At 68.8% G+C, this 56,252-nt stretch carries 50 protein-coding genes, 1 tRNA gene, 1 pseudogene and 1 riboswitch; of the genes and pseudogenes, 21 read left to right on the forward strand and 31 right to left on the reverse strand.

Going from position 1 to position 56,252, the window contains the following annotated elements; all coding sequences use genetic code 11:
- Positions 1-128: 128 nt before the first annotated feature.
- Positions 129-1,421 carry a citrate synthase gene (gene gltA / locus GGQ63_RS01780; protein WP_183851874.1) on the forward strand — a complete coding sequence of 431 codons (1,293 nt, stop codon included), beginning with the start codon at positions 129-131 and terminating at the stop codon, positions 1,419-1,421.
- 73 nt (positions 1,422-1,494) lie between these two features.
- Here the strand turns inward: gltA and lpxB are convergent, their stop codons facing one another.
- From lpxB to GGQ63_RS01875, 19 genes and pseudogenes are all read right to left on the reverse strand, one after another.
- Entirely contained in the window at positions 1,495-2,679 is a 1,185-nt protein-coding gene (lpxB, locus tag GGQ63_RS01785; protein WP_183851875.1) for a lipid-A-disaccharide synthase, read from the reverse strand.
- The gene (locus GGQ63_RS01790; RefSeq protein WP_183851876.1) at positions 2,676-3,545 is read right to left on the reverse strand and encodes an LpxI family protein; all 870 of its coding nucleotides are present in this window, start codon (positions 3,543-3,545) and stop codon (positions 2,676-2,678) included. Before GGQ63_RS01790 ends, lpxB begins: the two co-directional genes overlap by 4 nt.
- On the reverse strand, positions 3,526-4,341 hold the full coding sequence (gene lpxA, locus GGQ63_RS01795) for an acyl-ACP--UDP-N-acetylglucosamine O-acyltransferase (RefSeq protein WP_183851877.1): 816 nt from the start codon (positions 4,339-4,341) through the stop codon (positions 3,526-3,528). The genes GGQ63_RS01790 and lpxA overlap by 20 nt, the downstream gene beginning before the upstream one ends.
- Before the next feature lie 9 nt (positions 4,342-4,350).
- Complete coding sequence (fabZ, locus tag GGQ63_RS01800; RefSeq protein WP_183851878.1) at positions 4,351-4,809, reverse strand: 3-hydroxyacyl-ACP dehydratase FabZ; 459 nt, start codon at positions 4,807-4,809, stop codon at positions 4,351-4,353.
- A gap of 11 nt (positions 4,810-4,820) precedes the next feature.
- The gene (lpxD, locus tag GGQ63_RS01805; RefSeq protein ID WP_183851879.1) at positions 4,821-5,888 is read right to left on the reverse strand and encodes a UDP-3-O-(3-hydroxymyristoyl)glucosamine N-acyltransferase; all 1,068 of its coding nucleotides are present in this window, start codon (positions 5,886-5,888) and stop codon (positions 4,821-4,823) included.
- Between the two features lie 67 nt (positions 5,889-5,955).
- Complete coding sequence (gene bamA / locus GGQ63_RS01810; RefSeq protein ID WP_183851880.1) at positions 5,956-8,280, reverse strand: outer membrane protein assembly factor BamA; 2,325 nt, start codon at positions 8,278-8,280, stop codon at positions 5,956-5,958.
- Between the two features lie 200 nt (positions 8,281-8,480).
- Positions 8,481-9,626 carry an RIP metalloprotease RseP gene (gene rseP / locus GGQ63_RS01815; protein ID WP_183851881.1) on the reverse strand — a complete coding sequence of 382 codons (1,146 nt, stop codon included), beginning with the start codon at positions 9,624-9,626 and terminating at the stop codon, positions 8,481-8,483.
- 44 nt (positions 9,627-9,670) lie between these two features.
- The gene (locus GGQ63_RS01820; RefSeq protein ID WP_425502047.1) at positions 9,671-10,891 is read right to left on the reverse strand and encodes a 1-deoxy-D-xylulose-5-phosphate reductoisomerase; all 1,221 of its coding nucleotides are present in this window, start codon (positions 10,889-10,891) and stop codon (positions 9,671-9,673) included.
- The gene (locus tag GGQ63_RS01825) at positions 10,888-11,730 is read right to left on the reverse strand and encodes a phosphatidate cytidylyltransferase (protein ID WP_183851883.1); all 843 of its coding nucleotides are present in this window, start codon (positions 11,728-11,730) and stop codon (positions 10,888-10,890) included. Before GGQ63_RS01825 ends, GGQ63_RS01820 begins: the two co-directional genes overlap by 4 nt.
- On the reverse strand, positions 11,727-12,488 hold the full coding sequence (locus GGQ63_RS01830; RefSeq protein WP_183852606.1) for an isoprenyl transferase: 762 nt from the start codon (positions 12,486-12,488) through the stop codon (positions 11,727-11,729). The genes GGQ63_RS01825 and GGQ63_RS01830 overlap by 4 nt, the downstream gene beginning before the upstream one ends.
- A 30-nt stretch (positions 12,489-12,518) precedes the next feature.
- Positions 12,519-13,067: a ribosome recycling factor gene (gene frr / locus GGQ63_RS01835; protein ID WP_183851884.1), complete on the reverse strand. Its 549-nt coding sequence runs from the start codon at positions 13,065-13,067 to the stop codon at positions 12,519-12,521.
- 52 nt (positions 13,068-13,119) lie between these two features.
- Entirely contained in the window at positions 13,120-13,842 is a 723-nt protein-coding gene (gene pyrH / locus GGQ63_RS01840; RefSeq protein ID WP_183851885.1) for a UMP kinase, read from the reverse strand.
- A 90-nt stretch (positions 13,843-13,932) separates the two neighbouring features.
- Complete coding sequence (gene tsf, locus GGQ63_RS01845; RefSeq protein WP_183851887.1) at positions 13,933-14,859, reverse strand: translation elongation factor Ts; 927 nt, start codon at positions 14,857-14,859, stop codon at positions 13,933-13,935.
- A gap of 106 nt (positions 14,860-14,965) precedes the next feature.
- Positions 14,966-15,745 (reverse strand): annotated as a pseudogene (rpsB, locus tag GGQ63_RS01850) (30S ribosomal protein S2); the annotation flags it as partial.
- Positions 15,746-16,405: 660 nt separating this feature from the next.
- Positions 16,406-19,864, reverse strand: a complete 3,459-nt coding sequence (gene dnaE / locus GGQ63_RS01855; RefSeq protein ID WP_183851890.1) for a DNA polymerase III subunit alpha — start codon at positions 19,862-19,864, stop codon at positions 16,406-16,408.
- Positions 19,865-20,314: 450 nt separating this feature from the next.
- A complete protein-coding gene (locus GGQ63_RS01860; RefSeq protein ID WP_183851892.1) occupies positions 20,315-21,313 on the reverse strand; it encodes an ABC transporter permease in 999 nt (332 codons plus the stop codon).
- A gap of 46 nt (positions 21,314-21,359) precedes the next feature.
- The gene (locus GGQ63_RS01865) at positions 21,360-23,900 is read right to left on the reverse strand and encodes an ATP-binding cassette domain-containing protein (RefSeq protein WP_183851895.1); all 2,541 of its coding nucleotides are present in this window, start codon (positions 23,898-23,900) and stop codon (positions 21,360-21,362) included.
- 99 nt (positions 23,901-23,999) lie between these two features.
- Entirely contained in the window at positions 24,000-25,175 is a 1,176-nt protein-coding gene (locus tag GGQ63_RS01870; protein WP_183851897.1) for a substrate-binding domain-containing protein, read from the reverse strand.
- 273 nt (positions 25,176-25,448) lie between these two features.
- Positions 25,449-26,168, reverse strand: coding sequence for an SDR family NAD(P)-dependent oxidoreductase (locus GGQ63_RS01875; RefSeq protein WP_183851899.1), 720 nt, complete (start codon positions 26,166-26,168; stop codon positions 25,449-25,451).
- A 194-nt stretch (positions 26,169-26,362) separates the two neighbouring features.
- On the opposite strand from GGQ63_RS01875, the gene GGQ63_RS01880 reads away from it, so the two are divergent.
- From GGQ63_RS01880 to GGQ63_RS01895, 4 genes are all read left to right on the forward strand, one after another.
- Positions 26,363-27,133, forward strand: a complete 771-nt coding sequence (locus GGQ63_RS01880; RefSeq protein ID WP_183851901.1) for an SDR family NAD(P)-dependent oxidoreductase — start codon at positions 26,363-26,365, stop codon at positions 27,131-27,133.
- 118 nt (positions 27,134-27,251) lie between these two features.
- Positions 27,252-28,889: an NAD(P)-binding domain-containing protein gene (locus GGQ63_RS01885; protein WP_210308346.1), complete on the forward strand. Its 1,638-nt coding sequence runs from the start codon at positions 27,252-27,254 to the stop codon at positions 28,887-28,889.
- Between the two features lie 61 nt (positions 28,890-28,950).
- Positions 28,951-29,664, forward strand: a complete 714-nt coding sequence (locus GGQ63_RS01890; protein ID WP_183851903.1) for an SDR family NAD(P)-dependent oxidoreductase — start codon at positions 28,951-28,953, stop codon at positions 29,662-29,664.
- 116 nt (positions 29,665-29,780) lie between these two features.
- Entirely contained in the window at positions 29,781-30,575 is a 795-nt protein-coding gene (locus tag GGQ63_RS01895; RefSeq protein ID WP_183851905.1) for a GntR family transcriptional regulator, read from the forward strand.
- On the opposite strand, the gene GGQ63_RS01900 is transcribed toward GGQ63_RS01895, so the two are convergent.
- The 3 genes from GGQ63_RS01900 to GGQ63_RS01910 all read right to left on the reverse strand — a co-directional run bounded on the left by GGQ63_RS01900 (position 30,514) and on the right by GGQ63_RS01910 (position 34,251).
- A complete protein-coding gene (locus tag GGQ63_RS01900; protein WP_183851907.1) occupies positions 30,514-31,416 on the reverse strand; it encodes an MBL fold metallo-hydrolase in 903 nt (300 codons plus the stop codon). The two genes, GGQ63_RS01895 and GGQ63_RS01900, sit on opposite strands and share 62 nt — an antisense overlap.
- 88 nt (positions 31,417-31,504) lie before the next feature.
- A complete protein-coding gene (locus tag GGQ63_RS01905) occupies positions 31,505-32,764 on the reverse strand; it encodes an iron-containing alcohol dehydrogenase (protein WP_246429556.1) in 1,260 nt (419 codons plus the stop codon).
- On the reverse strand, positions 32,761-34,251 hold the full coding sequence (locus GGQ63_RS01910) for an NAD-dependent succinate-semialdehyde dehydrogenase (protein WP_246429557.1): 1,491 nt from the start codon (positions 34,249-34,251) through the stop codon (positions 32,761-32,763). The genes GGQ63_RS01905 and GGQ63_RS01910 overlap by 4 nt, the downstream gene beginning before the upstream one ends.
- A 189-nt stretch (positions 34,252-34,440) precedes the next feature.
- Between GGQ63_RS01910 and GGQ63_RS01915 the strand changes: the two genes are divergently transcribed.
- On the forward strand, positions 34,441-34,923 hold the full coding sequence (locus GGQ63_RS01915; RefSeq protein ID WP_183851909.1) for a type II toxin-antitoxin system HicB family antitoxin: 483 nt from the start codon (positions 34,441-34,443) through the stop codon (positions 34,921-34,923).
- 83 nt (positions 34,924-35,006) lie between these two features.
- The gene (locus tag GGQ63_RS01920; RefSeq protein ID WP_183851911.1) at positions 35,007-35,504 is read left to right on the forward strand and encodes a cyclic nucleotide-binding domain-containing protein; all 498 of its coding nucleotides are present in this window, start codon (positions 35,007-35,009) and stop codon (positions 35,502-35,504) included.
- A gap of 25 nt (positions 35,505-35,529) precedes the next feature.
- Here GGQ63_RS01920 and GGQ63_RS01925 read toward each other — a convergent pair whose 3' ends face one another.
- Positions 35,530-36,378: a S1 family peptidase gene (locus tag GGQ63_RS01925; RefSeq protein ID WP_183851913.1), complete on the reverse strand. Its 849-nt coding sequence runs from the start codon at positions 36,376-36,378 to the stop codon at positions 35,530-35,532.
- Between the two features lie 44 nt (positions 36,379-36,422).
- Positions 36,423-37,205 carry an ion channel gene (locus GGQ63_RS01930; RefSeq protein WP_183851915.1) on the reverse strand — a complete coding sequence of 261 codons (783 nt, stop codon included), beginning with the start codon at positions 37,203-37,205 and terminating at the stop codon, positions 36,423-36,425.
- 171 nt (positions 37,206-37,376) lie between these two features.
- Here GGQ63_RS01930 and GGQ63_RS01935 point away from each other — a divergent pair, with 171 nt between their 5' ends.
- The 11 genes from GGQ63_RS01935 to GGQ63_RS01985 all read left to right on the forward strand — a co-directional run bounded on the left by GGQ63_RS01935 (position 37,377) and on the right by GGQ63_RS01985 (position 46,127).
- Positions 37,377-37,787, forward strand: a complete 411-nt coding sequence (locus GGQ63_RS01935) for a DUF3830 family protein (RefSeq protein ID WP_183851917.1) — start codon at positions 37,377-37,379, stop codon at positions 37,785-37,787.
- Positions 37,788-37,910: 123 nt separating this feature from the next.
- Positions 37,911-38,156 carry a hypothetical protein gene (locus tag GGQ63_RS01940; RefSeq protein WP_183851920.1) on the forward strand — a complete coding sequence of 82 codons (246 nt, stop codon included), beginning with the start codon at positions 37,911-37,913 and terminating at the stop codon, positions 38,154-38,156.
- A 99-nt stretch (positions 38,157-38,255) separates the two neighbouring features.
- A tRNA-Lys gene (locus tag GGQ63_RS01945) sits at positions 38,256-38,330 on the forward strand.
- A gap of 253 nt (positions 38,331-38,583) precedes the next feature.
- Entirely contained in the window at positions 38,584-38,973 is a 390-nt protein-coding gene (locus GGQ63_RS01950; RefSeq protein ID WP_183851922.1) for a DUF2946 family protein, read from the forward strand.
- A 120-nt stretch (positions 38,974-39,093) separates the two neighbouring features.
- A riboswitch (cobalamin riboswitch) is annotated at positions 39,094-39,314 on the forward strand.
- Positions 39,315-39,350: 36 nt separating this feature from the next.
- The gene (locus GGQ63_RS01955) at positions 39,351-40,028 is read left to right on the forward strand and encodes an energy-coupling factor ABC transporter permease (RefSeq protein WP_183851924.1); all 678 of its coding nucleotides are present in this window, start codon (positions 39,351-39,353) and stop codon (positions 40,026-40,028) included.
- 156 nt (positions 40,029-40,184) lie between these two features.
- Positions 40,185-40,589, forward strand: a complete 405-nt coding sequence (locus tag GGQ63_RS01960) for a hypothetical protein (RefSeq protein WP_183851926.1) — start codon at positions 40,185-40,187, stop codon at positions 40,587-40,589.
- Between the two features lie 62 nt (positions 40,590-40,651).
- Entirely contained in the window at positions 40,652-42,040 is a 1,389-nt protein-coding gene (locus tag GGQ63_RS01965; protein ID WP_183851928.1) for a PepSY-associated TM helix domain-containing protein, read from the forward strand.
- Positions 42,041-42,204: 164 nt separating this feature from the next.
- Positions 42,205-43,434 (forward strand): MFS transporter, encoded by a 1,230-nt coding sequence (locus GGQ63_RS01970; protein ID WP_183851930.1) that lies wholly within the window; start codon positions 42,205-42,207, stop codon positions 43,432-43,434.
- A gap of 144 nt (positions 43,435-43,578) precedes the next feature.
- Positions 43,579-44,496, forward strand: coding sequence for a hypothetical protein (locus GGQ63_RS01975; RefSeq protein ID WP_183851932.1), 918 nt, complete (start codon positions 43,579-43,581; stop codon positions 44,494-44,496).
- A 27-nt stretch (positions 44,497-44,523) separates the two neighbouring features.
- Positions 44,524-45,384: a hypothetical protein gene (locus tag GGQ63_RS01980; protein ID WP_183851934.1), complete on the forward strand. Its 861-nt coding sequence runs from the start codon at positions 44,524-44,526 to the stop codon at positions 45,382-45,384.
- Between the two features lie 227 nt (positions 45,385-45,611).
- Positions 45,612-46,127 carry a DUF4864 domain-containing protein gene (locus tag GGQ63_RS01985; protein ID WP_183851936.1) on the forward strand — a complete coding sequence of 172 codons (516 nt, stop codon included), beginning with the start codon at positions 45,612-45,614 and terminating at the stop codon, positions 46,125-46,127.
- Between the two features lie 3 nt (positions 46,128-46,130).
- Here GGQ63_RS01985 and tgt read toward each other — a convergent pair whose 3' ends face one another.
- The 5 genes from tgt to coaD all read right to left on the reverse strand — a co-directional run bounded on the left by tgt (position 46,131) and on the right by coaD (position 50,087).
- Positions 46,131-47,264 (reverse strand): tRNA guanosine(34) transglycosylase Tgt, encoded by a 1,134-nt coding sequence (tgt, locus tag GGQ63_RS01990; RefSeq protein WP_183851938.1) that lies wholly within the window; start codon positions 47,262-47,264, stop codon positions 46,131-46,133.
- Positions 47,261-48,343 carry a tRNA preQ1(34) S-adenosylmethionine ribosyltransferase-isomerase QueA gene (queA, locus tag GGQ63_RS01995; RefSeq protein ID WP_183851940.1) on the reverse strand — a complete coding sequence of 361 codons (1,083 nt, stop codon included), beginning with the start codon at positions 48,341-48,343 and terminating at the stop codon, positions 47,261-47,263. The genes tgt and queA overlap by 4 nt, the downstream gene beginning before the upstream one ends.
- Positions 48,344-48,417: 74 nt before the next feature.
- Positions 48,418-48,891, reverse strand: a complete 474-nt coding sequence (locus GGQ63_RS02000) for a peptidylprolyl isomerase (RefSeq protein ID WP_183851943.1) — start codon at positions 48,889-48,891, stop codon at positions 48,418-48,420.
- A 116-nt stretch (positions 48,892-49,007) separates the two neighbouring features.
- Entirely contained in the window at positions 49,008-49,544 is a 537-nt protein-coding gene (locus GGQ63_RS02005; protein ID WP_425502048.1) for a peptidylprolyl isomerase, read from the reverse strand.
- Between the two features lie 48 nt (positions 49,545-49,592).
- Complete coding sequence (gene coaD / locus GGQ63_RS02010; protein WP_183851947.1) at positions 49,593-50,087, reverse strand: pantetheine-phosphate adenylyltransferase; 495 nt, start codon at positions 50,085-50,087, stop codon at positions 49,593-49,595.
- Between the two features lie 227 nt (positions 50,088-50,314).
- Here coaD and GGQ63_RS02015 point away from each other — a divergent pair, with 227 nt between their 5' ends.
- Positions 50,315-50,539, forward strand: a complete 225-nt coding sequence (locus GGQ63_RS02015) for a hypothetical protein (protein ID WP_183851949.1) — start codon at positions 50,315-50,317, stop codon at positions 50,537-50,539.
- 79 nt (positions 50,540-50,618) lie between these two features.
- Here GGQ63_RS02015 and gyrA read toward each other — a convergent pair whose 3' ends face one another.
- Positions 50,619-53,294 (reverse strand): DNA gyrase subunit A, encoded by a 2,676-nt coding sequence (gene gyrA, locus GGQ63_RS02020; protein ID WP_210308367.1) that lies wholly within the window; start codon positions 53,292-53,294, stop codon positions 50,619-50,621.
- 295 nt (positions 53,295-53,589) lie between these two features.
- Here gyrA and GGQ63_RS02025 point away from each other — a divergent pair, with 295 nt between their 5' ends.
- Both GGQ63_RS02025 and GGQ63_RS02030 read left to right on the forward strand, forming a co-directional pair.
- A complete protein-coding gene (locus GGQ63_RS02025; RefSeq protein ID WP_183851953.1) occupies positions 53,590-54,234 on the forward strand; it encodes a MarC family protein in 645 nt (214 codons plus the stop codon).
- A 9-nt stretch (positions 54,235-54,243) separates the two neighbouring features.
- The gene (locus tag GGQ63_RS02030) at positions 54,244-55,821 is read left to right on the forward strand and encodes a CYTH and CHAD domain-containing protein (RefSeq protein WP_183851955.1); all 1,578 of its coding nucleotides are present in this window, start codon (positions 54,244-54,246) and stop codon (positions 55,819-55,821) included.
- A 4-nt stretch (positions 55,822-55,825) separates the two neighbouring features.
- On the opposite strand, the gene GGQ63_RS02035 is transcribed toward GGQ63_RS02030, so the two are convergent.
- Positions 55,826-56,224, reverse strand: a complete 399-nt coding sequence (locus tag GGQ63_RS02035) for a DUF2306 domain-containing protein (RefSeq protein ID WP_183851957.1) — start codon at positions 56,222-56,224, stop codon at positions 55,826-55,828.
- Between the last annotated feature and the right edge of the window lie 28 nt (positions 56,225-56,252).

Genomic DNA, 56,252 nt, shown 5'->3' on the forward strand with positions numbered 1-56,252 from the left:
GTCGCAATAAATCGGTTACCGCTCTTGGCGGAACGATCCTCCCGCATCGTGCCGTCCTTGAGGCGAGACGTCGCCCGGACCCGCACAATCGGCGCAAAAAGTCACTGTCTCCCAAGGGGGTGGGCTCAATGAGCGAAACCATGGCGAAGCTGACGATCGGTGAGGAGAGCTGGGATTTCCCGGTCAAGACGGGGACGATCGGGCCGGATGTCGTCGACATCTCCTCGCTCTACGGCAAGACCGGCCGCTTCACCTATGATCCCGGCTTCACCTCGACCGGTTCCTGCGACTCGAAGATCACCTTCATCGACGGCGAGGAAGGCATTCTTCTCTATCGCGGCTACCCGATCGAGCAGCTCGCCGAGCACGGCGACTTCCTCGAGACCTGCTATCTGCTGCTCTATGGCGAGCTGCCGACCGCGGCGCAGAAGGCCGATTTCGACCAGCGCGTCACGTATCACACGATGATCCACGAGCAGATGTCGCGTTTCTACACCGGCTTCCGCCGGGACGCGCATCCGATGGCGATCATGTGCGGCGTGGTCGGCGCCCTCTCCGCCTTCTACCACGACTCGACCGACATCTCCGATCCGCATCAGCGCATGGTCGCCTCGCTGCGCATGGTCGCCAAGATGCCGACGATCGCGGCCATGGCCTACAAGTATCACGTCGGCCAGCCCTTCGTTTATCCGCTCAACGCGCTCGACTACGCTTCCAACTTCTTGCGCATGTGCTTCGCCGTACCGGCGGAAGAGTATAAGGTGAACCCGATCCTCGCCCGCGCGATGGACCGGATTTTCATCCTGCACGCCGATCACGAGCAGAACGCGTCGACCTCGACGGTGCGGCTCGCCGGCTCCTCGGGCGCCAACCCCTTCGCCTGCATCGCCGCCGGCATCGCCTGTCTGTGGGGGCCTGCGCATGGCGGGGCCAACGAGGCGGCGCTCAACATGCTGCAGGAGATCGGCACGGTCGAGCGTATCCCCGAATATATCGCCAAGGCCAAGGACAAGAACGATCCGTTCCGTCTGATGGGCTTCGGTCACCGCGTCTACAAGAACTACGACCCGCGCGCCAAGATCATGCAGCGGACCTGCCACGAGGTGCTCTCGGAGCTCGGCATCACCGACGATCCGCTGCTGGAAGTCGCGATGGAGCTGGAGCGGATCGCGCTGCACGACGAGTATTTCATCGAGAAGAAGCTCTATCCGAACATCGACTTCTACTCGGGCATCACGCTGCGCGCGCTCGGCTTCCCGACGACGATGTTCACCGTGCTGTTCGCGCTCGCGCGCACCGTCGGCTGGATCGCGCAGTGGAAGGAAATGGTCGAGGATCCGAGCCAGCGCATCGGCCGTCCGCGCCAGCTCTATTCCGGCGCCGCCCGCCGCGATTACGTGCCGATGTCGAAGCGCCGCTGAGGCGGACATCGCCTCATCGAACGACGAAGGGCGCCCGCGGGCGCCCTTTCTCATTGAGGCCGGTCGGAGCGGCTCAGGACGCGGGCGTCAGCCGGTCGAGCGCGACGGCGCGGACGATCTCGGCTGCCCGGCGACTCGGCGTCAGCCGGCCGACCCCCATGACCGTGTCGAGCCGGGCGAAGGCCTCCGTCTGGCGCGCCCGCTGCGGGCCCTCGGCCACGATCGCCGCAAGGGCGGCGGAGAGCCGGTCGGGCCGGCAATCAGCCTGCAGAAATTCCGGCACGGCGTTCTCGCCGAGCACCAGATTGGCGAGGATCACGGAGGGCACGTCGAGCATCACCCGGGCGATCGCCTCCTCCCATTTCGGGATGCGGTAGGCGGCGACGAGGGGGACGCCGGCGAGCGCCAGTTCGAGCGTCACCGTGCCCGAGGCGGCGAGCGCCGCCCGGGCGGCCCGGAAGGCCGCCCGCCGCTCCGCGTCGCCATCGACGACGCGGACCGGCACCGGCCATGTCGCGACCAGCGCCTCGACCATCGGCCGCAGCCGCGGCAGTGTCGGCAGGACGAACTCGCCCGGCTGGCGCGCTGCGTACGCGCCGAGGGTCGCGCCGAAGATTGCGCCGAGCCGCTTCAGTTCGGACCGGCGGCTTCCCGGCAGCACGAGGACGAGCGGCGGCGCCGCAGTGCGGCGGGCCGCCTCCGCCGCGTCCGGCCGCAGGGCCGCGGCTTCGGTCACCAGCGGATGGCCGACATAGCTCGTCGGTGGACCGCCGAGCCGGTGCATCACCGCGGGCTCGAAGGGGAGCACGGCGAGGACATGGTCGATCGGGCCGGCCATCGCCTTCGCCCGCCCCTTCCGCCACACCCAGACCGTCGGCGCGACATATTTGACGATCGGCAGGTCCGGGAGACGCCGCCGCACGCGGGCCGCGACGCGATGGGTGAAGTCCGGGGCGTCGACGAGCACGAGCACGTCGGGCGGTGCCGCGAGAATGGCGGCCACCGTCTCCTTCAGCCGGCGCAGAATGGTCGGCAGCTTGCCGAGCACCTCGCCGATGCCGATCGCCGTGAGGTCGTCCATCGGGAAGAACGAGGCGAGCCCCTCCCCCGCCATCAGCGGGCCGCCGACGCCCCGAAAGCGCGCGCCGTTCGGCCCTGCCGCGAGCGCCGCCATCAAGGGCGCGGCGAGCGCGTCGCCGGAATGCTCGCCGGCGATGATGAACACATCGAGCGGCCGGCCGGCGGGAACGGCGCTCATCGCGGCGCCAGCCCGGCGAGGGCGAGACCGGCGCGATCCGCCGCCTCGATCATCGCCTGGAGATCGGCCGCAATCACGCCGCCCGCCTCGAGCGCCAGCCCGCCGAGACCCGCGGCAGCCGTGCGCTCGACGGTCTGCGGCCCGACCGAGGGCAGATCGATCCGCCGGTCCTGACCGGGCTTCGGCGCCTTGACGAGCACGCCGCGCCCCGGCGCCGTCTTCAGCCGGCCGCGCCGGCGCAGATCCGCGACACGCTCCAGCATCAGGTCGGTGCCCTCCGCCGCCTCCACCGCCACGACGTGGCCGCCGATCACGACGAGGGCCTGGCCGACATCGTAAGGGCCGAGCGCGGCGAGCGCCGCAAGGCCGAGCCGGGCGTCGGCCGCCATCGCCTCGTCGAAGGCGCGCGCGCCGAGCCGCCCCTCCGGCACCAGGATGCCCGGCGCGATCTCATGCGCACCACGCAGCCGGAAGCCCGCCTCCTCGAAGATCGCGCCGACCCCGGAGAGGAGATGATCGTCGCCGCCGCGGAACAGCCGGGCGATGCGCGGCAGCAGGCGGACCGTCGTGAAATCGAGCCGGATGTCGAGGAGGCGCGGCCGCGTCAGCGCGCCGACGATCACCACGTCGCGGCATCCGGCCCGCCGGATCGCGGCGGACAGCGCCCCGAAGGCGCCGAGCGGCACCCATTCGTGCGGCCATTCCTCGACCCACGGGTCGGCGAAGCCGCGGATCGGAAAGAGCGTGACGGAACGGCCGGCGCGGGTCGCCGCCTGCGCGACGGCGAACGGGAACCGGCCGCCGCCGCAGACGACAGCGAGCGGCTCGCCGACCCCGGCGCGGGCCTCAGTCGTCGTCTCCGTCATCGGTCTCGACGTGGCTCGGCACGGTGATCTGGCGTTTGCCCGCGGTTCGGATGAACTCCACGACCCGCATGACCGGCGCGTTATCGGCGAAGCGCTCCGCGGCTCGTTCCACCCGATCGTCGAGCGAACCGCTGCCGTAGAAGATCGCCTTATAGGCGGCGCGCAGCGCATGAATCGTCGGCCGGTCGAAACCGCGCCGCTTGAGGCCGATGATGTTCAGGCCGCCGAGCCCGTCCGCACCGTCCCGGACCGCGCCGAACGGAATCACGTCGTGGCGGATCGGGCAGACGCCGCCGATCATCGCCTGCTCGCCGATGCGGACGAACTGATGCACCGCGGCGAGCCCGCCGAAAAAGACGAAATCGCCCACCACGACATGCCCGCCGAGCGTCGCATTATTGGCGAAGATGACATTGTTGCCGACATGACAGTCATGCGCGACATGCGAGCCGACCATCAGGAAGCAGCGCTCGCCGATCGTCGTCTCCATGCCGCCGCCAGCCGTGCCGATATTGACCGTCACGTGTTCGCGGATCTGGCAGTCGGCGCCGATCGTCAGGCGGCCGGGCTCGCCCTTGTAGTGCACCGATTGCGGCGGCGTGCCGAGCGAGGCGAAGGGGAACACCGTGGTGCGGGCGCCGATCGACGTGTGGCCGACGATCGAGGCATGATGATGGAGCCGCACACCGTCGGCGAGCGAAACGTGAGCGCCGACATAGGCATAGGCGCCGATCTCGACATCGTCCGCGAGGACGGCTCCGTCCTCGACGATCGCCGAGGGATGAATGACGGGCATGGTGGTCGGTTACCGTTCTACGATCATGGCGCTGATCTCCGCCTCGGCGACCTTGGCGCCGGCGACCATGCCGATGCCCTCGAAGCGCCAGATGTTGCTGCGCCGGCGCAGCTTGCGGACATGATATTCGAGCACGTCACCGGGCACGACCGGCTTGCGGAACTTCGCCGCGTCGATCGTCATGAAATAGACGAGCGAGGGCGGGCCGTCCGCGGCATGTTGCGCCGCGATGCAGATGGCGCCCGCGGTCTGGGCCATGCCTTCGATGATCAGCACGCCCGGCATGACGGGGCGACCGGGGAAATGGCCGAGGAAATGCGGCTCGTTGAACGTCACGTTCTTGTAACCGACAGCCGAATTGTCGCCATCGATCTCGCCGATCCGGTCCACCATCAGGAAAGGATAGCGGTGCGGCAGGTATTCGAGCAGCTTGATGATATCGATCGATTCGAGCGTCGTCGCGGTCATCCCCTGCTCCGTCACTGTTCGCCGCCGGGCGTCCGCCCGCCCGCCCCGCCACCGCGCGCGAGGCGCTGCAGGGTCATCTCGGCGCGATACCATTCCTTGATCGGCCGGGCCGGCACGCCGCCATAGCGCGCGCCCGCCGGCACGTCGTCCTTGACCACGCTCACCGCGGCGATCTGGGCGCCCATCCCGATCCGGACATGGCCGTTGACGCCCGACTGGCCGCCGATCGCCACGAAATCCTCGAGCGTCGCACTGCCGGAAATGCCGACCTGCGCAACGATGACGCAATGGCGTCCGATGACGACGTTGTGGCCGATCTGGACCTGATTGTCGATCTTCGTCCCCTCGCCCACCACCGTGTCGCGGTTGGCCCCGCGATCGACCGTCGTGTTGGCGCCGATCTCGACGTCGTCCTGGATCACCACGCGGCCGATCTGCGGGATCTTGGCGTGGCCGCGCGGGCTCATCAGATAGCCGAAGCCGTCCTGACCGATCCGCACGCCCGGATGCAGGATCACCCGGTTGCCGATCAGCGCGTGGACGACGGTCGCGCCGGCACCGATCGTGCTGTCGCGTCCGATCCGCACCTCCGGCCCGATCACCGCGCCCGGCCCGATCAGGCTGCCGGCGCCGATCTCGGCCGCCGCGCCGATCACCGCACCCGGCTCGACGCGCACGCCCGGCTCGAGCCGCGCCGTCGGATCGACATGGGCGCCCGCCGCGACGCCCGCCCCGCTGGTGACCGGCAAGGGCCGCAGCGCCTCGGGAAAGAGCCGGCGGAGGGCCGCCACATACGCCTCGTGCGGCCGGTCGGTGATCAGTCCGGCGACATCGGCGGGCAGTCCGTCCGCAAAACGCCGGGCGAGGAAACAGCCCCCCGCGCGGGTCGCGGCCAACTGCCCGGCATAGCGGGCATTGTCGAGGAAGGTGAGGTCACTTGGCCCGGCCGAATCGAGCGGCGCGACGCCGCTGACGAGACGGCCCGCCAACTCGGGCCTGAGCAGGGATGCGCCGGTCAGCTCGGCGACGACGCCGAGCGGCATGGCCTGCGCCGCTCTGAAGAAGACGGGATCTGCCATGGAGCGTTCCGACAAAGCAAAGGGGCCGCCGACAGTTCGGCGGCCCCTCGCTTCGTCATAGCGAAGATTAGAACTGGGTGCCAGCGGAGAAGCGGAAGAACTGCTCCTCGTCGTAGCTTTCCTTGGTGAGCGCCTGCGCGAAGTCCGCACGAAGCAGACCGAAGGGCGAATTCCACAGGATCGACGCACCGACCGACGAACGGATCGACGCATCGTCGTGGATCTCGCCCGCGAGACCCGACGGCCGGTCGACATCGAACAGCGTGCCGGCATCGGCGAAGACCGCGCCGCGCAGACCGAGATCGGACGGCGCCAGCGGCATCGGGAATTGCACTTCCGCCGTGGCATTCACGTAGTTCTTGCCGCCGAGCGCGTAGCTGTCGTTGACGCCGTCATAGCGCGCACCGTAGCCGCGGGCCTTGAAGCCACGGATCGTCTCGCCACCCTTGAAGAAGTTGTCGAGGATCGCGACGTCGTCGCCCCAGCCGGTGATGTTGCCCGCGCCGATCTTGAGGAAGCCGACGATGCCCGTCTCCGGCACCACTTCCTTATAGTAGCGCGCATCCGCGGTCGTCTTGACCCACTGGCCGTCGCCACCGACGCCCGCAAAGTCCTGGTTCAGGCGGAAATAGAGGCCGTCGCGCGGGTCCTGCTTGTTGTCGATCGTCGAGTAGGTGACCTGATAGCCGATCGACGAGTTGAGATACTCGCCATCGCCATAGATCGCCTTCAAGGCGTCCGTGTCGGTAACTCCCGTCCGCGCACTCACGTCGCGGTTGGCGAGCTTGTAGTTGAACTGGACGTCGAGATCGTCGGTGATCGGCAGGCCGAGACGGAGCGTGCCGCCATAGCTGTCGAGATTGTAGGGACGATCGTTGGTGTCGTCCGAGGTCTGGTAGAAGGCGTCGAAGCCGAGCGCCATCCGCCGGCCGAGGAAATACGGCTCGGTGAACGACATATTGAAGTTCTGCGAGTTCTCGCCGCCGCCCACCGTGATCTTCAGATACTGACCACGGCCGAGGAAGTTCTTCTCCTGCATGGACACTTCGGCGATGAAGCCGTCATCGGTCGAATAGCCGCCACCGACCGTGAACGAGCCGGTCGACTGATCCTCGACATTGACGACGATCACGACGCGGTCCGGCGAGGAGCCGGGCTCGGTGGTCACGTTGACCGACTTGAAGTAGCCCAGATTGCGCAGGCGACGTTCGGCACGATCGGCTAGGACGCGATTATACGCGTCACCCTCGGCCATATCGAATTCGCGCCGGATGACGTAGTCGCGCGTCCTGTCGTTGCCGCGCACGTCGATCCGTTCGACATAGAGCCGCGGCCCCTCGTCCACCATATAGGTGATGTCGATCGTATTGGTCTCGTAGTTGCGGTCTGCGCGCGGCCGAACCTGCGCGAAGGAATAGCCGGTCTTGGCGATCGCGTAGGTCATGTCCTCGAGCGTGCGCTCGATGAGCAGAGCGTTGAAAGTGCGGCCCGACTTGGTCTTGACCACATCCTTCAGGCTGTCGGCGGAAACCTCGGGGATCGACGAGTCGACATTGACCGCACCGAACTTATAGCGCGGACCTTCTTCGATCGTGAAGGTGATGACGTATTTGTTGCGCGCCTCGTCGAAGGTCGGCTCGGCCGAGACGACGCGGAAATCCGCATAGCCGCTGCGCAGATAGAAGCGGCGGAGCAGCTCCTGGTCGGCGGCGAGCTTGGCGTCGTCATAGACGTCGCGCTTCGTGAACCAGGAGAGGAAATTCGTCTCCTTGGTCTGGATGACGCTGCGCAGCCGGCCGTCCGAGAAGGCCTTGTTGCCGACGAACTCGATATCCGAGATGCCCGTGCGCGACCCCTCGGTGATCACGAAGGTGACGTCGACGCGGCCATTGTCGCGCGGCGTGGTCTCGGCCCGAACATCGGCCTGTGCGCGGCCGGTGTGCTGATAATAGCCCTTGATGCGCTCGACATCGCCCTGGAGCTTGGCGTCGGTGACCACGGCGCGCGGCTTCGTCTCGAGCAGCCCCTCGAGCATAGCGCGCTTGATCTTCTTGTTGCCCTGGAAGCGGACGGTGCCGACCACCGCATTCTCGGACACCTTCACGACCAGCGAATTGCCGCGCTGGGTGATCGAGACATCGGAAAAGAGGCCCGTCGCATAGAGCGCCTGCACCGACCTGTCGATGTCCGCGGGGCCAAAATTCCGCCCGGGCTGGATCAGGACGTAGCTGCGAACCGTCTCCGAATCGACGCGCTGATTGCCCTGAACGACGACGCTGCGGATGACCGCAGCCTCCGCCGACAGAGAGCCGAGGACGCCGGTCTGGGCTGCCAATACCGGCACCGCCACCGTCATCAGCGCGATCCGCGCCACCCCGCGCGCGACAGTCATCGTCTTCTTCATCGCGTCAGACGCCCTGCTCTTTCGATACTCCCAGGTCCGACCCCCGGAGCCATCCTTGCGGACTAGCTCGATCGGACCACCACACACCGCCTTGTGGCAGGCTTTTGCGAAGGGCGCAAGACAACCGCCTTGCCGCCCTCCCGATTCCGCCGAAGCGTTGCCCGCCCGCCACGTAGGAAACCCCGAAACTAAAGAGAACTCAAATGAATAATGTCGTTCCAAGTGGTGAAGAGCATCAGCATCAACACCGCCGCGAGACCGATCCGGAAGCCGATGTCCTGTGCCCGCTCGGACAGCGGACGGCCACGGACAGCCTCGATCAGGTAGAAGAGGAGATGGCCGCCGTCGAGCATCGGAATCGGGAACAGATTGATCAGCCCGATCGAGACCGACAACACGGCGGCGAGATGGATGAGCGCGGTGAATCCGAGCGTCGCGACCTGGCCCGAGACCTGGGCGACGCGGATCGGCCCGCCGAGCTGGTCGGCCGATTCGCGCCCGATCAGCACGTCGCGCAGATAGACCCCGGTGCGCGCGACGACGAACCAGGTTTCCTCGGCGCCGAGCACGATCGCCTGCGGCAGGTCGAATCGCTCGACGACGATCGAGGACGGATCATTGGTACGCGACAGGCCGAGCTGGGCGATCCGGTGGACATTGCCGAATCGGTCGCGAACTTCACGCAGCTCCGGCGTCGCATGGAGCGTGACGGTGCCGCCCTGGCGCTCGACCGTGATGGCGAGGTCGCTGCCGGCGCTGCCGCTGACGATTCGCTGCAGATCGTTGAAGCTCGAGACCGGCGCGCCGTCGATCGCGACGACGGTGTCGCCCGGCTGGAACCCGGCGCGCTCGGCCGCCGTCCCGGGGACGATCGTATCGACCCGCGCGCTCGTCGTCTCGCGGCCATAAAGCGTGAAGAGCGCCGCGAAGATCGCGATCGCGAGAATGAAATTGGCGATCGGCCCGGCGGCGACGATCGCCGCCCGCTGCCAGACCGTCTTGGCGGCGAAGGTGGTGCTTCGCTCCGCCTCGCTCATCCTTGCGAGCGCCGGCCGGTCCGGCGTGCTCGCCTCGCCTTCGTCGCCGTGGAACTTCACATAGCCGCCGAGCGGGATCGCCGAAATCCGCCAACGCGTTCCGCGCCGGTCGTTGAAGCCGATCAGTTCCGGACCGAAGCCGATCGAGAAGACCCGCACCCCGACGCCGCACCAGCGCGCGACGAGGAAATGGCCGAGTTCGTGGAAGAACACGACCGTCGTGAGAACGAAGAGGAAGGGAAGCAGATAGCCGAGCGTGGCCGATCCGAAACTCTCGATACCGCCGAGAAACTCCATGTCCCGCTCTCGCTCCGCCCCCGGGCACCGCAGCCCGATCTGTCTCAGCCCACCAGAACCGTCCGGCGCCGCGCCGCCTCGGCGGCGTAGCGCCGCGCCGCGGCGTCGAGCGCCAGGGTATCGGCGATCGTCGCGCCATTCTCCACACGCGCCCCAGCCGCCCGATCGAGGCCATCGCGGACGACGGATGCAATGTCGAGAAATCCGATCGCCCCGTCGAGGAAAGCCTCGACCGCGACCTCGTTCGCCGCATTCAGAACCGTCGTCGCCCAATCGCCGGCACGGAGCGCCTCGTAGGCGAGCGCGAGACTAGGGAAACGGTCGGAATCCGGCTTTTCGAAGGTCAAGGTGCCGACCGCCGTCAGGTCGAGCCGCGGCGTCGCGACCGCGACGCGCTCGGGCCAGGCGAGGCAATGCGCGATCGGAATCCGCATGTCGGCCGCGCCGAGCTGGGCGACCACCGAACCGTCGGCATAAACCACCATGCCGTGCACCACCGACTGTGGGTGGACGAGTACTTCGAGCTGCTCGGCGGGCGCAGCAAAGAGATGGTGGGCCTCGATCACTTCGAGGCCCTTGTTCATCAGCGTCGCCGAATCGATCGAGATCTTCCGGCCCATCGACCAGTTGGGATGGCGCAACGCCTCCGCCGCCGTGGCGCGGCGCATCTGCTCGTGCGTCCAGGTCCGGAACGGGCCGCCCGAGGCGGTCAGCACGATCCGTTCGACCGCGCCACAGTTCTCCGCATCGAGCGCCTGGAAGACGGCGTTGTGCTCCGAATCGACCGGCAGGATGTGAACCCCTGCCCGCTCGGCGGCGGCGAGGAACAGGCCGCCGGCGCAGACCAGGCACTCCTTGTTGGCGAGCGCGATATCGGCGCCCGCCTCGATCGCCGCCAGCGTCGGCGCGAGGCCGATCGACCCGACGAGCCCGGCGACGACGAGATCTGCCGGCCGGGCCGCGGCCTCGACGACCGCCGCCGCGCCGGCCGCCGCCTCGATCCCGCTGCCGGCGAGCGCCGCGACGAGATCGTCATAGGCCGCCGGATCGGCGACCACGGCGAGACGCGCGCCGAGGCTTTTCGCCGTCTCGGCGAGTGCCTCGGCATTGCCGTTGGCCGTCACGGCCTCGACCACGAAGCGCTCGGGCTGCTGCTGCACGATATCGGCCGCGCTGCGGCCGATCGAGCCTGTCGCCCCGAGCAGGGTGATCCGCCGCGGGCCGGACCGCGCCGCGCGCGCGCCGCGCGGCGCCGGCGTGCTCACCATCGGAATGCCCCGTTCGCGATCTGGTCCGCCCCGGCGCGCATCCAGCCGAGTGCCGCAGCGGCCGCGGCCGCGAAGATCAGGCCGTCGACACGATCCATCAGCCCGCCATGACCCGGAATGAGTCCGCTCGCATCCTTGACGCCGAAATGCCGCTTGAGGCTCGATTCGAACAGATCGCCGGCCTGCGAAGCGAGCGAGAGCGCCGCGAGCACGACGACGAGCGCCGGCGCGATCCGAGCCTCGACCAGCGACGCGACGACGAGCGCGAGACCGACGCCGCCGATCAGACCGCCGAAAAACCCGGACCATGTCTTCTTCGGCGACACGGCCGGCCAGAGTTTCGGCCCCCCCACGGCGCGGCCGACGAAATAGGCGCAGCTGTCCGTGCCCCAGACGAGGACGAAAAGGATGAGGAGCGCCGCCGCGCCGAAACTCTGGTCCATGCGCAGCGCCGTGAGCCCGATGCCGAGCGCACCGGCATAGGCGACGCCGCCGGCGAGCCAGGCGGAGCGGTCGAGCGCCGCGCCGACGGCCGCTGCGACGGCGAGCGCGGCAAGTCCGAGCGACAGATCGACGAGCCCGCCGACGAGCGGTGCGGCGAGCACGAGGAGCGCCGCGAGCAACGCGCCCGGCCGGCGGAACGGAGCTCCGCCGATCCCCATCCATTCATGGAAGACGATCACCGCGGCGATGCCGGCGACGAGATAGCCCGGCACCCCGCCCCACCATGCCGCGGCGAGCGCCAGAGGCGCGAGCACGGCGGTCGAGATCAGCCGGAGCCGCAGATCGCTGCGCGCCGGAGCGGCGGGCGTGGCGCCGCCCTCGCGTTCGGTCATGCTCCGCTCCGCGCGGCGATCCCGCCGAACCGGCGCGCACGGCCGGCATACTCATCGAGCGCCGCACGCAGGGTCTCGCGGTCGAAATCCGGCCACAGCACCGGCGTGAAGACGAACTCGGCATAGGCCGACTGCCAGAGCAGGAAGTTCGACAGCCGCATCTCGCCGCTCGTCCGCACGATCAGATCGGGGTCGGGAAAGCGCGCCGTGTCGAGCCGGGTCGACAGGGCCGTCTCGTCGACCGCGCCGGCGTCGAGCCGCCCTGCGGCGACATCCTCGGCGATCCGACGGGCGGCGCGGGCGATCTCGTCGCGGGCGCCGTAATTGAACGCGACGACGAGTTCGAGCGCGCGGTTCGCGGCGGTGAGACCCTCCGCCTGCTCGATCAGACCGCGTATGTCACCGGGCAGCGCGTCGCGCGCGCCGATCACGGTGACGCGGACACCGCGCTCGTGCAGGTCCGCGAGGTCGCGCTGGATGAAGAGCCGCAGCAGGCCGAACAGGAACTGCACCTCGGCCGGGGGCCGCGACCAGTTCTCCGACGAGAAGCTGAAGACGGTGAGCGTGCCGATGCCGAACTCGATCGCGGCGCCGATGGTGCGGCGCAGCGCCTCGACACCCCGCCGATGACCCTCGGTGCGCGGCAGGCCGCGCGCGGCGGCCCAGCGGCCGTTGCCGTCCATGATGATGGCGACATGGCGCGGCGGACGCGGCGCGGCCACCTGCGGCACGCCGAATGGATCGGCATTGGAACTCATCGCGTCGGCACCGCCCGTCATCGACCGCCGTCAGACCTGCTTGATCTCGGCCTCCTTGGCCGCGAGCACCGCGTCGATCTCGTGGATCGTATCATCGGTCAGCTTCTGAATCTTGTCGGTCGTACGGCGCACCTCGTCCTCGGCCATGCCGTCCTTCTCCGCCTTCTTGAGCGCGTCCATGCCGTCGCGCCGCACGTGCCGCGCCGCGACCCGTGCGCTCTCGGCATATTTGTGCGCGATCTTGACGAGTTCCTGGCGGCGCTCGGCATTGAGCTCGGGAATCGGCACGCGGAAGGTCGCGCCCTCGACGACCGGATTGAGGCCGAGGCTCGATTCGCGGATCGCCTTCTCGACCGCCTGGATGTTCGACCGGTCCCACACCTGAACGACGATCAGGCGCGGCTCGGGCACGCTGATCGAGGCGACCTGGTTGATCGGCATCGCCGAGCCGTAGACATTGACGACGACGGGCTCGAGCAGCGCGGCGGAGGCGCGTCCGGTGCGCAGGCCCGCGAGCTCGGCCTTGAAGGAGGTCACGGCGCCGTGCATGCGGCGGCTGAGATCGTCGAGCAGATTCATGGGCGTCCTCACTCTCGTCGCATCGCCGACGGCGCCGCGGGAGCGGATCCCGTCAGTCGTCCGCGACGATGGTTGCGCGACCGCCGCCCGTCAGGATGTCGACGAAGGCGTTCGGCGTCTGGATGGAGAAGACGATTACCGGAATCCGGTTGTCGCGGGCAAGCGCCACGGCGGCGGCATCCATGACCTGCAGCCCGCGCGCCAGTACTTCGGCGTGGCTTATCCGTTCGAAACGGGTGGCGTTCGGATCTTTCTTGGGGTCGGCGCTGTAGACGCCGTCGACCTGCGTGCCCTTGAAGAGCGCGTCGCAGCCCATTTCGGCCGCGCGCAGCGCCGCACCGGAATCGGTTGTGAAGAACGGATTGCCGGTCCCGCCGGCGAAGATCGCGACCTTGCCGAGCGTCATCGCCTTCTCGGCCCGCTGCTGCGAGAAGGTCTCGCAGATGGTCGGCATCGGTACGGCGGAGAAGATACGGCAGGCGACGCTGCGCCGTTCGAGGCCCTCGTGCAGGGCCACCGCGTTCATAACGGTCGCGAGCATGCCCATGTGATCGCCGGCGACGCGGTTGCCGCCCGCCTTCGCGATCGTCATGCCGCGGAAGATATTGCCGCCGCCGACCACGAGGCCGACCTCGACGCCCATCGCGACCGCGGCGCCGATCTCGCCGGCGATGCGGTCGACGACCTTGTCGTCGATGCCGAAAGCCTGATCGCCGAGAAGGGCTTCGCCCGAAACCTTGAGAAGAACTCTTCGGAACCGGCTCACGCCCGCCATGGCCACCGCCTTCGCAAAATTCGGCCCCGCATACACGAAGGGCGCCGGCCTGTCATCCGGCGCCCTTCTCTGTTCAACAGGAGGTGCTGATCACTTCGTGCCGGCCGCGGCCGCGACCTCGGCCGCGAAGTCGCTCTCCTCGCGCTCGATGCCCTCGCCGACGCGGAAGGCGACGAACTGCGTGATCGCGACCGGCGCGCCGAGCTCCTTCGAGAGCGCGGCGACGGCCTTCTCGACCGTATTGTCCGGGTCGACGACGAAGGTCTGCGCGAGCAGCACGACCTCCTCGTAGAACTTGCGGATGCGGCCATCCACCATCTTCTCGATGATGGCTTCGGGCTTGCCCGACTCGCGCGCCTGCTCGGCATAGACGGCGCGCTCGCGCGCCACCACCGCCGGGTCGACTTCCTCGACGCGCACCGCGAGCGGGTTGGTCGCGGCGATGTGCATCGCGACCTGGCGGCCGAACTGCAGCAGCCGATCGCGATCGCCGGTCGATTCGAGGCCGACGAGCACGCCGATCTTGCCGAGATTCGGCGCCACGGCCGAATGGACATAGGTCGCGACCACGCCCTCGCCGACCGCGATGCGGCCGACGCGGCGCAGCGTCATGTTCTCGCCGATCGTCGCGACGGCCGCCTTGATCGTCTCCTCGACGGAGGTCTCGCCGCCGGGATAGGGCGCGGCCGCGGTCGCCTCGAGGCTGCCGTCGGTGCCGAGCGCGGCCTTCGCCGTATTGAGCACGAGGTCCTGGAACGCGCCGTTGCGGGCGACGAAGTCGGTCTCGGAATTGACCTCGACGACGACGGCGGCGGTCTCCCCGCTCGCCACGCCGATCAGGCCTTCCGCGGCGACGCGGCCGGCCTTCTTCGCGGCCTTGGCGAGGCCCTTGGTGCGCAGCCAGTCGATCGCCGCCTCGATGTCGCCGCTGGTTTCCGTCAGCGCCGCCTTGCAATCCATCATGCCCGCGCCGGTCTTCTCGCGCAGGTCCTTCACCATCTGGGCGGAAATGGTCATCTGCCTCTCCGTGGTCTCATCGAACGACGAGCCGGGCGCTCTCGCCCGGCTCGCTCGCGATTCGTCGTGTGTCGTTCGACCGCTTAGCGCGGTCGTGTGAAGATCAGGCGGCGGCCTCGGCCGGCGCTTCATCGGCGACCGGAAGCACCTCCTCGGCGACCTCCTCGCTCGCGCCGATGTCGATGCCGGACTGGCCGGCGGCGCGGGAGAGGCCGTCGAGCGCGGCGCGCGAAGCGAGCTCGGTATAGAGCGTCAGCGCGCGGCCGGCATCGTCATTGCCCGGAATCGGGAAGGCGATGCCGTCCGGATCCGAGTTCGAATCGATGATCGCCGCAACCGGAATATTGAGCCGGCGGGCCTCCTGGATCGCGATCGCTTCCTTGTTGGTGTCGATCACGAACAGGAGGTCGGGCAGGCCGCCCATGTCCTTGATGCCGCCGAGCGCCGCCTCGAGCTTGTCGCGCTCGCGGGTCAGCGTCAGACGCTCCTTCTTGGTCAGGCCGTGCACTTCGCCCGAGAGCATGTCGTCGAGCTGACGCAGGCGCTGGATCGAATGCGAGATGGTCTTCCAGTTGGTCAGCATGCCGCCGAGCCAGCGGGAATTCACATAATACTGCGCGCAGCGCTGCGCCGCGGTGGCGACCGGGTCGGCCGCCTGGCGCTTGGTGCCGACGAACAGCACGCGGCCGCCGCCGGCGACGGTGTCGCTGATGACCTGGAGGGCGCGATGGAACATCGGCACCGTCTGGGTCAGATCGATGATGTGGATGTTGTTGCGCACACCATAGAGATACGGCGCCATCTTCGGGTTCCAGCGGTGCTTCTGGTGGCCGAAATGGACGCCGGCCTCGAGCAGCTGGCGCATGGAGAAATCGGGCAGAGCCATGACGAAACGGTCCTTTACCGGTTGTGCCTCCGCGGGGAAAGCCGTTCCGAGGAACGGCACCGGATGGTTCGGGCAGTCGGCACGAGCCGACGCGGGAACCTGAGCCCCACGTGTGGAATGCGCGCGTTATAGGTATCCGCCCGCCGCATTGCAAGCCGCGACGTGATGCGGCCGCGCCGCACGGCTCGCGTCGTCCACCATCCGGCGTCCGCCCGCCCCGCCGCCGGCATATCCGCGCCGCAGACCCGCCGCGCGCCCGGCCTCGGCGAAGGAAAGCCGCGAAGACGTGCGGCGCTGCCCCTCGAAACGGCGCCTCGAAACGCCCGCCGCCCCTGCCGCGCCGCCTCTCATGCACGCCAACAGAACCCGCGCCGCGGCGCCGACGGTCCGGCCCGTTGTCGCCCGCCGCCCTCGGCGCCCTTCACGGGGACGAACAGGCTCCTCCGCCTCGACACGGAACGCCGGCGAGCGGCCGCGGAAGGGCGCGCCCGACCTTCCCTGGCGCAGGTGCAGGCGCCATGCCCCCAACCCGGGCCGCCCCCGCTTCGGCCGCCCCAACTTCGGCCATCTCGACTTCGGCGGCCTCCCCGCCGGCCGTCCGGTCCGTCCGAGCCCGCTGCGGCACCGCGCTCTCCGGCCGCCCGGCCGGTGACACGCCGGCTACACCAGTTCCACCTCGACCACGCCGCGCACGGCGCGGAGCGCGCTCGCGATCTGCGGCGACAGGCCGTAGCGGCCGGGGAGCTGCACCTCGACCTCGCGGTTTCCCTCGTCGAGCATCAGCACGAGGCTGACATCGCCGTCGCCGCCCTGCTTCAGATGCCGCTCGACGCTGCGGATCGGATCGGCGTCGCGCAGGAAGACGCGCAGCTGCCGCAGACCCGAGGCCATGTCGTCGAGCGCGCGCGCCGAGACGATCCGCACGCTCACCCCCTCGGGCCTGTCCTCGGCCGTCACCTGGACGATCACCGAACGGCCCGGCTCGAGCACGTCGCGCAGTTCGTTGAGCCCCTCGGCGAACAGGATCGCCTCGTATTGGCCGGTCGGATCGGAAAGCTGGACGATGCCCATCCGGTTGCCGGAGCGCGTCTTGCGCTCCTGCCGCGCCGTCACCGTGCCGGCGAGGCGGCCGGCGATCGCGCCGTGCCGCACGGCTTCCGCGAACTCCGCCCAGGTCTGGACGCGCTGCCGTTTCAGGACCGGCGCATATTCGTCGAGCGGATGCGCCGACAGGTAGAAGCCGACGGCGGCGTGTTCGCGTTGCAGCCGTTCCGCCGGCAGCCAGGAATCGACTTCCGGCAGCACGAGCGCATCGCGCTGCGTCGCGCCGCCGAGCAGATCGCCCTGGCCGAGCGTCTCGCCCTCGATGCGGGCCGCCGCAGCCGCCACGATCCGGTCGAGCCCGGCGACGAGCCGGGCACGGTCCGCATCGAGCGCGTCGAAGGCGCCGGCGGCGATCAGGCATTCGAGCGAACGCTTGTTCAGCACCTTCGGATTGATCCGGCTCGCGAAGTCCGCCATGTCGCGGAAGGCGCGGCCGTCCCGCATCGCGACGATGTGCTCCGCCGCCTGGCGCCCCACGCCCTTGATCGCGCCGAGCGCATAGAGGATGCGGCCGTCCTCGACGTCGAAATCGACGCCCGAGCGCGATACGGCGGGTGTCTCCACCGCGATGCCGAGCCGCATCGCCTCCCGCCGGAAGTCGTTGATCTTGTCGGTGTTCGCCATGTCGAGCGTCATCGAGGCGGCGAGGAACTCGACCGGATGGTTGGCTTTCAGCCAGGCGGTCTGATAGGCGACGAGCGCATAGGCCGCCGCATGGCTCTTGTTGAAGCCGTAATCGGCGAACTTGGCGAGCAGGTCGAAGATCGTGTCGGCCCGCTCCTTGGCGAGCCCGCGCTCGACCGCGCCGCGCACGAAGCGGTCGCGCTGCGCGTCCATCTCCGCCTTGATCTTCTTGCCCATGGCGCGGCGCAGCAGATCGGCCTCGCCGAGCGAATAGCCGGACAGGATCTGCGCGATCTGCATCACCTGTTCCTGATAGATGATGACGCCGTAGGTCTCCTTCAGCACCGTCTCGAGGGACGGATGAAGGTAGTCCGGCTCTTCCTCGCGGTGCTTGCGGGCGTTGTAGGTCGGGATGTTGTCCATCGGGCCCGGCCGGTAGAGCGCGACGAGAGCGATGATGTCCTCGAAGCGGTCCGGCCGCATGCCGACGAGGGCCTTGCGCATGCCCTGGCTTTCCAGCTGGAACACGCCGACCGTCTCGCCGCGCGCCAGCATCTCGTAGCTCTTGCGGTCGTCGAGCGGCAGCGCGGAGAGATCGACCGTGATGCCGCGCTTTGCGAGCAGCCTGATCGCCGTCTCAAGCACGGTCAGCGTCTTCAGGCCGAGGAAGTCGAACTTCACGAGGCCGGCGCTCTCGACCCATTTCATGTTGAACTGGGTGACCGGCATATCCGAACGCGGATCGCGATAGATCGGCACCAGCCGGTCGAGCGGCCGGTCGCCGATGACGATGCCGGCGGCGTGCGTCGAGGCGTGGCGGTAGAGGCCCTCGAGCTTCTGCGCCATGGCGAGCAGCTTCTCGACGAGCGGATCCTCGTCGCGCGCCTCGCGCAGCCGCGGCTCGTCCTCGATCGCCTTGCCGAGCGTCACGGGATTGGCCGGGTTCTGCGGCACCATCTTGCAGAGCCGGTCGACCTGGCCATAGGGCATCTGCAGCACGCGGCCGACGTCGCGCAGCACGGCGCGGGCCTGCAGCGTGCCGAAGGTGATGATCTGGGCGACCTGCGCGACGCCATATTTCTGCTGGACATAGGCGATCACTTCGTCGCGCCGGTCCTGGCAGAAGTCGATGTCGAAGTCCGGCATCGAGACGCGCTCCGGATTGAGGAAGCGCTCGAAGAGCAGCGCGAAGCGCATCGGGTCGAGATCGGTGATGGTGAGCGACCAGGCGACGAGCGAGCCAGCACCCGAGCCGCGGCCCGGTCCGACGGGGATCGCCTGCGCCTTCGCCCATTTGATGAAGTCCGACACGATCAGGAAGTAGCCCGGGAACTTCATCCGCTCGATCACGCCGAGCTCGAACTCGAGCCGCTCGCGATAGGCCTCGACCGTCAGCCCGGGCGCGCAGCCATGGAAAGCGAGCCGCCGCTCGAGCCCCTCCGCCGCCTGGCGGCGCAGCTCCGCCACCTCCGCGGCCTCCGCCGTTTCGGGGTCGGCGTCGGCGCCGGCGAAGCGCGGCAGGATCGGCTTCCGCTTCTTCGGCCGGTAGGCGCAGCGGATCGCGATCTCCACCGTGTTGCGCACCGCCTCGGGCAGATCCTCGAACAGCGCCACCATCTCGGCGCGCGACTTGAAATAGTGCTCGGGCGACAAACGCCGCCGATTGCCGTCGGCGATCACCGAGCCCTCGGCGATCGCGATCAGCGCGTCGTGCGCCTCGTAATCCTCGCGCGCCGCGAAGAAGGGCTCGTTGGTGGCGACGAGCGGCAGGTCGTGGCGATAGGCGAGCGCGACGAGTTCGGCCTCGCTGCGCGCCTCGTGCGGCATGCCGTGCCGCTGCAGCTCGACATAGAGCCGGTCGCCGAACAGCGCCTTCAGGCGTCCGAGACGGGTCTCGGCCAGTTCGCTCTGGCCGGCGAGGATCGCCACGTCGAGCGGCCCCTTCTGCCCGCCGGAAAGCGCGATCAGACCGGCGGACGCCGTCTCGATCAGGCCGAACGGCACATGCGCCGGCTCGCCGGGCGGCGTCGCGACGAAGGAATGCGAGACGAGGCGGACGAGGTTCCAGTAGCCCTCCTCGCTCGCGGCGAGCAGGACGAGGTCGGCGAGCTGCTTGCGGCCGGGCACCGGGCGGCGCGACGGCTCGAAGCCGTCGTCGAAATCGACCGCGATCTGGCAGCCGACGATCGGCTGGATGCCGGTCTCGGCCATCTTCTCGGAAAATTCGAGCGCGCCGAAGAGATTGCCCGTGTCGGTGAGGGCGAGCGCCGGCATGCGGTCCGCCGCGGCGAGCTTGGCGAGCGCCTTCAGGGGCAGCGCGCCCTCGAGCAGCGAATAGGCCGAGTGGACGCGCAGATGGACGAAGCCGACTTCAGCGGCGATGCGACTCATGGCGAGAGCCTCCTCCCCCCATTGTCCCCCGGGCTGCACCGCACGGTCCATCGCGAACGTCCCCTTATCCCCCGTCCGCTCAGACCATGGCGAGCACGATGTCGGACCAGAGGCCGAGCATGGCGACGAACAGGCCGAGGGCGAAAAGGGCAGCGATATCACGGAGAAGAGCGGTCACGGCATTGCTCCATGGCTGTGGACAAGTCGAGTATGTTCATGTTTTGTTCTGCTCGTCAACAGCCGCCCGGATGCGGCTGATCGAGATGCCGCCGGCGACTGCCCGAGGGACGACGGATGGAGGAGGCAGGCGGGCGATCCGTCGGGCCGGGGATGGAGGCCGCGAGACCCGCCGGTCCTGCGCGCCTGTCCCGCTCGCCCCTTCGCCTCGCCCGATATGGCCGGCGATGCCGGTCTCGGACGTCTGCGGCGATCGCTGAGCGGCCCCGCCGCTCAGCGCCGGCCGGAGCGGGAGGCGGCTTCCGAGAGCCACATGCCGGCGGCGATCGCGGCGCCCTGGACGATCAGCTGCCAGGAGGTCGCGAGGCCCATCATCTTCGAGGCCTGGTCGAGCTGCATCACGAAGAGGGATGCGCCGAGGACGGCGATCATGCTGCCGATGCCGCCGCTGATCGCGGTGCCGCCGAGCACCGCCGCGGCGATCGGCGCGAGGAGGTAGGGGTTGCCGACCTCGAGCGTCGGATTGCGGATGAAGCCGGAGAGGAGGATGGCGAGCACGCCGTAGAGGAGCGATGCGAGGACGAAGGCGGCGGCCTGATAGCGCATGGTGCGGATGCCGCTCGCATGAGCGGCGCGCGGATTGGCGCCGACCGCCTCGAAGCGGCGGCCCGCCACCGTCTTGCGCAGGCCGACGGTCAGGAGCACGGCGAGGCCGAGCGCGAACCACACCGAGATCGGCAAGCCGAAGGCGCGCTGGCCGGCGAAGGTGGCGAGCGTCTCCGGCACCTTCGCCTCGGCCGCCAGGCCCTGCCGATACCAGAGCGTGATGCCGCCGACGATCGCCCCCGTCGCGAGCGTGACGATCAGCGCGTTGAGGCGGAGCACCGCGACGAGCAGGCCGTTGACGAGGCCGACGCAGACCGCCGCCGCGAGCGCCGCGAGGATGGCGAGCCACAACCGGTCGTCGCTGCCGTTCGAGACGCCGAGCAGGACGGCGCTGGCGAGCGACACGATGCCCGGCACCGAGAGATCGATACCGCGGCCCATCAGGACGAGCGCCTGGCCCATCGCGGCGATCGCGAGGAAGGCGACGAAGGGCAGCACGGTCTGGATCGTCGTCGGCGCGACGCTGCGCGGCAGGCCGATCGCGCAGATCGCGATGAGAACCCCGAGTGCCAGCCAGATGGCGAGAAAGCGCATCGGCAGGCGGGGCAGCGCCGGGCGGCGCGGCGGCGCGAAAGCGGGCGCCGCGAGACGGGTCGAAGCGTGCATGGTCTGGCCTCCTTCTGCGGGCAACCGGCTGCCGGTCTGCATCGGATCACTCGGCGGCGGCGAGCGCGGCGGGGCTCTTCCGCCGGCGCAGGCCGCGCAGGAGCTGCTCGAATTCCTTCAGGCCGGAATAGAGGAAGATGGCGAGAAGGGTCATCGCGCCGCTCGCGATCACGCCGACCGAAGACGACAGGCCGAGGATCGAGATGACGTTGATCATCAAGGTGAAGAAGACCGCGCCGAACAACGCGCCGGCGAAGGAACCGCGGCCGCCGGAGAGCGCCGCCCCGCCGAGCACCGCCGCGGCGATGCTCGTCAGCGCATAGTTCTGCGCGACGGTGGGGTGGCCGACGCCGACCTCCGAGCCGAGGAACAGGCCGGCGAGCGCCGCCATGCCGCCGGCGAGCGCATAGGCGCGCAGCTGGACACGGTCGACGCGCACGCCGTTCCGCCGCGCCGCCTCCTCGCGGAAGCCGACCGCCTTGGTCTCGAGGCCCGCGCGGCTGCGGTTGAGCCAGAGATCGCCGGCGATCGCGAGGACGAGGAGGAAGAGCGTCGAGACCGGCAGGAAGCCGATCCGCGTGCGCAAGAGTTCGGCAAAGCCCGGATCGATCAGCCCGCCCGGGATCGGCCGCAGCACGAGTGCAACGCCCTGCAGGACGGAGAGCATGGCGATCGTCGTGATCACCGGGTTGATGCCGGCGAAGCGCACCAGCGATCCGTTGGCGAGACCGACCAGCAGGCCGAGCAGCAGGCAGCCGGCCGCACCGGCGAAGAGGAGGCCCGGCCCGCCGCCGGCGAGGATGAAGGACGCGGCGACGACCGTGAGGCTCATCAGCGAGCCGACCGAGACGTCGAGCCCGCGCACCAGCAGCACCATCAGCTGGGCCATCGCGACGAGCCCGGCGGGCGCGGCGGCGAGCAGCATGTGGCGGATGTTGATCGGCTTCAGGAAGACCGGGCTCTGTGTCGCTGCCCAGGTGCCGACGAGGAGCGTCAGAAGGGCGAGGAAGACGAGCGGGACCCACCACACCGCGCTGCCGTTCGCGAGCACGCCGAAGAGCCGCTGGATCGGCCCGGCCTCGTCGGCGGGACCGGCGGCGGCCTTGCCGTGCCGCGAGGTGAGAAAGGCGCCGACGATGTTCTCCTCGGTGACGTCCGGGCCGACGAGTTCGCGCACGATCTGGCCGCGCGAGAAGACGAGCACGCGGTCGCAGATGCCCTCGAGCTCCTGCGCGTCGGACGAATTGACGATACAGGCGCCGTCCTCGCGGATGTTCTCGCGGATCGCCTTGTAGATCTCGTAGCGCGCGCCGGCGTCGACGCCCTGCGTCGGCTCGTCGATGAGAACGACCCTGGCGCCGGAGCGGAAGCTGCGGGCGAGCACGGCCTTCTGCTGGTTGCCGCCCGAGAGCCCGGCCACCGGCACGTCGAGGCTCGCCGCGACGACCGTGAAGTCGGTCTTCATCCGGTCCGCGACAGTGCGTTCGCGGCCGGCGGAAAGGAAGCCGTGCGACAGGAAGCGGCCGAGTTGGGTCAGCACCATGTTCTTCTGGACGGCGAGCTCCGGGAAGACCCCCTCCCCCGGACGGTCGGCGCTCAGAAAGGCGATGCCGCCGGCGAGCGCGGCATCGGGCGAGGCGGTATCGACCGGCCGGCCGGCGCAGCGCACGGCACCGCTCGCCTCCTCGAGCCCGACGATCGCCCGCAGCGCCTCGCGCTGGCCGTTGCCCTCCGCCCCGGCGAAGCCGAGGATCTCGCCCCGCCGCGCCGTGAAGGAGACGCTGCGGAATGCCTGTCCGGTGAGGTCTTCGACCGCGAGCACCGGCTCGTCCGGCAGCCGCTCCGGTTTCGGCGGGAACTCGCCCTCGACGTCGCGGCCGATCATCCGGGCGACGAGATCGTGTTCGGAGAGGTCCGGCGTGACGTCGAACGTGCCCTGATGCACGCCGTCGCGCAGGATCGAGACTCGGTCGGCGAGATCGAGGATCTCGGGCAGGCGGTGGCTGACATAGATGACCCCGGTGCCGCGCGCCGTCAGGTCGCGGACGATGCCGGCGAGCTGGCGGACGCCGTCGATGTCGAGCGTCGAGGTCGGCTCGTCGAGAAGGAGCACGCGCGGCCCGGCGATCAGCGCCTTGACGATCTCGACGAACTGCCGCTGCGCCGGCGTGAGGTCGCCGACGAGCGTGCGCACGGAGATCGCGACGCCATAGGGCGCGAGCTGCGCCGCCGCCCAGCTTTCCATGGCGCGGAAGGGAACGCTGCCCGGCCTGGTGCCGAGATAGAGGTTCTGCGCAACCGTGAGTTCGCGCACCAGCGAGTCGTCCTGGTAGACGGTGGCGAGGCCGAGCGCGTGCGCCGCCCGCGGATCGGCCGCTTCGAGCCGCACGCCGCCGATCTCGACGGTGCCTCCGTCCGGCGTGATCGCGCCGCTCGCGATCTTCATCAGCGTGCTCTTGCCCGAGCCGTTCTCGCCGAGAATGGCGTGCACCTCGCCGGCGCGGCAGTCGAGGCTGACGGTGTCGAGCGCGCGCACGCCCGGATAGGTCTTCGAGACGCGCTCGATCTTCAGAACGGTTTCCGGCATCGCGGTTCTCCCGGCGGCAAGAGGGCGAGCGTCTTGGGCGAGCGTCTTGGGCGAGCGGACGGCCGGAGCGGAGGCGCACCTCCACCCCGGCCGCCGGCGTCACTTCTGGGCGAACATCGCCTTGAGGGTCTCGGCATCCACCATGGTGGAAACGGACATCTCCATCGGCAGGGCCGGGTTGCAGAGCCCCTTGACGGCCGGCTTCATCTTGAAGGGCACGTCGATACGGGCGGGGACGGACTTGCCGGCGATCGCCATCATCGCGGCGGTCAGGGCGAAGCGGGACTGGAAGTTCTGGCCGGACGAATAGTAGATCTTGAAGGCCGGATCGTTCGCCTTCTCCCAGTCGCAGAACAGGCCCTGCTCGTCCGTGCGCAGCGCCGCGACGAAGTCGAGCTTGTGGCCGGCCTGCTGATAGGCGCGCACCGCACCACGGAATCCGTCCGCATATTCATAGATGTAGCCGTCGATCTTGTCATATTGCGACAGCGCGGTCGACACCGCGGTGAAGGTGCCTTCCTGCGTCCAGTTGGTATCGATCCGGCCGAGAATGCCGAGCCCGTCGAAGCTCTTGACCTCCTGATCCGCGCAATCCTGCCAGGTCGAGCTCAGCGTATTGCCCGGCACGCCGCCGAGCGCGACGATGCTCTTCGCCTCCGGATTGCCCTCGCGCACCGCCTTCACGAAATCCTTGCCGAGCTGGCAGATGTTCTCGGCGATGTTGGTGAGATAATCGGTGCCGGGCGTGCCGACCTCGGTGCCGTTGTGCAGCACGACCTGGATGCCGGCTTCCTTCGCCTCGCGGACGGTGGGGCCGAGCGCGGCGCCGTGATCGGCGAAGATGACGATGACGTTGACGCCCTGGGCGATATAGGAGCGCAGGTCCGAGATCGCCTTCGAGGCATCGCCGCGCGCCGAACTGTACTGGATCTTGCCGATCTCGGGATAGGTCAGCGCCTGCTGGATGAACTCCATCGCCGTGACGCGGCGCCAGACGTTCTCGCCGAAGCCGTCGGCATAGGCGACCGAGACGGCGCCGCCGGTGCCGGTGTCGCAGCCATTGTTGTTCCAGCACTCGAGCGCCTTCGCCCGCAATTCCGGCGTCACCGGCTGCGCGGCGCGTCCGATCGCCTCGACGATCGCCGGGTCGGCGGTCGTGGTGCCGAGGCGCGACGTCATCAGTTCGTCGGCGGTGGCCGCATGTGCGGCGATCGGGGCGAGCCCGGACAGCGCCAGCGCGGCGGTCGCCGCCAGCATGAAGTTCGAACGGGTCATGTGGTTTTCCTCCCTTGCGCCCCTTTTCGGAGCCGACTGCGGATGCGTGACCGGCATTGCAAGGATCGGCCGTGCCGGGCCTCGCCCATCCGCCGGCCGAAAGGCCGGCGGCACGGCATCGCCGTGCGGAACCGCATCTCCCGGACGCGGTTCAACCGGCCTCTGCGCCCTCCTGCGCAGTAATACTGTAATACGAGATTACTGACTTACGCAATGCTCTCGTGTCGCCGCCGGACGGCGGCGACCGGGGCGGCGCGCCGCGCCGCCAAAGTCTCACTGGGCGAGATAGCCGCCGTCGATCACCAGTTCGGCGCCGGTCATGAAGCTGCTCTCGTCCGAGGCGAGGAACAGCGCGCCGTTGGCGATCTCGCGCGTCGTGCCGGCGCGCTTCATCGGCGTCGCGGCGATGACGGCGGCGTTGATGCCGGGGTCCTGGGATTGGGTGAGCGGCGTGTCGATGAAGCCCGGATGGAGCGAGTTCACGCGGATGCCGTCGCCGACATAGATGATCGCGGCGTTCTTCGACATCACGCCGACCGCCCCCTTCGTCGCGTGATAGACATGCGCGCCGGCGACCGCGGCGACGCCCCAGATCGACGAGACATTGATGATCGAGCCGCTCTTCTGGGCGCGCATCGCCGGCAGAACTTCCCGCATGCCGAGGAAAACGCCGGTCTGATTGACCGCGACGACCTTGTTCCAGGCGTCGAGGGTCAGATCGTGCACGCACTCATAGACGATGATGCCGGCATTGTTGACGAGCACGTCGATGCGGCCCTGCTCGGCGAGGATACGCTCGACCACGGTTTTCCAGTCACCTTCCTGCGCCACGTCGAGCCTCACGCCGGTGACGCCCTGCGGATAGACGCCGGTCGGCGGATTGGTGCTGCCGGCATAGACGATCGCCCCCTCTTCCGCGAAGCGCTCGACGATCCCGAGCCCGATGCCCCGCGACGCGCCGGTCACCAGCGCGACCTTCCCCGACAACCGCATTCCATCCTCCCCGATGGCTGATGGCCGCCTTGGCGTCGCGGCCTTGATTGCAAGATTATCGTATTACGGTATTATGTCAACCGCGATCCCTCCGCTTGACCGTATTACGGTATTACCGTATCAATTCCGACATGCCGGAAGAGGCCATGAGCCGGCAGGCGGGGGAGGAACCGCGGGACTTCAGGGAGGAAGGAATGGCAGAGGGAAGAGTCGCCGGCAGAACGGCGATCGTCACCGGAGGCGCACGCGGCATCGGCAAGGCGACCGCGCTCCGGCTCGCCGAGGAAGGCGCCAGGGTGGCGATCTTCGACAGGCTCGGCGATGGCGAGTTCGTCGCCGAAACGATCCGCGCCGCCGGCGGCCGGGCGATCTTCGTCAAGACCGACCTGAGGCGGGAGGAGAGCGTGCGCGAGGGCGTCGCCGACACCGTCCGCACCTTCGGCCTCGTCGACATCCTCGTCAACAATGCCGGCACGCCGGGCGTCAACCGGCTCGTCCATGAGACGAGCGTCGCCGAATGGGACGCCGTCTTCGACGTCAACGTCAAAGGCACGTTCCTGATGACGAAGCACGTCCTGCCCGGGATGATCGAGCACGGGTCGGGCGCGATCGTGAACGTCTCGTCGATCTACGGCCTGATCGGCTCGGCCGACCTGCCCGCCTATCATGCCACCAAAGGCGCGGTGCTCCTGATGACGAAGACGGACGCGATCTGCTACGCGCCGCACGGCATCCGCGTGAACGCCGTCCATCCCGGCTCGACCAAGACCGAGCTGTTCATGGCGGCGGCCGACAGCTGGCCGGCGGGACGCGAGGCCTATCTCGCCATGATGGGCGAAAAGCACCCGCTCCGCCTCGGCGAGCCGGTCGATGTCGCCAACTGCATCCTGTTCCTCGCCTCCGAGGAAGCGCGCTTCGTGACGGGCGCGAGCCTCGTCTGCGACGGCGGATACACCGCGCAATAGCCCGGCGGCCGGAGCCCCGCGCTTCGGCGATCCGGTTTCGACGACCCATGGGAGAGAGACGCCGTCCCTGCCCCGCTGCCGGCGGAGACGCGCGTAAGAAGAGAGAGGAAACCACGCCGTGACACAGCACAATACCGCCCGGAAGCCCGTTCTGACCCTCGACGCCCTTGTGCTCGGCGCGGGCTTCTCCGGCCTCGTGATGCTGCACAAGCTGCAGAACAAGCTCGGCCTCGACGTCCGGCTGATCGACAAGGCCGACGGCGTCGGCGGCACCTGGTACTGGAACCGCTATCCCGGCGCGCGCTCCGACACCGAGAGCTGGGTCTATTGCTACAGCTTCGACCCGCAGCTCTATCGCGACTGGAAGTGGACCGAACGCTATCCGCGCCAGGCCGAGATTCTCTCCTATCTCGAGCACGTCAGCGACCGCTTCGACCTGCGCAAGAACATGATCCTGTCGACGGCGGTGACGCAGGCGCATTTCAACGAGGCGACCAATCGCTGGGATGTCGAGACCGATAAGGGCGACCGGATCAGCGCCAAGTTCCTGATCACCGGCCTCGGCCTCCTGTCGGCGCCGAACAAGCCCCCCTTCCCCGGCGAGGAGCGGTTCCAGGGCCGCGTGCTGCAGACCGCCAACTGGCCGAAGGAGCCGATCGATTTCCGCGGCAAGCGGGTCGGCGTCATCGGCAACGGCTCGACCGGCGTGCAGGTGGTATCGGAACTGGCCGGCGAGGTCGGCCACCTGACGCTCTTCCAGCGCACGCCGCAATACTCCGTGCCGGCGCAGAACCATCCGATCGATCCCGCCTTTCTCGACACGATCGCCGATCAGCTCGACGGCTATTTCGACCGGGTCCGCAAGTCGGCGACCGTTTTCGCCTTCCAGGAGGCGACGGTCGGCGCGATGGAGGTGAGCGCCGAAGAGCGCGAGCGGGTCTTCGAGAAGGCCTGGAACGACGGCGGCGGTTTCAACTTCATGTTCGGCACGTTCAACGACATCGCGACCAACCGCGAATCGAACGCCGCCGCCTGCGACTTCATCCGCCGCAAGATCGCGCAGGTCGTCACCGACCCGGCGAAGCGCGAGGCGGTGATGCCGACCGACCTCTATGCCCGCCGGCCGCTCTGCGACAACCACTATTACGAGGCGATCAACCGTCCGAACGTGTCGGTCGTCAACCTGCGCAAGAGCCCGATCGTCGAGTTCACCGAGAAGGGCCTGCGCACGGCGGAGGGCGAGGTCGAGCTCGACTACCTGATCTTCGCCACCGGCTTCGATGCTGTGACCGGTAATTTCGTCCGCATCGATTTCCAGGGCCGCAACGGCGTCAAGCTCAAGGATCACTGGGCGAACGGGCCGCGCGCTTTTCTCGGGCTGTCGGCCGCCGGCTTCCCGAACATGTTCTCGCTCTACGGACCGCCCGGCCCCTTCACCAACCAGCCGCCGGCGATCGAATGGCAGGCCGAATGGGTGTCGGAGGCGATCCGCGCGGTCAATGCGCGCGGCATCGACACCATCGAGGCGACGCCCGAGGCCGAACAGGCCTGGCTCGACGAGTGCTCTCGCATCGAGCAGATGACGCTGTTCCACAAGATCGACTGGTGGGTGTCGGGCGCCAACATCCCGGGCAAGGCGAAGGCCGTCAGCTTCTACATGGGCGGCTTCGGCGAATACATGAAGCACGCGGACAATTCGGCCCGGAACGACTATCAGGGCTACCGGCTGACCCTCGCCAAGGCCGCCGCCGCCTGACCCCTCCTCCCCCGGACCGGACGGTCCGGGGGTTCCCCTCCTGCCACCGGGACAATCCATCATGTCGCAGCCCTGCGCCGTCGTCACAGGCGGCGGACGGAATATCGGCCAGGCGATCGCGCTCCGCCTGCAGGCGGACGGCTTCCGCGTCATCGTCCTCGATGTGGTGGCGCCGGAAGCCGACAGCCTTCGGGCCGACGCGCGGCTCGTCGATCTCTCCGACGCCGCGGCGGCCGAAGCCGCCTTCACGGCGGTCGCCGACCATCATCCGGTCGCCGCGCTCGTCAACAATGTCGGCATCGTCGCGCCGGCCTCCTTCGACGATGTCCGGCTCGCGGATTTCGACCGGGTGATGCACCTCAACCTGCGCACCGCGATCATCGCCGGCAAGGCGCTCGTGCCGGCGATGCGCCGGTTCGGCAGCGGCCGGATCGTGATGAACACCAGCCGCGTCACGCTCGGCAAGGAGGCGCGCACCCTCTACAGCGCCAGCAAGGGCGCGCTCCAGTCGATGGCCCGCACCTGGGCGCTCGAGCTCGCCCGCGACCGCATCACCGTCAACTGCGTCGCGCCCGGCCCGATCGCGACGAGCGCCTTCTGGCACAACAACCCTCCGGAGAGTCCGGCGACGAAGGCGATCGTCGACGGCGTGCCGGTCGGCCGGATGGGCACGCCTGAGGACGTCGCCAACGCGGTGAGTTTCTTCTGCGATTCCCGCGCCGATTTCGTCACCGGCCAGACGCTGTTCGTCTGCGGCGGTGTTACCGTGGGTTGAGCGGCGGCGGCACGCCTTCCGCAGCGAGACGGGGTTGCCTCGCCCCCCGAAAGGGGACATCTAGTTGGCGCCGCCCTCACCCCATACTACGATATTACAGCAGCGGACACCGCCCCATGCAGAACGGCAAGATCATCGACCGCACGGCAGCGCCCCTGCGCCAGCAGGTCGTGCGCCTCATTCGCGAGGATATTCTCAATGGCGCGCTGATGCCGGGACAGCGGCTGGTCGAGAACACGCTGTGCGACGCCTATGGCGTTTCGCGCACTGTGATCCGCGAGGCGCTTCGCCAGCTGGAATCGGAGCACCTGATCAAGGTTCTGCCCAATCTCGGGCCGATGGTGACGGTGCTGACCGAGGCCGAGATCAAGTCGATCTATGTCGTGCGCGCCGCGCTCGAAGGTCTCGCCGGAGAGCTCTTCGCGCTTCATGCGAGCCCTGCGCAGTGCAAAGACCTCGTGCGGCTCGCCAACCGGCTCGACAAGGAATACCGCAAGGGCGATGTCGACAGTCGGGAGGAGATCAAGGCCGACTTCTATCGCCAGCTGACGGCCGGGGCGGGCAATGACGTGCTGACCGAGAGCCTGCGCAGCATCCATGCCCGCATCGCGGTGTTCCGGCGCTACGCCTTCGTCGACCCGGCGCGCATCGAGCCTTCGATCGCCGAACTCGAGGCGATCATCGATGCCGCCGCCGTGAAGCGCGATCCCGCGGCCGCCTGGGCGGCCTGCGAGCACCACATCATTCTCGCCGGCGATCTCGCCGTCATGGAATACAGCCGCCGCAACCGCGAGATCCTCGCCGCGGAAGAGGCCGAAGCGGCGGCCAAGGCCGCCTCGGCCGCCGACGCTAAAGGCGCGGGTTCACCGGCTCGGCGTGGAAGCGGTAGGTATCATCCGGCGCGCGCGTGATGTCGCCGAGCCCCGGATAGGGGAAGTGGTAGCCGTGGAAGCGGATGCCCTCGTCGACGACCTTGGCGAAGATCGCCGCCTTGGCGCGGGCGCCCTGCTCCGGATCGCTGTCATAGTCCATGTGGAAGAACCACTCCGGATGGAGGGGGTCGAACACCTGGTGATGGGCGACATCGCCGGTGAAGACGACCCGCTCGCCCGCGCTCTCGACGATATAGGCGCACATGCCCGCCGCATGACCGGCAACGCAGAATGTGGTGACGCCCGGAAACAACGTATCGCCCGGCCGGAACAGCCTCAGCCGGTCGCGATAGGGCGCGACGGCCGCGAGCGTGCCTTCCGTCCAGGGCGCGCGGAAATCGTCGCGGCGCAGATTGCCCTCGTCGGTCCACTCCGCCCAGTCCGCCTCGGTGCAGTAGAGATCGGCATTCGGGAAGGCGGCCGAGCCATCGGGGTTGATCAGGCCGAAGGAATGATCGGGGTGCAGATGCGTCATCAGCACCGCGTCGATCTCTTCGGGCGCGATCCCCGCCGCGGCCATGTTGTCCATCAGCCGGCCCATCGTGTCACCGAACATCGTCGACACGCGGCCCATGCCCGCATCGATCAGAAGGAGCCGGTCGCCCGTATTGACGACGACCGGGTTGAGATCCATCGGGATATGGTCGACGGGCAGCCGGTGTTCGGCCTTGAGACGGGCCATTTCGGCCGGGTCGGCGTTCGGAAAGATGCCTTCATAGCCGTGGTGGATATAGCCGTCCCACAGCACGGTGCATTCGAAATCGCCGAGCCGGAAGCGGTGCCACCCGGCGTTCTGGCGGTTCTGGCGCGGTGCGCTCACATGATCCTCCCTCAGATGTTCGTCGACGCCGCGGCCCTCCGACCGCACCGCCCTCTCTCCCGATGCCGCTCCGCCGCCTCCCGCGGCTTCAGGGAGCGGACCACCAGCTCCTGTCGCCCGCCACGCCGCGCGCGAGCAGCGCGACGACGTTCTCCTCCGTCAGCGGGGCGGGATTGTTGATGACGAGGCGCGTCGCCTGGACCGACGCCTTGCCGATCTGTGCGAAATGCTCCGGCCCGATGCCGAGCGCGGTCAGTTCGAGCGGCGCGCCGACGGCCTCGAGCAGCGCCTCGACGCGCAGGATCGCGGCGCGGGCCTGATCGATCTCGGGCCGACCGGCCTCGGCGACGCCGAGGATGCGGCCGATCGCGGCGAACTCGGCCGTCGCATAGGGCAGGTTGAAGCGCATCACATAGGGGAGCAGCGCGCCGACGCCGAAGCCGTGCGCCACATGGCCGATCGCCGCGATCGGCGACTGGATGGCATGCGCCGCGGCGGTGCCGGTGGTGTTGATCGCCATGCCGGCGCAATAGGCGGCGAACATCACGTCCGACCGGGCAGCGAGATCGGAAGGGTCGGCGACGACGCGGGCGAGCGCGCCGTTCATCAGCCGCAGGCCCTCGGCGCAGAACATGTCGGTGATCCGGTTCTTGCCGACATAGATCTCTCTGGCGAGCTGCTCCGGCGTCGGGTTCTTCGGCCGCGCGGTGAAAGCCTCGACGAGGTGCGACAGCGCATCCGCCGCCGTCGCCGCGGTGAGGCCGGGCGGACAGCTCAAGGTCAGTTCCGGATCGATGATCGCGGCGACCGGCTCGATGTTCGCGTCGGCGATCGCCATCTTCATCCCGCGCTCCTCGTCGAAGACGATGGCGAGGCTCGTCACTTCCGCACCGGTGCCGCCGGTGGTCGGCACCGTGATGACGGGAAGCGAGGCGCGCGGCACGCGGAACTCGCCGAAATAGTCGCGCACGTCGCCGCCATTGGCGAGCACCGCGCCGACCGATTTCGCGAGGTCCATCACCGAGCCGCCGCCGATCCCGACGAGGACGTCGATCCCCTTCCCGGCATGGGCGGCGACCGCTTCGACGACATTGCGACGCGGCAGCTCGGGCAGCACGCCGTCATAGACGGAGACGGTCATCCCGGCTTCCGTGAGCGCCGCGGCGATCGCTCCGAACTCCGCCGTCGTCGCCATGCGCGCATCGGTGACGAGCAGCGCGTTCTTGCCATAGCCCGCGGCGATGCGCGGCACCTGCCGCCGCTGACCGGGACCGAACAGGACGGTGCGCGGCTGGCGGACGAGGCCGAGGCCCAGCCGGTTCTCCATGCCGCTCATGATGCCGCTCATGCCGCGCCGCCGATCTCGCCGACGGTCAGCGCCATGTATTTCTGCTCGAGAAATTCGTAGATGCCGTCATGACCGGCCTCGCGGCCGATGCCTGAGGCCTTCGTCCCGCCGAACGGCGCGGCGGGGTCCGCCATGATGCCGCGGTTGATGCCGACCATGCCGAACTCCAGCCGCTCGCCGACCGCCACGGCGCGGGTGAGGTCGCGCGTGAAGACATAGGAGGCGAGGCCGTAGCGGGATTCGTTGGCGAAATCGAGCGCCTGCTCGACGCCGTCGACGGCGAAGATCGTGGCGATCGGGGCGAACAGCTCGTTGTTGCAGAGCGCCTCGTTCGGCCCGTCGAAGCGCACGACGGTCGGCTCGAAGAAGAAGCCCGGCCGCTGCACCGCGCGGCCGCCGGTCAACACCGCGCCGCCCGCCCGCTTCAGATCGTTGAGCGTATCATAGAGCCGGTCGCGCTGCTTCGCGGAGATCATCGGGCCGACATCGACGGCATCGAGCCCGTTACCGACGGTGAGCGCCTTCACCTTGCCGACGAAGCGCTCGGTGAAATCGCGCTCGACCTTCCGGTCGACGATGATGCGGTTCGCGGCGACGCAGGCCTGGCCGGCATTGCGGAACTTGCAGATGATCGCCTGATCGACCGCCAGCTCGATATCGGCATCGTCGAGCACGAGGAAGGGCCCGTCGCCGCCGAGCTCCATCGAGGCGTTGACGATGTTTTCCGCGCCGAGCGCCAGCAGCAGGCTGCCGACCCGCGTCGAGCCGGTGAAGCTCACCTTCCGCAGCCGCCCGTCGCGCAACAGATTCTGTGAGATCGCCGAGGAATCACGGGTGTGGATCAGGTTGACGACGCCCTTCGGGAACCCGGCATCCTGCAGCACCTGAACGAACAGCGCGCCGGTGAGCGGCGTCTCCTGCGCCGTCTTGGTGATCGTCGTGCAGCCTGCGGCGAGCGCCGCGCCGGCCTTGCGCACGATCATCAGGAGCGGGAAGTTCCAGGGCGTGATGAGAAGGCTCGGCCCCACCGGCTGATGCGTCACGACGACCCGGAAGCCGCCATGCGAGCTCGTCGCATAGGTGCCGTGGACATGGGCGACCTGCTCGGCGAACCAGAGCAGGAAATCCGCCGACAGCCGGAATTCGGCACGCGATTCGGTGAGCGGCTTGCCGCTCTCGAGCGTCATCGTGCGGACGATCACGTCCTCGCGCTCGAGCATCAGACGATGCGCGGCATGCATCAGACCGGCACGGGCGCGCGGCGCGAGGCGGCCCCAGGCGTCCTGCGCGCGCACCGCCGCGTCGAGGGCGAGGCGGGCATGGTCGGGCGTGCCGTTCGCGACCTCGGCGACAAGGCTCCCGTCGGCCGGATTGACGACCGAGATCAGACCGTCGCCGGGCCGCCATTCGCCGTCGATGAACAGCTCCGTCCTGACCGCCGCGAGATCCATCCCGGCGGTCTGGCGCGAACCGGCCTGCACATCCATGGTCTTCCTCCCTCGTCGATGCCCGGCAGACCCGATCATCATTTGAATAATATCGTAATACGGTGATACCGTATGAGCAAGAGGCAAACACCCGGCTTCCGCGTCCCGCAGCGCCGTGCCGTGTGCGGCGCATCCGTTGACCGTGTCGCGCGTTGGAGCAGTCGGCCAGACCGCTGGGGAACGATGCCGATGCCGCAATCCACGACGAAGACCGAGATCCCGATCGAGACCGCGCCGGCGCGGCGCAAGGATCGCGTCGCCTATGTCTCCTATCGCGCGCTCTTCACCCCGGCGCCGGAGCCGGGCTTCGTGCTCGGCTCGTTCCCCGACCTGCCCGAGGCGCTGGTCAAGGCGGCGGGCGAGGCGGAGGCGCGCGAGCAGGCGAACCTGACGCTCGCCGAGACGCTGCGCGCCCGGCTCTCGTCGCGCCAGCCGCTCTTCCCGGGCCTGCCGATCGAGGACGGTGAGCTGATCCCGGTCGACCCGGTGATCATCGCCAAGCTGGCGCTGATCGCCGCCTTCGAGCAGTCCTCGATCACGCCGAGCGAACTCGCCCGCCGGATGGGGGCCTCCGAACGCGACGCCCGCAGCGCCCTCGATCCGCTCGAGCCGACGCCGCTCACCGTGATGGGGGTCGCCATCGCCGCGATCGGCGAGGCGCTCGATCACTGATCTCTGTGACCTCGGTCGCTTGCCTCGATCCCCTCCGGCTGACGATAGTGGGGAGATCGGACCGCAACGAGCGAGGAACCGCCATGGATATCTTCCGCGCCCTCCGGGCCCTGCCGCTCTTCGAGGCCTTCGACGAAGCGGAGCTCACCACCCTCGCGGGCCTCGCCAAGGTCCGCAATTTCCCGAGCGGTGCGGTGCTGATGAGCCAGGGCGATTTCGGAACGTCGATGTTCGTCGTCACAGCCGGCAAGGCGCGCGTCACGCTGCACGCGCCGGGCGGGCCGAAGGAGATCGCCCTGCTCGGTCCGGGCGAGATGGCCGGCGAGATCTCCTTGCTGACCGGCGCAACCCGCACCGCGACGGTCACCGCGGTCGGCCGGCTCGAGGCGATCGAGATCGACAAGGCGACCTTCGGCACCATCGTCGCGATGCGCAAGCCCATCCTCGAGCGGATCGCCGCCGTGATCGAGCAGCGGCGGGCGGAGCTCGGCCGCGTCCGCCAGGATGCGCAGGCCTGGCGTACCGGCGGTTTCGGCTATCAGGAACTCGTCGCGAAAATGACGCAGCACTACGGGCGCTGAGGACCGACGTGCGGCTGCCGCGGGTTTATGGCGCGGCTGCCAGCGCCCGCCCGGCTTCAAGGATCGCCGCGTCGGTTGAGAGCGCCGTCGTCACGCTGCCGCGCCCCTCATTATAGGGTACGCCCATGAAGGCCGGGTCGCGCCACGGGCCGGTGGTGATCGTGATGCCGCGGAAAACGAGGCGTCCGCCGACGCGTGACAGGTGCATGCCGCCGGACGACGACCCGGTCGCGTCGCAATCGGTACGGTAGAAATTCGTCGCCCGGCTCGAGCGCGGCACGCGGCGCACCTTGCAGCCCTGCGCCACAGGCGTGCCGCGGTCGATCGCCTCCATGCCGGCAGGATGGGCGGTGACGACGATGAGCGAATCGCCGACGGCGACCGGCGTCGCGGTATCGACCGGGAACGGCTCGGCCCCTTCGACCGGGCCGACGAGCCGGACGATCGCATAGTCGTCGTTCGAACCGGCCTTCGGCGTCTTCGAGCCGAAGCGGGCGTTTGCCGGATCGACGGCGAGGTCGATCATCACCGAATCGGCCGCCTGGTTGCGGAAGAAGCACTTCGAGCGCGGCCGGCCCGAAGGCTCGAAGAAGATGTGTGCCGCGGTGAGCACCTGCCGGTCGGTGAGGAAGAGCGCGCCCGACCCGACCGAGGGCGACGGCGACAGGCAGCCGACATAGCCCGAGACCCGCCGGATCCGGCCGATCTCCTTGCCGCTCAGTCCGAGCGAGGGGCCGAGTTCGACGATCGAGCCGCGATCGTCGGTGCCGTCGATGATGTTGACGCGATGGAGGAGCCGCGGGTCGACGGATTCGGCCCGCAGCGCGGCGGTGAGGAGGAGCAGGAGCGAGAGCAGGAGGACGGCGTGTTTCATGCGCCGGACCATGCCACGCGCCGCGCCGGCGTCAACGCGGCGCGTCAGCTCTCGTCGTTGGGGATGGCGAGCAGCGTGCCGCACGCCTTGCAGTGCACCGCGTCGGGATCGTGCCGCAGCAGCCCGCAGGTCGGACAGGGATAGACCACCTTGTGCGGGCGGACGATCGCCTGGGCGAGCCGCACGAAGAGCGAGATGCCGGCGACCATCGTCACGATCGAGACGAGCTTGCCGAGCGCGCCGGGCAGCGTGATGTCGCCGAATCCGGTCGTGGTCAGCGTCGCGATCGTGAAATAGAGCGCGTCGACATAGCCCGTCAGCTGCGGGTGGCTGCCGAGGAAGATCGTATAGACGAAGCCGGTGACGACGAAGACGAAGGTCAGAAGCGTGGCGACGCTCTTCACGACGTCTTCCCAGCGCGTGTCGTCGAGACGGCGCCCGAGCGTGCGCCAGAAGAGGTCGCTGTGAACGAGCGACCAGAGCTTCAGAACGCGCAGGAACCCCAGATTGAAGAGCCATTGCGGCGCGAGCAGCGTCGACAGGACGAAGAGGTCGATCCACATGCTCGGCCGGCGCCACCACGGCCGCTCGGGCGAGAAGGCGAGCATCCGCGCCCCGATGTCGAGCGCCAGCAGCGCGGCGAGCGCGTAATCGACCGGCAGGAAGTACCGCGTCTCGCGGATTACCGGCGCAGCGATGAAGAAGCCGATGACGACGATGTCGATCGAGAGAACGGCGAGGCGGAAGCGGGCCGAGCGCCGCGTCTCGCCGTAATAGAGAGCCCGGAGGCGGCGGCGGAAGCGTTCGGTTCGATCGGTGGCGGGCACGGCGGTCCTGTCGGTTCGGGCGGGTCAGTCTAGGCGTCGGGTGCCGCGCCCGGAAGCGGCCCGCCGCGTGGACAGCGGCCGGCCGCCATGCCATGAAAGCGGAAAATCCACCTTCCGAACTCTCGGCATCGAGATCTCGTCGTCAAGAATCGTGTCTCTCAGGGAAATCCCATGTCCGACATCCGCGTCATCGCCGGCCCCTATACGTTCGAAGCCCGTTTCGAGGCCGATGCTCCGAAGACCGTCGCGGCGTTCAAGGCCCACATGCCCTTCGTCAGCAAGGTGGTGCACGTCCGCTGGAGCGGCGAAGGCGTCTGGATCCCGCTCGGCGAGCTCGATTTCGGCGTCGGCTACGAGAATCATACGAGCTATCCGGCGCCGGGCCAGATCATCCTCTATCCCGGCGGCATCAGCGAGACGGAGATCCTGCTCGCCTATGGCGGCGTGCATTTCGCCTCCAAGATGGGCCAGCTCGCCGGCAATCATTTCCTCACCCTCACCTCCGGCCTCGAGAACCTCACCGCGCTCGGCAAGATGACGCTTTGGGAAGGCGCCCAGCCGATCCGCTTCGAAGCGCTCTGAGCGGGCGCCCGCATCGTCCAACGGACCGCGCCGGGCGGTTTTTCGGCGCGGTCCGGCTTGATTCCGATGCCACGACGCCGTTTGGCCGTCCCCTCCTCTTGTTTCGGCCGCCGAGCCGGCCCTATGATCGTCGAGCCGGTCGGGTGCGTGGCGGCGCCCGATGGCGATAACGGATCTGCACGCGAGGAGAGAGCGATGCAGTCGAGGCACCGGGAATTGCGCAATCTGGCGGAAGAGGCACGGACCCACGGGGCGCTGGCGGCCGCCGTCAATCTCGAACGTGCGGCCGACATGCTGCTGCAGAGCGAGGGGCGCGGCGAGAGCGAACCGCGGAACTCGGACAGCGCGGAAGATGCCTCGGGCGGATAAGTTCGGCCGACGTCTTGACCCGGTCCGGCCCGGCGACTAGCTTCCGGCCGCCTCGCGAAGGACGGCCGCCGATCGGTAGCCGAGTCCGCTTCAGCGGGCGGGCGGGTAGCTCAGTGGTAGAGCAGTTGACTTTTAATCAACTGGTCGCGGGTTCGATCCCCGCCCCGCTCACCAATGATTTCAAGCACTTAGCGGACGGCCTCTGAGAACGCACCGGGAACATGAGACCCCGTGAGACCTCAAAAAAGGTCTCACGTGAGACCTTGTTGCGGATTCCCGGGCTTTTGGCTGTTGCCGGTCTGGACCGCACGGCTTGTGCGGCGCACGCGAAGCCGGGCGGCAGCGGGACCCGCCGTGCGGCCGCCTGTCCCGGTAGGCAAGTGGGCGGCGGGATGCTAGGCAGGATGGGGTCACAGGGGGGCGTCCGTTGAAGGCTTGGTGGCGGCGGGAGAGGTCCTGGGTCGCGCTCGTCGCGGCCTGTTTCCTCATTCTCCAATCGCTCACCGGCGCCTTGGCCATGGGCGGAAGGGCCGATCCGGCCGCGCTCGACGCCTTCGGCAACGTGATCTGCACCGCCCATGGCGCCGACGCCGCGCCGGCCGGTGGCGACTCCGGCGGCCCCCGCCATCTCCCCGATTGCTGCCTGTTCGGCTGCAGCCTGTTCGGCGCGGTCGTCCTGCCGGCCCCGGCCGCGGCAGGACTGATCCTCGCCCGCGAAGCCGGGCCGGCGCCCCTCCTCCCGCAGTCCGCCGTACCGCATCGGCCGGGCCGCCGCGGCGCCCCCGCCAGTCCGCGTGCACCACCCACCCTCGCCTGAGACGAGGCGCCTGCCGTAAGCGCGGCGCACCGCGATACGCCGGCCCGGCGACGCGCGACCGCGCTCGTCGTGCGGTCCCCATGCGGGCCGGCTGAGCTTGACGGGAGGCGGGCGCTGCCCCCTCCTCGCAGGGTGCATGGTGTCCTTCGCTGCGGCGACGCATCGACGGATGAAACGGGAACGGGGAAGGGCCGGCAGCGGCCCGAAGCCCCGACCGCCCCCGCGACTGTGAGCGGCGAGCGGCCTTCCGAAACGCCACTGGTTCCTCCTCGAAGGGCCGGGAAGGCGGAAGGCCGCGGTGACCCGCGAGTCAGGAGACCGGCCATGCGTAGGACGTGCAACCGAACGCCGTCGGGTGAGACGGCAAGGAGACCGACATGCATATCGAACCCGGCCTCGTTTCCGAGGCCAAGATCGGACTGAGCTACGCCACCGCCGCCGGCGCAGGGGTCTACGCCCTGAAGCTCGCCGCCGACGCGATCCGTGCGCAGGGCTTCGCGTCCCTCGCCGGACGGAGCGTTGCGACCACCGCGCTGGTGTTCTCGTTCTTCGAGGTGCTGCCGCACTATCCGGTCGGGGTTTCCGAGGTCCATCTGATCCTCGGCTCGACGCTCTTCCTCGTCTTCGGCCTCGCGCCTGCGGCGATCGGGCTCGCGCTCGGCCTGCTGATCCAGGGTCTGTTCTTCGCGCCCTTCGACCTGCCGCAATACGGCATGAACGTGACGACCCTGCTCGTGCCGCTCTTTGCGCTCACCGCCGTCGCCCGACGGATCATCGCGCCGGACACGCCCTATGTGGCGCTGCGCTACCGGCAGGCGCTCGCCCTCTCCACGACCTATCAGGCCGGCATCGTCCTCTGGGTGGCCTTCTGGGCCTTCTACGGCCACGGCTTCTCCGCCGAGAACACAGCGGCGATCGCCAGCTTCGGCGGCGCCTACATGCTGGTGATCGTGATCGAGCCGCTCGTCGATCTCGCGGTGCTCGCGGTCGCCAAGGCGCTCAACGGCCTGCGCGGCACGCCGCTGCTCGAACGGCGGCTCTACGAGGCCGCCTGAGGCTCGGGGCCGCGGCTCTTCGGTCGCGCCCCGCCGACATCGCTCCGGGAGGCCCCCCGCGCCTCCCGGAGAAGATCCAATCCCGCTCCGGAACCCCGGGAGACCCGTCATCCGCACGCGAAACGCACTCGCGCCCCGGCGCCGGACCCTGCCGCGATGAGGCATGGGCCGGCACGGACGATCCGGGACGAACTCGCCGCGCTCCGCCGTGCGGCGAGCGGCCTCGTCGCGCTCGCGCTCCTGCTGCCGGTCCTCCTCGGCGCCCTCGCCTCGCCGGACCTCATAAGCAACAGGGCGCTCGTCGCATCGCTCGCGGTGCTCTGCGGCGACGATGCCGGGCCGGGTCACGGCGGTGCGCCGATCGGGTCGTTCGGCTGCGATCTCTGCCCGGTCGCCTGCGCGGCCGGCTGTGCCGTGCCTCCGGCCGCCCCGGCGCTCGTTCGATCGGACCCGCCCGACCGGCGCGCCCGTTTCGCTCTCGCCCGCGAAGGCGACCTCGTCGCCGGCCGGAAGCCGGCCGAGGACGGCCTGCCGCGCGGTCCTCCGGTTTCGGACGCCTGAGATCCCGCCTCATCAACCGCGCCGCTCCGGCGCATCGATCTCTCACGTCCTTCGGGTTTTTCATGTCGACGATCACACAGCCGGCGGCCGATGCCGCGGCGAGCACCCGGCTCTACCGGGCGGTCTGGCGCTGGCATTTCTATGCCGGCCTCTATGTCGTGCCCTTCCTCGTCATGCTCGTCCTCACCGGACTCGTCATGATGATCTATTCCGACCGCAGCAACGAACTGGGCTGGGTGCCCGACGTCGCGGTCGGCGGTGGTCTGCGGCCGGTATCGGCGCAGGCCGATGCCGCGCTCGCCGCCGTTCCGGGGGGCAGGCTCACCACCTATGTCGCGCCGCAGCGGGCGGACCGCCCGGCCTTCTTCCAGATCGAGAGCGACCAGGGCTCGTTCGCCGTCGCGGTCGATCCCTATCGGGGCGCGGTGGTCGCCACCACCGACCTCGGCCGCACGGTCCGCGCGATCGCCGAGAAGATCCACGGGACGCTTCTGATCGGCGATGTCGGCGACCGGCTGATCGAGGTCGCGGCCTCGCTCTCGATCGTGCTGGTCGTCACCGGCCTCTATCTCTGGTGGCCGCGCGGTTCGGTCGGCGTCGCGCGGGCGCTCTTCCCCAATCTCGCCCTGAAGGGCCGGGCGTTCTGGAAGGACCTGCACAAGTCGCTCGGCGTCTGGACCGCGGCGTTCCTCTTGCTCTTCATGCTGTCCGGGCTCGCCTGGACGGGCGTCTGGGGCGACCGGTTCGCGAAGCCCTGGTCCGGCTTCCCGGCGGAGAAATGGGACAATGTCCCGCTGTCGGATGTCACCCATGCGGCGCTCGATCACGGGCTGCCCAAGGAGGAGCCCTGGGCGCTCGACGCGACGCCGATGCCGGCCTCGGGCTCGACCGCGGGGGCACCGGGTGTCGGAACCCCGGTCTCGCTCGACAGCGTCACCGCCTGGGCGGCGCGGAACGGCTTCACCGGCCAGTACAAGCTCTCCCTGCCGATGAGCGAGACGGGCGTCTACACGGTCGCCTATGACGGCCGCAATCAGGACAGCGCCCTGCCCTCCTCGGACCGTTTCGTCCATATCGACCGCTACACCGGCAACATCCTCGCCGATATCCGCTTCGCCGATTACAGCCCGCTCGGCAAGCTGATGGCCTGGGGCATCGCCCTGCACAAGGGCATGGCGGGGCCGATCAACTTCGTCTTCAACCTCGTCTATCTCGCCTTCGTGCTGCTCCTCTGCATCTCCGGTATCGCGATGTGGTGGAAGCGGCGGCCTGCGGGGGCGGTCGGCGCGCCGCGCTATGCGAAGGACTTTCGTCTGAGCGCCGGCGTCTCCACGATCGCCGTCGCGCTCGGCGTCCTCTTCCCGCTCGGCGGCCTCGCGATCCTCGCCTTCGCGGTGATCGACGCGCTGCTGCCGAAGCGCCTCAAGGAGGCCGGCTGGCGCCCCGCCTGACGGCGGATCCGGAAGATCGAGGGCGGCCCCGCCGCCCTCGATCGAGCCGTTCTCGCGCGCGCTTCGCGACAGGCGCACGCCGTCCGCGAAAATAGTCGTCGCGCCTGTCGCATGGCGGTGGTTCTCTTCGTCCTTGGCTCACACGCTTCGAGGGAGTGGGCGCGATGGAACGAAATTATGGCTGGGTGGTCGTGGCGGCGGGCGCGCTGATCACCTGCGTGGCGATGGGGGCGATGTTCGCCCTGCCCGTCTATCTGCAGCCGATCGCCGCCGAGACCGGCTGGAGCCGGGCGGGCATCTCTGCGGCGATGACGATCGGCTTCGTCTCGATGGGCGTCTGCGGCTTCGGCTGGGGCACGCTGAGCGACCGGATCGGCGCCCGGCCGGTGGTGATCGCCGCCGCGATCCTCCTCTGCGGCGGTCTGATCCTGGCGAGCTTCGCGCAGCATCTCGTCGTCTTCCAGCTCGCTTATGGCGTGCTCGTCGGCGCATCGGGCGGCGCGTTCTTCGCCCCGATCATGGCGGCGACGGTCGGCTGGTTCGACCGCCATCGCAGTCTCGCCGTCTCGCTCGTGTCGATCGGCACCGGCGTCGCGCCGATGGTGATGACGCCGTTCGCGACGGTCCTGATCGAAACACTCGGCTGGCGGACCGCGATGGCGGCAACCGCGCTCGGCGCGGTCGTGCTGCTCGTCCCGGCCGCGCTCTTCATCCGCCGTCCGCCGGAGGCCGCAGCCGCGCCGCTTCCCGCCGCCGGTGCAGCGGCGGTGCCCGCCGCGCCGCCGTCGCGGATCGGCGCCGCGCTCCGCACGCCGCAATTCGCCGTGCTCGCGCTCACCTTCTTCCTCTGTTGCGCCGCGCATTCCGGGCCGATCTTCCACACCGTCAGCTATGCCATGATCTGCGGCGCCACGCCGCTCGCGGCGGCGAGCATCTACAGCGTCGAGGGCTTCGCCGGCCTGATCGGCCGCGTCGCCTTCGGCCTGATGGGCGACCGCTTCGGCGCGCGCCGCGTGATCGTCGGCGGCCTCGTGCTGCAGGCGGTCGGCATCTACACCTATGTCCACGTCTCCGAACTCTCGGAATTCTACCTGCTCGCCGCTGTGCTCGGCATGGCCTATGGCGGCGTGATGCCGCTCTATGCGGTGCTGGCACGCGACTATTTCGACCAGCGCGTGATGGGGGCCGTGCTCGGCGCCGCGACCATGGTGTCGGCGATCGGCATGGCCTTCGGCCCGGTCGGCGGCGGCTGGCTCTACGATCATTTCGGCAGCTATTACTGGCTCTATGTCGCTTCGGCGGGCGTCGGCATCGCCGCTGCGGCGATGGCCCTCGCCTTCCCGCCCGCCCGCCGCACCGGTTCCGGTCCCGAGGGAACGCCTCAGCCGGCCTGACGACCTCCGAACACAGGGCCGCCGCCGCGCCCGATCAGGGCCGGCGGCGGCCTCTCGCGCGGCTCTTGCTGCAAAGCAGCATCTTGCCAAAGAATAGTACAGAAGGCATCAATAGAGATGAGGTGAACGGCAATGGAGTGAAAGATGAGCTTGATTGCTTACAAAAACGAAGCATTTTCCGAGGAAAATGTCTCGAGCTCGCTCGGCAAGGCACTCCAGGATCTTTTCGCTCTCACCGCCCGCAAGAGCTTCTCCGTTTCGACCGAGGACGAGGCGACCATCCTGTCCGCCCGGGCGGCAGCGAGCGCGATGGTGAGCGAGTATTTCGACCGTATGGTCGTGCAGGCGGCGGAACGGCGCCGCAACCTCGAGACCTTCGAGGGCGTCCGCTTCGTCTCGATCGGCGAGGACTGCTTCAGCCGCACGGTGCTGACCCAATGGGGCGTCAAGCCCTTTGCGAAGCTCGGCGAGAAATCCGGCCCGTTCGACCTCTCCGTCCACCCGATCACCACCACCGCCACGCTGTTCGAGACCGATTTCGCCGGCTATCTCGACCGCGCCAACCTCGTCTTCAATCCCAACTACAATTTCTGCACCAATCCGAAGCTCAAGGTCGGCTTCAACCATGAGGTCGGGCCGAGCTATGCGGAGAACGACTTCGCGCCGCTGATCGAGATTTATGAGCGCCGGCTCGCGCACTTCCGCGCCCTGATGGAGGCGGATGCGCCGACCGTGCTGGTCTGCCACGTCCAGCGCCCCTCGGCGGGAACGGGAACGCACATCGCCCGGCTCTGGCAGGCGATCCGCAGCCGCTGGAGCGTCGACAACAAGATCCTCGTCGCGATCAAGACCTGGCGCCACGGCGAGACGGCCCTTCCCTCCGCCACCGTCGACGATCCGCGCGTCGCCGTCCTCGATCTCCATTACCCCGCCGAAGACTATGTCTGGCACCTGCCGAAATACTGCTTCACGCGGGATGGCTTCGCGTTCGAGCGGCAGGTCGTCGACTTCGTCAAGCAGGCGAGCGGACGCCTCGTCGCCCGCGCGGCGCTCGCCGCCTGATCGATGGCGAGCGGACAGGGAGCGCCGATGATCACGCTCTACAGCGGCAAGGACCTCGATGTGCGCTATCTCGAGGGCTCGGACCGGCTTCTCGTCGGGTTCTCGCACGTGACGAACGAGGACGCCCCGGTCGAGGTGGCGTTCGGCGAACGCATTCTGGGCAAGCTCGGCCGTGCTTCGGGATTGTTCTTCGTCTCGCGCTGGAACCACTGGTGGCAGACGCGGGAGATGGAGCACGGCCTCGCCGCGATCGAGCGGTCGGGCGTGCTCGAGGGCCGCTCGGCGATCATGGCCTATGGCAGCAGCATGGGCGGCTATGGCGCCCTTCTCTACGGTGCCCGGCTGAAGGCGAGCTCGGTCCTGTCGATCGCGCCGCAGATCTCGATCGATCCGAAACGCTCCGGACCCGACCAGCGCTTCCGGGGACGCGGCCGGACGCTCACCTTCGTCAACGACCGGCTGATCGAGGAGGCGAGCCGCACGGCAAAGACCATCCTCGTCTACGATCCGAGGCACCGCGAGGACCGGTGGAACGCCGAGCAGATCGAGGCGGGCCTTCCCCATGCGCAGCCCATCCACCTGCCCGTCACGGGTCACCCTCCGACCATGTTCATGCTGCAGGCGGGCATGCTCGTCGATTTCGTCGCCCATGTCTTTGCGACGGGCGACGCCCCGCCGGACTGGCGTGCCCGCCGGCGGGCCGGGCGCCGCGGCAGCCGCGATTACTGGCGCTGCCTGGCGGCGAAGGCCCGCAAGCGCGGCTGGCACGCCCTCGCCGACCGGGCGGAGGAAGAACACGCCGAACTCGTCAAGCAGATGCCGCAGCCGGTCCAGCCCGCGGCCGCGCCTCCGAAGCGGGCGCTCGAAGCCGCGGTCACGATGACGTGACCGTCCGTGACGCACGGCCCGCCGGCAATCTTCGCAACGGCGCGCAAGGCCTTAGCATAGTTAACGTTTTCTGGACGAGCGCGGGCGAGGCCCGCCATCACGAATCATCGCCCCCCGCATCTGTTGAACCCTTGACAGAGGCGCCGCATCAATAGCGCCGTGAAACCCCGGTCCGGGTCGGCGGCTTGTCTCGTCACGAACGAACGTGACAGGCAGGAACCGCAACGATGTCCCGTCTCGCCCTTTCTCTCTCGGCCGCCGCCGTCTTCACCCTCGCCGCCAGCGCCACCCTCGCCGGCTTCGGCGACGAACCGTCCGCGCGGGCCGCATCGGCTCATCAGCCGGCCGCAGTGGAGGCGTCGGTGGGAGGCGCGATGCCCGCGGCGATCGCGGCGAGCACCAATCCGCGCGCCCGCTCCGCGGTGATGGCGCAGATCGAGGCGATCAAGCGCGACGACACGCCGTCGGCCTACAAGCTGACCTCGGCGGGCGTTCGCCGCGCCTTCCCGACGGGCGACGCCTTCATGACGATGATCCGGACCTATTACCCGGCGATGCACCGGCCGCGCGCCGTCGCGCTCGGCCCCTTTAGCGAGACCAAGGCCGGTCCGATCCAGATCGTCTTCATCTCGGGCACGGATGGTTCGAACTGGATCGCCTACTTCCAGCTCGAGCAGGAAAAGGACGGCGCGATGCGCATCGCCGGCTGCACCATGGTCGAAGACAAGATGCCGATGATCTGACGGCTACGCCGCGGCGGGCAGATCGCCGCGCTCCCAGCCTTCCTTGGTCGTCCGCCGGAAGTCCTCGAACCGCCGCTCGTCGATCGCTGCCCGGATGCCCGCCATCAGCGCCTGATAATAGGCGAGGTTGTTCCAGGACAGGAGCATCGCCCCGAGCATCTCGTCGGTCTTGAAGAGGTGGTGCAGATAGGCCCGCGAATAGTCGCGCGCCGCCGGGCAGTCGGACGCCTCGTCGAGCGGGCGGCTGTCTTCGGCGTGGCGCGCGTTCTTCAGATTGATCTTGCCGAAGCGGGTATAGGCGAGGCCATGCCGGCCGGCCCGGGTCGGCATCACGCAGTCGAACATATCGATGCCGCGCGCGACCGATTCGATGATGTCGTCCGGCGTGCCGACCCCCATCAGATAGCGCGGCTTGTCCGCCGGCAGCACGGGATTGGTGGTCTCGAGCATGGCGAGCATCACCGCCTGCGGCTCGCCGACCGCCAGACCGCCGACCGAATAGCCGGGAAAATCCATCGCCGCCAGCTCGCGCGCAGACTCGATCCGTAGATGCGCGACGTCGCCACCCTGCACGATGCCGAAGATCGCCCGGTCCGGACGCTCGCCGAAGGCGCGCTTCGAGCGTTCCGCCCAGCGCAGCGACAGCCGCATGGCGCGCGCCACCTCGGCCTCCTCGGCCGGCAGCCGGACACATTCGTCGAGCTGCATGATGATGTCGGAATCGAGCAGAAGCTGGATCTCGACGGACCGCTCCGGGGTCAGGACATGCCTCGAGCCGTCGACATGGCTCTGGAAGGTGACGCCCGTCTCGTCGAGTTTGCGCAGCTGCGCGAGGCTCATCACCTGGAAGCCGCCGGAATCGGTCAGGATCGGATGCGGCCAGTTGGCGAAGACGTGCAGGCCGCCGAGCCGCGCGACCCGCTCGGCGCCCGGCCGCAGCATCAGATGATAGGTGTTGCCGAGGATGATATCCGCGCCGAGGGCGCGCACCTGATCGGGATACATCGCCTTCACCGTGCCGGCCGTGCCGACCGGCATGAAGGCCGGGGTGCGGATGGCGCCGCGCGGCAGGCGGATCTCGCCGCGCCGGGCGCCGCCGTCGGTGCCGAGGAGATGGAAGGAGAAGCGATCGGTCATTCGGGCTCGGCTGGATGGAGAAGCGAGGCGTCGCCATAGGAATAGAAGCGATAGCCGGTTTCGATCGCCTGCGCATAGGCGCTGCGCATCGTCTCGAGTCCGGAAAAGGCCGAGACGAGCATGAAGAGCGTCGAGCGCGGCAGGTGGAAGTTCGTCATCAGCAGGTCGACGGCGCGGAAGCGATAGCCGGGCGTGATGAAGATGTCGGTGGCGCCACGGAAGGGCCGGATGATCCGGTCCTCACCCGCCGCGCTCTCGAGCAGCCGCAGCGAGGTCGTGCCGACGGCCACCACCCGCCCGCCGCGCGCCCGCACGGCGTTGAGCGCATCCGCCGTGGCGGCGTCGACCGTGCCGATCTCGGCGTGCATCCGGTGCGCGGCCGTGTCCTCCGCCTTCACCGGCAGGAAGGTACCCGCGCCGACATGCAGCGTCACGAAATGGCGCGACACGCCGCGCGCGTCGAGCCGGCCGAAGAGATCGTCGGTGAAATGGAGGCCCGCGGTCGGCGCGGCGACCGCGCCCTCCTCCCGGGCATAGATGGTCTGGTAGTCGCGCCGGTCCTCGCCGTCCTCCGGCCGCCGCGCCGCGATATAGGGCGGCAGCGGGATGTGGCCGACGGCGGCGATCGCGCCGTCGAGAGCGGGGCCGGCGAGATCGAAGGCGAGCAGCACATCGCCGCCCTCGCCCTTCTCGATCACCGTTGCGGCCAACCCGGTGGCGAGGCAGGCCCGGTCGGCGGCCTCTCCGAACGTGATGCGGTCGCCGGGCTCGAGCTTCTTGCCGGGCCGTGCGAAGGCGCGCCAGCGGTCGGCCGCCTCGCGCATGTGGAGCGTGACGGCGATCCTCGCCGCGGCACCGTTCCGTACGCGCTCGCCGAAAAGCTGCGCCGGGATCACCTTCGTATCGTTGAAGACGAGCGCATCGCCGGGCGCGAGAAGCTCCGGCAGGTCGCGGACGATCCGGTCTTCCGGCACGCTCCCGGGCCGCACGACGAGCAGACGCGCCGCATCACGCGGCCGCGCGGGGCGAAGCGCGATCCGGTCCTCGGGCAGGTCGAAGTCGAAAAGGTCGACGCGCATCGGTCCTCGAAGTGAAAAGGCGCGGCCGGAGCCGCGCCTCTCATAGTCGACGGCCGCTTCGGCCGCAAATCGGCTCAGGCCGCGTCGGCGGCGACCTTCATCGAGACGATGGCGTCCGGGTTCTTGACCGGCTCGCCGCGCTTGATCTTGTCGATCGCGTCCATGCCATCGACGACCTGGCCCCAGACCGTGTACTGGCCGTTGAGCCAGGGGCTGTCCTCGAAGCAGATGAAGAACTGGCTGTCGGCCGAATCCGGGTTCTGCGCGCGCGCCATCGAGGCGGTACCGCGGACATGCGGGGTGTTGGTGAACTCCGCCTTCAGCTTCTTGCCCGAGCCACCCATGCCGGTGCCGGTCGGGTCGCCCGTCTGGGCCATGAAGCCGTCGATGACGCGATGGAAGACGACGCCGTCGTAGAAGCCTTCGCGGGTGAGTTCCTTGATCCGCGCGACATGGTTGGGCGCGAGATCGGGCCGCAGCGCGATGGTGACGACGCCGTGCGCGGTCTCGAGAAGCAGCGTGTTTTCGGGATCGTTGATTTCGGCCATTGAGGGGGCCTCCTCGTGTCTCTTCGGGGGCGGCGGTCCGTCACCCGCCGGTCTTTAGGGATCGGCACGCCGATCCCGGGGGCAGCGCGCTTTTCCACGCGCCATCGCACGACGCCCTACTTGGCGTCCGCGGCGACCTGCATCCTGATGATCTTGTCGGGGTCGGCCGGCGGCTCGCCCTTGGCGATCCGGTCGACGAATTCCATGCCCGAGACGACCTCGCCCCAGACGGTATACTGGCCGTCGAGGAATCCGCCATCGGCGAACATGATGAAGAACTGCGAATTGGCCGAGTTCGGGTCCTGCGTCCGCGCCATGCCGAGCGTGCCGCGCGCGAAATGAGCGTTGGAGAACTCGGCCGGCAGGTTCGGCTCGTCCGAACCGCCCATGCCCGTGCCGGTCGGGTCGCCGGTCTGCGCCATGAAGCCGTCGATGACCCGGTGGAAGGTCAGTCCGTCATAGAAGCCGGCCCGCGTCAGCTTCTTGATCTGCGCGACGTGCTTGGGTGCGAGATCGGGCCGCAGCTGGATGACGACGCGACCGTCCTTCAGATCGAGATAGAGCGTGTTCTGCGGATCGAGCTTCTGGGCCTGCGCCGGCAGGGCGGCGGCAAGCGGCAGCGCGACGAAGAGGGCGGCGATCAGGCCGAACAGGCGGTTCAAAGCGGCGTCTCCTAACGGGCGCCCATCGGCGCGGGCGCTTCAGGAACGGAACTTTTGTGTCAGCTTTCGGGCGACGACGACCGGCACGAAGGCCGCGACGTCGCCGCCCATCTTGGCGATCTGCCGGACGAGCGTGCCCGTGACGTGGCGCACCGCGGGCGATGCGGGCAGAAAGACCGTCCGGATCTCGGGTGCCAGTTCGCCATTCATGCCGGCGAGCTGCATCTCGTAATCGAAGTCCGTCCCGTCGCGCAGGCCCCGGATCATCAGCGTCGCGCCCGCCGCGCGAGCGGCCTCGACCGCCAGCCCGTCGAAGGCGACAACCTCGACACGGCCCGCGGCCCCGTCGATCGTCGCCGCCACCGCCTCGATCAGCGCGACCCGCTCCTCGAAGGTCAGCACGGGCGTCTTGCCGGGATGGACGCCGATCGCGACGACCAGCCGGTCGGCGAGCGCGAGCGCCCGGGCGATCACATCGAGATGGCCGTTGGTCGGAGGGTCGAACGACCCCGGATAGAAGGCGATGCGCGTCATCGAAAAGGTCCCGCTCCGGTCCGTCCTATCGGGCCGCGCGCGCCGCGGCAAGCCGCCGTTCACACAAGAGTGACGCAGCGTTCGGATGGGGCTCATGGGAACCTCGCGCAAGCCTCACCATTTATCCGTCAGATGAACCGCAGATGAACGCGCCGGACCAGAAACGTTCAGACTGCACCGCGTAAGCTTGTTTCAAGTTTGATCGGAAAGGCATTCAGGAGGATCGCATGTCGATCTGGTTGCACTCCAGCATCCTCGCTGTCGCCGGCGTCGCCACCGTGGCCGTCGGAATCGCCAGCGCCGCCGTCTATTCCGATCTCGGCGGAGCGGCCAAGAAGGCCGACCGTCTTCACATCGAGCAGCAGGCCGACGATATCCGCTACGTCACGGTCGAGCACCGCCAGGAAGGCGTCTCGGTCCTGACCCGCGTGCCGGTTGCCTCGGCCGAATAATCCCCTCGTCCATCCCTCCCCCGGAAAAACTGACGCCGGCCTTTGGCCGGCGTCTTTTTGTTCGGCGGGAGATGGCGACCTACCCGGTCACCACACCGGCAAGACCCTCGCCCTGCTCCTCGGCCTCGCTCAGGCGATCGACCGACACGACCTTCTCGCCCTCCGCCGTATCGAAGACGATCACGCCCTGCGAGCCGCGGCCAACGATGCGGATCGGCTTGTCGCCGCCGACCGGCATGCGGATGGTCTGGCCGCCATTCGTCACCAGCATGATCTGGTCGCTGTCCTCGACCGGGAAGGAGGCGACGAGCGTGCCGTTCCGGGCATTGACCGCCATCGCGACGATGCCTTTGCCGCCGCGGCCGGTGACGCGGTACTCGTAGGACGAGGTCCGCTTGCCGTAGCCGTTCTCGGAGATGGTCAGCACGAACTGCTCGGACGCCCCCATTTCGGCATAGCGCTCGGACGAGAGCTCGCCGGCGACGGCGCCCTCCTCCGCCTCAGGCTCGGCCGCCTCGGTCTCGCCCTCGGTCTCGCCGCGCACGGCCCGGCTCATCTTGAGATAGGCAGCGCGTTCCTGCGCGTTCGCCTCGAAATGGCGCAGGATCGCCATCGAGATGATCCGGTCGCCCTCGGCGAGCGCGATGCCGCGCACACCCTGCGAATCGCGGCCCTTGAAGACGCGCACGTCGCCGACCTCGAAGCGGATGCACTGGCCGAGCGCCGTCGTCAGCAGCACGTCGTCGCGCTCGGAGCAGACCTGGACGTCGACGATGGCATCGCCCTCGTCGTCGAACTTCATCGCGATCTTGCCGTTGCGGTTGACCTGCACGAAATCGGACAGCTTGTTGCGCCTGACCGTGCCGCGCGTCGTCGCGAACATCACGTCGAGCGTGTCCCAGGCCGCCTCGTCCTCGGGCAGCGGCAGGATCGAGGTGATCCGCTCCCCCGCCTCGAGCGGCAGCAGGTTGACGAGCGCCTTGCCGCGCGCCTGCGGCGCCGCGAGCGGCAGCCGCCACACCTTCATCTTGTAGGCGATGCCGCGCGAGGAGAAGAACAGGATCGGCGTGTGGGTGTTGGCGACGAAGAGGCGGGTGACGAAATCCTCCTCGCGCGTCGTCATGCCGGAGCGGCCCTTGCCGCCGCGATGCTGCGCCCGGTAGGTGACGAGCGGTACGCGCTTCACATAGCCGGCATGCGACACGGTGACGACCATGTCCTCGCGCTGGATGAGGTCCTCGTCCTCGAAATCCGAGCCGCCGTCGAGGATCTCCGTGCGGCGCGGCGTCGCGAATTCCTCGCGCACCGCCTTCAGCTCGTCCTTGATGATCGACATCACGCGGACGCGGGAGCGGAGGATCTCGAGATAGTCCTCGATCTCCGACTTGATCGTCTTCAGCTCGTCGCCGATCTCGTCGCGGCCGAGCGCCGTCAGGCGCTGCAGGCGGAGATCGAGGATGGCGCGCGCCTGCGTGTCCGAGAGCCGGTAGGTGCCGTCCGCCGAGAGCGCGTGACGCGGGTCGGCGATCAGCGCGATCAGCGGCGCGACGTCCATCGCCGGCCAGTCGCGCGCCATCAACCGCTCGCGCGCCGTCGCCGGATCGGGGGCGGTGCGGATCAGCTGGATCACCTCGTCGATATTCGCCACCGCGATGGCGAGGCCGACGAGCACATGGGCGCGGTCGCGCGCCTTGTTGAGCAGGAACTTGGTCCGCCGTGTGACGACCTCCTCGCGGAAGCCGACAAAGGCCTGGATCAGATCCTTGAGGTTCATGACCTGCGGCCGGCCGCCCGACAGCGCCACCATGTTGACGCCGAACGAGGTCTGCAGCGGCGAGAAGCGGTAGAGCTGGTTGAGCACCACATCGGCGACCGCGTCGCGCTTCAGCTCGACGACGACGCGCATGCCCTGCCGGTCGCTCTCGTCGCGCAGATCGGAGATGCCCTCGACCCGCTTGTCGCGGACGAGTTCGGCGATCTTCTCGACCATCAGCGCCTTGTTCACCTGATACGGGATCTCGGTGATGACGAGCGCCTCGCGCTCCTTGCGCACGGTCTCGACCTCGACGCGGCCGCGCATGATGATCGAGCCGCGGCCGGTCTGATAGGCCTGGTGGATGCCGCTGCGACCGACGATCAGGCCGGCGGTCGGAAAATCCGGCCCGGGCACGATCTCGATCAGCTGGTCGATGCCGATCGCCGGATTGTCGATCAGCGCGATGCAGGCGTCGATGACCTCGCCGAGATTGTGCGTCGGGATGTTGGTCGCCATGCCGACCGCGATGCCGCCGGCGCCGTTGACGAGGAGGTTCGGGAAGCGCGCCGGCAGGACGACGGGCTCGCGCTCCGAGGCGTCGTAATTGTCCTGGAAATCGACCGTGTCCTTGTCGATGTCCTCGAGCAGCGAATGGGCGGGCTTGGCGAGCCTCACCTCGGTGTATCGCATGGCGGCCGGCATGTCGCCGTCGACCGAGCCGAAATTACCCTGGCCGTCGACCAGCATGACGCGCATCGAGAAGTCCTGCGCCATACGGACGAGGGCGAAATAGACCGACTGGTCGCCATGCGGATGATACTTACCGATGACATCGCCGACGACGCGGGCCGACTTGCGGTACGGCTTGTTCCAGTCGTAGCCGTTCTCGTTCATCGAGTGCAGGATACGGCGGTGCACGGGTTTCAGCCCGTCGCGCGCATCCGGCAGTGCACGCGAGACGATCACGCTCATGGCGTAATCGAGATAGGACCGGCGCATCTCGTCGGTGATCGACACCAGCTCGTATTCCGAGGGGCGTCCTTCGCCGGGCCCGCCTCCGAAAGGCGGTTCGTTCTCGTCGGCCAACTTCTTTTCCGGGAATCAGTTCTCGATGACGCCGACCTTAGGCGCCCGGTGTGGCAGCATCAAGGAAATGGCCGGATTCGAAGAACAATCAACAGCATTTGGATGAGTTTCCGCAGCGGATTCCGGTTCGGGACAGGATGGCTCTGGCGCCGGCGCCCGCCGCCTGCCAACATGCGGGCGGACGCATGGTCCTCTCGCGCGAAGCCCGATGGCGGATTACCTGCTCAATGCCCTCGTCACATTGCTCGTGACGATCGATCCGATCGGGCTCGCCCCGATTTTTCTGGCGCTGACCAGCGGCATGACGGCCGGACAGCGCCGCGACGTTGCCCTGCGCGCCGCGATCATCGCCGGGCTCGTCCTCTTCGTCTTCGCGATCGCCGGCGAGGGCGTGCTCACCCTGCTCGGCATCTCCATTCCCGCCTTCCGCATCGCCGGCGGCCTGCTCCTGTTCTGGATCGCCTTCGAGATGGTCTTCGAGCGCCGCGACGGCCGCAAGAAGAAGAGCGCGGAGAAGGCCCTCGCCGAGGATCAGGCCCTCGGCATCGAGGATGTCCGCCACATCGCCGTCTTTCCGCTCGCCATTCCGCTCATTTCCGGACCCGGCGCGATCTCGGCGACCATCCTGCTCGCGGCCTCGGCGCCCACTTTCGTCGAGCTGGTCCTGCTGCTCGTGATCATCGCCCTCTTGATTGCGACATGCGTTCTCGTCTTCCTCGGGGCCAATCGGCTCGACCGATTGCTGGGCGACACCGGGCGGACGGTTCTGACCCGCCTGCTCGGCGTGCTGCTCGCCGCCCTCTCGGTGCAGTTCGTCGCCGACGGCGTGCGGGCCTTCGTCGTTGCGAGTTGAGATGAGACCATGAACGACCTCGCCTTTCCCGGCCCGCGGACCGAACAGGGCATCGCGCCGCCCCCCATCGAGGTCGAGATCAAGCTGACCGGTTCGGCCGAAGCGATCGCCGGCGCGATCCGTTCCCCGGCAATCGCAAGCCGGGCGCGCAATCGCGGTGTCTTCCGCCGTCTCGAGGCGACCTATTTCGACGCGCCGGACCACAGGCTGCGCCGCGCCGGCCTCACCTATCGCATCCGCCGGTCCGGCGGCCGGCTGACCGCGACGGTGAAGCAGGAACTCGATATCCCGGAGGCGCTGGCCGGCCGGGCGGAGTGGGAGGCGTCGGTCGAGAGCGCGGCACCCGATCCCGCTCTTTTGCCGCAGGACGCCGCCGATGCCGTGCGCAAGGCGCTCGCCGGCGCGCCGCTGTTCGCTTCGGTCGCCACCCGCATCCGCCGCCACGCGATCCGGCTCGACGTCGACGGCGCCCTGCTCGAACTCGCACACGATGAAGGGCTCATCGCGGCGGAGGGGCGGTCCACGACGCTGCACGAGATCGAACTGGAACTGCTCGCCGGCGGCGCGGAGCATCTGATCGGCCTCGCCCGCGATCTGGTCGAGACGCACGGCCTGTGCGTCGGCCACATGAGCAAGGCCGAGCGGGGCTTCCTGCTGCTCGGTTCCGGGGTGCCGATCGTCAAGGCGGAGCGGCCGGCGCTCGATCCGGCGATGAAGCTCGACGACGCGATCGCCACCGTGCTCGGCGCGGCCGCCCGCCATGTCGCCGGCAATCTCAAGGCGGCCGAGGCGGGTCTGCAGGTGGAGGTGATCCACCAGACGCGGGTGTCGCTCCGCCGGCTGCGCTCGATCTGCGGCCTGATGCGGCGGATCGCGCCGGCCCCGGTGTTCCGGCGTCTGGCGGACGAGGGCAAGGCGCTCGCCGGTGCGCTCGGCCGGGCGCGCGACATCGACGTGTTCCTCGCCGAGAGCCTCGCCACCGCCGAGCCGAACGACGCCGCACGGATCGATTTTGCGGGGCTGAAGGCGGTGGCGGAGGCCGAGCGCCGCACCGCCTATGAGGGCGCGCGCGCCGCGCTCGACGGACCGAGCGCCAGCCGTCTCCATCTCGCTTTGCTCGACACGCTGGTGCGGCGCTCCTGGCGGGAGGATCTGCCCCCTGTCGAGGGCGCCCGGCTGAACGAAGCTGCGGCGGGCGCCGCGGCCGACCTGCTCGACCGCCTCGCGAAGCAGGTCCGCCGGCGGGGACGGCGGCTGAAGACGCTGCCGGCTCCGGAGCGGCACGAACTGCGGATCACGGTGAAGAAGCTCAACTATGCCGTCGACCTGCTCGCCAACCTCTTCGAGGGCTCGGGCAAGCTGCGCCGTTACCAGAACGCGCTCGCCGGGCTGCAGCAGGCGCTCGGCCGGGCAAACGACAGCGCGGTGCTGCCGCAGCTCCTCGATTCCCTGACCACGGGCGCCGCGCCGGACCTCGTCCGCGCCGCGGCCTATCTCGAAGGCTGGCGGGCGCGCGACGACCACGACACCGAGCAGGACATCCGCAAGGCCTGGCGGCGCTTCCGGTCGGTCGAGCCGTTCTGGTAGCGTCTCAGCCGCCGAAGACGACGGCGTGCATGATCCGGCCGGGCAGCAGGGTGAACCCGCCGGCAATGACGAGCCCGCCGACGAAGATGCCGATCATCGCATTGCGATGGCTGCGCACCGCGTGGCGGCGCGCGGCATAGACCGCGGCCGCAAGCCCAAAGAGCGTGCCGATCGACAGGAGATGGATGGGGCTCCATGGCCCCCACAGCCGGATCTCGTGCACGAAGAACGAAGACAGCGCCACGAACGCCATGATCGCCACCCAGAGCCAGCCGAGCAGCCGATGCGGCACCGTGCCCTTGGGAGCGACGATCTGGACGAGGCCGAGCGCGAAGGCGGCAAGCGCCGCGATGGCGTGCAGCACGACCGGGCCGGGCGAAGCGAACAGCGGCGCGAACGACATCACGGCCCCCCAATCTGGACGAGATCGA

This window comes from Prosthecomicrobium pneumaticum (genome assembly GCF_014199915.1).
GTDB lineage: Bacteria > Pseudomonadota > Alphaproteobacteria > Rhizobiales > Kaistiaceae > Prosthecomicrobium > Prosthecomicrobium pneumaticum.

What these genes read in the sequence shown, in the direction of transcription:
- coaD (WP_183851947.1), bottom strand. Translation starts at nt 50,087, where the DNA reads ATGACGCGCATCGCCTTCTATCCGGGGTCGTTCGACCCTCCGACCAAC.
- tsf (WP_183851887.1), bottom strand. Translation starts at nt 14,859, where the DNA reads ATGACCATTTCCGCCCAGATGGTGAAGGACCTGCGCGAGAAGACCGGC.
- tgt (WP_183851938.1), bottom strand. Translation starts at nt 47,264, where the DNA reads ATGACCGATCGCTTCTCCTTCCATCTCCTCGGCACCGACGGCGGCGCC.
- GGQ63_RS01875 (WP_183851899.1), bottom strand. Translation starts at nt 26,168, where the DNA reads ATGCGGTTGTCGGGGAAGGTCGCGCTGGTGACCGGCGCGTCGCGGGGC.
- bamA (WP_183851880.1), bottom strand. Translation starts at nt 8,280, where the DNA reads ATGACTGTCGCGCGCGGGGTGGCGCGGATCGCGCTGATGACGGTGGCG.
- queA (WP_183851940.1), bottom strand. Translation starts at nt 48,343, where the DNA reads ATGCGCGTCGACCTTTTCGACTTCGACCTGCCCGAGGACCGGATCGCG.
- GGQ63_RS01935 (WP_183851917.1), top strand. Translation starts at nt 37,377, where the DNA reads ATGTCCGACATCCGCGTCATCGCCGGCCCCTATACGTTCGAAGCCCGT.
- GGQ63_RS02015 (WP_183851949.1), top strand. Translation starts at nt 50,315, where the DNA reads ATGTCGATCTGGTTGCACTCCAGCATCCTCGCTGTCGCCGGCGTCGCC.
- GGQ63_RS01940 (WP_183851920.1), top strand. Translation starts at nt 37,911, where the DNA reads ATGATCGTCGAGCCGGTCGGGTGCGTGGCGGCGCCCGATGGCGATAAC.
- lpxA (WP_183851877.1), bottom strand. Translation starts at nt 4,341, where the DNA reads ATGCCCGTCATTCATCCCTCGGCGATCGTCGAGGACGGAGCCGTCCTC.
- GGQ63_RS01955 (WP_183851924.1), top strand. Translation starts at nt 39,351, where the DNA reads ATGCATATCGAACCCGGCCTCGTTTCCGAGGCCAAGATCGGACTGAGC.
- GGQ63_RS01870 (WP_183851897.1), bottom strand. Translation starts at nt 25,175, where the DNA reads ATGACCCGTTCGAACTTCATGCTGGCGGCGACCGCCGCGCTGGCGCTG.
- lpxD (WP_183851879.1), bottom strand. Translation starts at nt 5,888, where the DNA reads ATGGCAGATCCCGTCTTCTTCAGAGCGGCGCAGGCCATGCCGCTCGGC.
- GGQ63_RS01965 (WP_183851928.1), top strand. Translation starts at nt 40,652, where the DNA reads ATGTCGACGATCACACAGCCGGCGGCCGATGCCGCGGCGAGCACCCGG.
- GGQ63_RS01925 (WP_183851913.1), bottom strand. Translation starts at nt 36,378, where the DNA reads ATGAAACACGCCGTCCTCCTGCTCTCGCTCCTGCTCCTCCTCACCGCC.
- pyrH (WP_183851885.1), bottom strand. Translation starts at nt 13,842, where the DNA reads ATGGCGGGCGTGAGCCGGTTCCGAAGAGTTCTTCTCAAGGTTTCGGGC.
- GGQ63_RS01830 (WP_183852606.1), bottom strand. Translation starts at nt 12,488, where the DNA reads ATGAGTTCCAATGCCGATCCATTCGGCGTGCCGCAGGTGGCCGCGCCG.
- GGQ63_RS01880 (WP_183851901.1), top strand. Translation starts at nt 26,363, where the DNA reads ATGGCAGAGGGAAGAGTCGCCGGCAGAACGGCGATCGTCACCGGAGGC.
- GGQ63_RS01910 (WP_246429557.1), bottom strand. Translation starts at nt 34,251, where the DNA reads ATGGATGTGCAGGCCGGTTCGCGCCAGACCGCCGGGATGGATCTCGCG.
- gyrA (WP_210308367.1), bottom strand. Translation starts at nt 53,294, where the DNA reads ATGCGCCGGTCCTATCTCGATTACGCCATGAGCGTGATCGTCTCGCGT.
- frr (WP_183851884.1), bottom strand. Translation starts at nt 13,067, where the DNA reads ATGAATCTGCTCGACGATCTCAGCCGCCGCATGCACGGCGCCGTGACC.
- lpxB (WP_183851875.1), bottom strand. Translation starts at nt 2,679, where the DNA reads ATGAGCGCCGTTCCCGCCGGCCGGCCGCTCGATGTGTTCATCATCGCC.
- GGQ63_RS01980 (WP_183851934.1), top strand. Translation starts at nt 44,524, where the DNA reads ATGATCACGCTCTACAGCGGCAAGGACCTCGATGTGCGCTATCTCGAG.
- GGQ63_RS01920 (WP_183851911.1), top strand. Translation starts at nt 35,007, where the DNA reads ATGGATATCTTCCGCGCCCTCCGGGCCCTGCCGCTCTTCGAGGCCTTC.
- gltA (WP_183851874.1), top strand. Translation starts at nt 129, where the DNA reads ATGAGCGAAACCATGGCGAAGCTGACGATCGGTGAGGAGAGCTGGGAT.
- dnaE (WP_183851890.1), bottom strand. Translation starts at nt 19,864, where the DNA reads ATGAGTCGCATCGCCGCTGAAGTCGGCTTCGTCCATCTGCGCGTCCAC.
- GGQ63_RS02030 (WP_183851955.1), top strand. Translation starts at nt 54,244, where the DNA reads ATGAACGACCTCGCCTTTCCCGGCCCGCGGACCGAACAGGGCATCGCG.
- GGQ63_RS01905 (WP_246429556.1), bottom strand. Translation starts at nt 32,764, where the DNA reads ATGAGCGGCATCATGAGCGGCATGGAGAACCGGCTGGGCCTCGGCCTC.
- GGQ63_RS01970 (WP_183851930.1), top strand. Translation starts at nt 42,205, where the DNA reads ATGGAACGAAATTATGGCTGGGTGGTCGTGGCGGCGGGCGCGCTGATC.
- GGQ63_RS02025 (WP_183851953.1), top strand. Translation starts at nt 53,590, where the DNA reads ATGGCGGATTACCTGCTCAATGCCCTCGTCACATTGCTCGTGACGATC.
- GGQ63_RS02000 (WP_183851943.1), bottom strand. Translation starts at nt 48,891, where the DNA reads ATGGCCGAAATCAACGATCCCGAAAACACGCTGCTTCTCGAGACCGCG.
- GGQ63_RS01975 (WP_183851932.1), top strand. Translation starts at nt 43,579, where the DNA reads ATGAGCTTGATTGCTTACAAAAACGAAGCATTTTCCGAGGAAAATGTC.
- GGQ63_RS01960 (WP_183851926.1), top strand. Translation starts at nt 40,185, where the DNA reads ATGAGGCATGGGCCGGCACGGACGATCCGGGACGAACTCGCCGCGCTC.
- GGQ63_RS01825 (WP_183851883.1), bottom strand. Translation starts at nt 11,730, where the DNA reads ATGACCGAACGCGAGGGCGGCGCCACGCCCGCCGCTCCGGCGCGCAGC.
- GGQ63_RS01865 (WP_183851895.1), bottom strand. Translation starts at nt 23,900, where the DNA reads ATGCCGGAAACCGTTCTGAAGATCGAGCGCGTCTCGAAGACCTATCCG.
- rseP (WP_183851881.1), bottom strand. Translation starts at nt 9,626, where the DNA reads ATGGAGTTTCTCGGCGGTATCGAGAGTTTCGGATCGGCCACGCTCGGC.
- fabZ (WP_183851878.1), bottom strand. Translation starts at nt 4,809, where the DNA reads ATGACCGCGACGACGCTCGAATCGATCGATATCATCAAGCTGCTCGAA.
- GGQ63_RS02035 (WP_183851957.1), bottom strand. Translation starts at nt 56,224, where the DNA reads ATGTCGTTCGCGCCGCTGTTCGCTTCGCCCGGCCCGGTCGTGCTGCAC.
- GGQ63_RS01790 (WP_183851876.1), bottom strand. Translation starts at nt 3,545, where the DNA reads ATGACGGAGACGACGACTGAGGCCCGCGCCGGGGTCGGCGAGCCGCTC.
- GGQ63_RS01915 (WP_183851909.1), top strand. Translation starts at nt 34,441, where the DNA reads ATGCCGCAATCCACGACGAAGACCGAGATCCCGATCGAGACCGCGCCG.
- GGQ63_RS01890 (WP_183851903.1), top strand. Translation starts at nt 28,951, where the DNA reads ATGTCGCAGCCCTGCGCCGTCGTCACAGGCGGCGGACGGAATATCGGC.
- GGQ63_RS01985 (WP_183851936.1), top strand. Translation starts at nt 45,612, where the DNA reads ATGTCCCGTCTCGCCCTTTCTCTCTCGGCCGCCGCCGTCTTCACCCTC.
- GGQ63_RS01860 (WP_183851892.1), bottom strand. Translation starts at nt 21,313, where the DNA reads ATGCACGCTTCGACCCGTCTCGCGGCGCCCGCTTTCGCGCCGCCGCGC.
- GGQ63_RS01895 (WP_183851905.1), top strand. Translation starts at nt 29,781, where the DNA reads ATGCAGAACGGCAAGATCATCGACCGCACGGCAGCGCCCCTGCGCCAG.